At 60.0% G+C, this 57,436-nt stretch carries 54 protein-coding genes and 1 riboswitch (1 of these 55 running past the window's edge); of the genes, 33 read left to right on the top strand and 21 right to left on the bottom strand.

Features of this window, described 5'->3' with window-relative positions; all coding sequences use genetic code 11:
- Both cml and PH562_RS05760 read right to left on the bottom strand, forming a co-directional pair.
- Window positions 1–1,130: the 5' portion of a CmlA/FloR family chloramphenicol efflux MFS transporter gene (gene cml / locus PH562_RS05765; protein ID WP_285171979.1), read on the bottom strand. The gene continues 67 nt to the left of window position 1, outside the view; the window shows 1,130 of its 1,197 coding nt (coding positions 1–1,130); the start codon lies at window positions 1,128–1,130; the stop codon falls past the left edge of the window.
- Between the two features lie 99 nt (window positions 1,131–1,229).
- Window positions 1,230–1,418 carry a hypothetical protein gene (locus PH562_RS05760; protein ID WP_285171978.1) on the bottom strand — a complete coding sequence of 63 codons (189 nt, stop codon included), beginning with the start codon at window positions 1,416–1,418 and terminating at the stop codon, window positions 1,230–1,232.
- 43 nt (window positions 1,419–1,461) lie between these two features.
- On the opposite strand from PH562_RS05760, the gene PH562_RS05755 reads away from it, so the two are divergent.
- The gene (locus PH562_RS05755) at window positions 1,462–2,964 is read left to right on the top strand and encodes a globin-coupled sensor protein (RefSeq protein WP_285171977.1); all 1,503 of its coding nucleotides are present in this window, start codon (window positions 1,462–1,464) and stop codon (window positions 2,962–2,964) included.
- A gap of 86 nt (window positions 2,965–3,050) precedes the next feature.
- Here the strand turns inward: PH562_RS05755 and PH562_RS05750 are convergent, their stop codons facing one another.
- Complete coding sequence (locus PH562_RS05750; protein WP_113231107.1) at window positions 3,051–3,938, bottom strand: LysR family transcriptional regulator; 888 nt, start codon at window positions 3,936–3,938, stop codon at window positions 3,051–3,053.
- A 170-nt stretch (window positions 3,939–4,108) separates the two neighbouring features.
- Between PH562_RS05750 and bla the strand changes: the two genes are divergently transcribed.
- Window positions 4,109–5,002: a class A beta-lactamase gene (gene bla / locus PH562_RS05745; RefSeq protein WP_285171976.1), complete on the top strand. Its 894-nt coding sequence runs from the start codon at window positions 4,109–4,111 to the stop codon at window positions 5,000–5,002.
- A gap of 100 nt (window positions 5,003–5,102) precedes the next feature.
- The gene (gene ampC, locus PH562_RS05740; RefSeq protein ID WP_483315322.1) at window positions 5,103–6,290 is read left to right on the top strand and encodes a class C beta-lactamase; all 1,188 of its coding nucleotides are present in this window, start codon (window positions 5,103–5,105) and stop codon (window positions 6,288–6,290) included.
- A 234-nt stretch (window positions 6,291–6,524) separates the two neighbouring features.
- Here the strand turns inward: ampC and PH562_RS05735 are convergent, their stop codons facing one another.
- Window positions 6,525–7,445, bottom strand: a complete 921-nt coding sequence (locus PH562_RS05735) for a dihydrodipicolinate synthase family protein (protein ID WP_285171974.1) — start codon at window positions 7,443–7,445, stop codon at window positions 6,525–6,527.
- Window positions 7,446–7,533: 88 nt separating this feature from the next.
- Complete coding sequence (locus PH562_RS05730) at window positions 7,534–8,247, bottom strand: FadR/GntR family transcriptional regulator (protein ID WP_095437639.1); 714 nt, start codon at window positions 8,245–8,247, stop codon at window positions 7,534–7,536.
- 212 nt (window positions 8,248–8,459) lie between these two features.
- On the opposite strand from PH562_RS05730, the gene PH562_RS05725 reads away from it, so the two are divergent.
- From PH562_RS05725 to PH562_RS05705, 5 genes are all read left to right on the top strand, one after another.
- Window positions 8,460–10,406 carry an ABC transporter substrate-binding protein gene (locus PH562_RS05725; protein WP_285171973.1) on the top strand — a complete coding sequence of 649 codons (1,947 nt, stop codon included), beginning with the start codon at window positions 8,460–8,462 and terminating at the stop codon, window positions 10,404–10,406.
- Window positions 10,407–10,493: 87 nt separating this feature from the next.
- Window positions 10,494–11,480 carry an ABC transporter permease gene (locus PH562_RS05720; RefSeq protein WP_113231102.1) on the top strand — a complete coding sequence of 329 codons (987 nt, stop codon included), beginning with the start codon at window positions 10,494–10,496 and terminating at the stop codon, window positions 11,478–11,480.
- Between the two features lie 9 nt (window positions 11,481–11,489).
- Window positions 11,490–12,611, top strand: a complete 1,122-nt coding sequence (locus PH562_RS05715) for an ABC transporter permease (RefSeq protein ID WP_285171969.1) — start codon at window positions 11,490–11,492, stop codon at window positions 12,609–12,611.
- 7 nt (window positions 12,612–12,618) lie between these two features.
- Window positions 12,619–14,340, top strand: coding sequence for an ABC transporter ATP-binding protein (locus PH562_RS05710; protein ID WP_285171968.1), 1,722 nt, complete (start codon window positions 12,619–12,621; stop codon window positions 14,338–14,340).
- 109 nt (window positions 14,341–14,449) lie between these two features.
- Complete coding sequence (locus PH562_RS05705; protein WP_285171967.1) at window positions 14,450–15,637, top strand: galactarate dehydratase; 1,188 nt, start codon at window positions 14,450–14,452, stop codon at window positions 15,635–15,637.
- A gap of 87 nt (window positions 15,638–15,724) precedes the next feature.
- Here PH562_RS05705 and PH562_RS05700 read toward each other — a convergent pair whose 3' ends face one another.
- The 3 genes from PH562_RS05700 to PH562_RS05690 form a co-directional block, all read right to left on the bottom strand.
- Complete coding sequence (locus tag PH562_RS05700; RefSeq protein WP_285171966.1) at window positions 15,725–17,035, bottom strand: MFS transporter; 1,311 nt, start codon at window positions 17,033–17,035, stop codon at window positions 15,725–15,727.
- A 163-nt stretch (window positions 17,036–17,198) separates the two neighbouring features.
- On the bottom strand, window positions 17,199–17,405 hold the full coding sequence (locus PH562_RS05695; protein WP_113231097.1) for a KTSC domain-containing protein: 207 nt from the start codon (window positions 17,403–17,405) through the stop codon (window positions 17,199–17,201).
- Between the two features lie 115 nt (window positions 17,406–17,520).
- Entirely contained in the window at window positions 17,521–17,952 is a 432-nt protein-coding gene (locus PH562_RS05690) for a VOC family protein (RefSeq protein WP_285171965.1), read from the bottom strand.
- Between the two features lie 69 nt (window positions 17,953–18,021).
- Between PH562_RS05690 and PH562_RS05685 the strand changes: the two genes are divergently transcribed.
- From PH562_RS05685 to PH562_RS05620, 14 genes are all read left to right on the top strand, one after another.
- Complete coding sequence (locus tag PH562_RS05685; protein ID WP_285171964.1) at window positions 18,022–18,603, top strand: TetR/AcrR family transcriptional regulator; 582 nt, start codon at window positions 18,022–18,024, stop codon at window positions 18,601–18,603.
- Window positions 18,604–18,798: 195 nt separating this feature from the next.
- The gene (locus PH562_RS05680) at window positions 18,799–19,785 is read left to right on the top strand and encodes a BMP family protein (RefSeq protein ID WP_113231094.1); all 987 of its coding nucleotides are present in this window, start codon (window positions 18,799–18,801) and stop codon (window positions 19,783–19,785) included.
- A 15-nt stretch (window positions 19,786–19,800) separates the two neighbouring features.
- Window positions 19,801–21,225 carry an amidase gene (locus PH562_RS05675; RefSeq protein ID WP_285171963.1) on the top strand — a complete coding sequence of 475 codons (1,425 nt, stop codon included), beginning with the start codon at window positions 19,801–19,803 and terminating at the stop codon, window positions 21,223–21,225.
- Complete coding sequence (locus PH562_RS05670; RefSeq protein ID WP_285171962.1) at window positions 21,222–22,748, top strand: ABC transporter ATP-binding protein; 1,527 nt, start codon at window positions 21,222–21,224, stop codon at window positions 22,746–22,748. The genes PH562_RS05675 and PH562_RS05670 overlap by 4 nt, the downstream gene beginning before the upstream one ends.
- Window positions 22,738–23,787: an ABC transporter permease gene (locus PH562_RS05665; protein ID WP_285171960.1), complete on the top strand. Its 1,050-nt coding sequence runs from the start codon at window positions 22,738–22,740 to the stop codon at window positions 23,785–23,787. Before PH562_RS05670 ends, PH562_RS05665 begins: the two co-directional genes overlap by 11 nt.
- Window positions 23,784–24,725 carry an ABC transporter permease gene (locus PH562_RS05660; protein WP_285171959.1) on the top strand — a complete coding sequence of 314 codons (942 nt, stop codon included), beginning with the start codon at window positions 23,784–23,786 and terminating at the stop codon, window positions 24,723–24,725. Before PH562_RS05665 ends, PH562_RS05660 begins: the two co-directional genes overlap by 4 nt.
- A 15-nt stretch (window positions 24,726–24,740) precedes the next feature.
- Window positions 24,741–26,033, top strand: coding sequence for an amidohydrolase family protein (locus PH562_RS05655; RefSeq protein ID WP_285171958.1), 1,293 nt, complete (start codon window positions 24,741–24,743; stop codon window positions 26,031–26,033).
- Between the two features lie 254 nt (window positions 26,034–26,287).
- On the top strand, window positions 26,288–27,172 hold the full coding sequence (locus PH562_RS05650) for a dihydrodipicolinate synthase family protein (RefSeq protein ID WP_285171957.1): 885 nt from the start codon (window positions 26,288–26,290) through the stop codon (window positions 27,170–27,172).
- 20 nt (window positions 27,173–27,192) lie between these two features.
- The gene (locus PH562_RS05645; RefSeq protein ID WP_285171956.1) at window positions 27,193–27,852 is read left to right on the top strand and encodes a GntR family transcriptional regulator; all 660 of its coding nucleotides are present in this window, start codon (window positions 27,193–27,195) and stop codon (window positions 27,850–27,852) included.
- 59 nt (window positions 27,853–27,911) lie between these two features.
- Entirely contained in the window at window positions 27,912–29,243 is a 1,332-nt protein-coding gene (locus PH562_RS05640; protein WP_285171955.1) for an ABC transporter substrate-binding protein, read from the top strand.
- Entirely contained in the window at window positions 29,243–30,178 is a 936-nt protein-coding gene (locus tag PH562_RS05635; RefSeq protein WP_285171954.1) for a carbohydrate ABC transporter permease, read from the top strand. Before PH562_RS05640 ends, PH562_RS05635 begins: the two co-directional genes overlap by 1 nt.
- Before the next feature lies 1 nt (window position 30,179).
- Entirely contained in the window at window positions 30,180–30,995 is an 816-nt protein-coding gene (locus PH562_RS05630) for a carbohydrate ABC transporter permease (protein ID WP_015342735.1), read from the top strand.
- Between the two features lie 33 nt (window positions 30,996–31,028).
- The gene (locus PH562_RS05625; RefSeq protein ID WP_285171953.1) at window positions 31,029–32,087 is read left to right on the top strand and encodes an ABC transporter ATP-binding protein; all 1,059 of its coding nucleotides are present in this window, start codon (window positions 31,029–31,031) and stop codon (window positions 32,085–32,087) included.
- Window positions 32,084–33,028 (top strand): sugar kinase, encoded by a 945-nt coding sequence (locus tag PH562_RS05620; protein WP_285171952.1) that lies wholly within the window; start codon window positions 32,084–32,086, stop codon window positions 33,026–33,028. Before PH562_RS05625 ends, PH562_RS05620 begins: the two co-directional genes overlap by 4 nt.
- Window positions 33,029–33,121: 93 nt before the next feature.
- Here PH562_RS05620 and PH562_RS05615 read toward each other — a convergent pair whose 3' ends face one another.
- The gene (locus PH562_RS05615; protein WP_285171951.1) at window positions 33,122–34,534 is read right to left on the bottom strand and encodes a helix-turn-helix domain-containing protein; all 1,413 of its coding nucleotides are present in this window, start codon (window positions 34,532–34,534) and stop codon (window positions 33,122–33,124) included.
- A 207-nt stretch (window positions 34,535–34,741) separates the two neighbouring features.
- Here PH562_RS05615 and aceA point away from each other — a divergent pair, with 207 nt between their 5' ends.
- A complete protein-coding gene (gene aceA / locus PH562_RS05610) occupies window positions 34,742–36,031 on the top strand; it encodes an isocitrate lyase (RefSeq protein WP_285171950.1) in 1,290 nt (429 codons plus the stop codon).
- A 27-nt stretch (window positions 36,032–36,058) separates the two neighbouring features.
- Window positions 36,059–36,304 (top strand): SMc00767 family acetate metabolism repressor, encoded by a 246-nt coding sequence (locus tag PH562_RS05605; RefSeq protein ID WP_285171949.1) that lies wholly within the window; start codon window positions 36,059–36,061, stop codon window positions 36,302–36,304.
- Between the two features lie 58 nt (window positions 36,305–36,362).
- Here PH562_RS05605 and PH562_RS05600 read toward each other — a convergent pair whose 3' ends face one another.
- From PH562_RS05600 to PH562_RS05585, 4 genes are all read right to left on the bottom strand, one after another.
- Window positions 36,363–36,767, bottom strand: a complete 405-nt coding sequence (locus tag PH562_RS05600) for a type II toxin-antitoxin system VapC family toxin (RefSeq protein ID WP_285171948.1) — start codon at window positions 36,765–36,767, stop codon at window positions 36,363–36,365.
- The gene (locus PH562_RS05595; protein ID WP_285171947.1) at window positions 36,764–37,033 is read right to left on the bottom strand and encodes an antitoxin; all 270 of its coding nucleotides are present in this window, start codon (window positions 37,031–37,033) and stop codon (window positions 36,764–36,766) included. Before PH562_RS05595 ends, PH562_RS05600 begins: the two co-directional genes overlap by 4 nt.
- A gap of 106 nt (window positions 37,034–37,139) precedes the next feature.
- Window positions 37,140–38,099, bottom strand: coding sequence for an asparaginase domain-containing protein (locus PH562_RS05590; RefSeq protein ID WP_285171946.1), 960 nt, complete (start codon window positions 38,097–38,099; stop codon window positions 37,140–37,142).
- Window positions 38,096–39,547, bottom strand: a complete 1,452-nt coding sequence (locus tag PH562_RS05585) for an amino acid permease (RefSeq protein WP_285171945.1) — start codon at window positions 39,545–39,547, stop codon at window positions 38,096–38,098. Before PH562_RS05585 ends, PH562_RS05590 begins: the two co-directional genes overlap by 4 nt.
- A gap of 272 nt (window positions 39,548–39,819) precedes the next feature.
- On the opposite strand from PH562_RS05585, the gene aspA reads away from it, so the two are divergent.
- Window positions 39,820–41,247, top strand: a complete 1,428-nt coding sequence (gene aspA, locus PH562_RS05580) for an aspartate ammonia-lyase (protein WP_285171944.1) — start codon at window positions 39,820–39,822, stop codon at window positions 41,245–41,247.
- Here aspA and PH562_RS05575 read toward each other — a convergent pair.
- A complete protein-coding gene (locus PH562_RS05575; RefSeq protein WP_285171943.1) occupies window positions 41,231–41,932 on the bottom strand; it encodes a FadR/GntR family transcriptional regulator in 702 nt (233 codons plus the stop codon). The two genes, aspA and PH562_RS05575, sit on opposite strands and share 17 nt — an antisense overlap.
- 189 nt (window positions 41,933–42,121) lie before the next feature.
- Here PH562_RS05575 and PH562_RS05570 point away from each other — a divergent pair, with 189 nt between their 5' ends.
- Window positions 42,122–43,303, top strand: coding sequence for an MFS transporter (locus PH562_RS05570; RefSeq protein ID WP_285171942.1), 1,182 nt, complete (start codon window positions 42,122–42,124; stop codon window positions 43,301–43,303).
- Window positions 43,304–43,353: 50 nt separating this feature from the next.
- Here the strand turns inward: PH562_RS05570 and PH562_RS05565 are convergent, their stop codons facing one another.
- The 6 genes from PH562_RS05565 to PH562_RS05540 all read right to left on the bottom strand — a co-directional run bounded on the left by PH562_RS05565 (window position 43,354) and on the right by PH562_RS05540 (window position 48,863).
- Entirely contained in the window at window positions 43,354–44,574 is a 1,221-nt protein-coding gene (locus PH562_RS05565) for a DUF1501 domain-containing protein (protein WP_285171941.1), read from the bottom strand.
- Window positions 44,575–44,576: 2 nt separating this feature from the next.
- Window positions 44,577–46,136, bottom strand: a complete 1,560-nt coding sequence (locus PH562_RS05560; RefSeq protein WP_285172164.1) for a DUF1800 domain-containing protein — start codon at window positions 46,134–46,136, stop codon at window positions 44,577–44,579.
- A gap of 75 nt (window positions 46,137–46,211) precedes the next feature.
- Window positions 46,212–46,661 carry a periplasmic heavy metal sensor gene (locus PH562_RS05555; RefSeq protein WP_113231070.1) on the bottom strand — a complete coding sequence of 150 codons (450 nt, stop codon included), beginning with the start codon at window positions 46,659–46,661 and terminating at the stop codon, window positions 46,212–46,214.
- Window positions 46,658–47,110 (bottom strand): hypothetical protein, encoded by a 453-nt coding sequence (locus PH562_RS05550; RefSeq protein WP_285171940.1) that lies wholly within the window; start codon window positions 47,108–47,110, stop codon window positions 46,658–46,660. The genes PH562_RS05555 and PH562_RS05550 overlap by 4 nt, the downstream gene beginning before the upstream one ends.
- A complete protein-coding gene (locus tag PH562_RS05545; RefSeq protein ID WP_285171938.1) occupies window positions 47,103–47,675 on the bottom strand; it encodes an RNA polymerase sigma factor in 573 nt (190 codons plus the stop codon). Before PH562_RS05545 ends, PH562_RS05550 begins: the two co-directional genes overlap by 8 nt.
- Window positions 47,676–48,029: 354 nt before the next feature.
- Window positions 48,030–48,863, bottom strand: a complete 834-nt coding sequence (locus PH562_RS05540) for an EF-hand domain-containing protein (protein ID WP_285171937.1) — start codon at window positions 48,861–48,863, stop codon at window positions 48,030–48,032.
- Between the two features lie 498 nt (window positions 48,864–49,361).
- On the opposite strand from PH562_RS05540, the gene PH562_RS05535 reads away from it, so the two are divergent.
- The gene (locus PH562_RS05535; RefSeq protein ID WP_285171936.1) at window positions 49,362–50,003 is read left to right on the top strand and encodes a TetR family transcriptional regulator; all 642 of its coding nucleotides are present in this window, start codon (window positions 49,362–49,364) and stop codon (window positions 50,001–50,003) included.
- 278 nt (window positions 50,004–50,281) lie between these two features.
- Here PH562_RS05535 and PH562_RS05530 read toward each other — a convergent pair whose 3' ends face one another.
- A complete protein-coding gene (locus PH562_RS05530) occupies window positions 50,282–51,223 on the bottom strand; it encodes a porin (RefSeq protein WP_285171935.1) in 942 nt (313 codons plus the stop codon).
- Window positions 51,224–51,827: 604 nt separating this feature from the next.
- Here PH562_RS05530 and PH562_RS05525 point away from each other — a divergent pair.
- From PH562_RS05525 to PH562_RS05500, 6 genes are all read left to right on the top strand, one after another.
- Window positions 51,828–52,571 carry a hypothetical protein gene (locus tag PH562_RS05525; protein ID WP_285171934.1) on the top strand — a complete coding sequence of 248 codons (744 nt, stop codon included), beginning with the start codon at window positions 51,828–51,830 and terminating at the stop codon, window positions 52,569–52,571.
- Between the two features lie 130 nt (window positions 52,572–52,701).
- Window positions 52,702–52,833: riboswitch (TPP riboswitch) on the top strand.
- A gap of 92 nt (window positions 52,834–52,925) precedes the next feature.
- Entirely contained in the window at window positions 52,926–54,752 is a 1,827-nt protein-coding gene (thiC, locus tag PH562_RS05520; protein ID WP_285171933.1) for a phosphomethylpyrimidine synthase ThiC, read from the top strand.
- Window position 54,753: 1 nt separating this feature from the next.
- Window positions 54,754–55,731 carry a glycine oxidase ThiO gene (gene thiO / locus PH562_RS05515; protein ID WP_285171932.1) on the top strand — a complete coding sequence of 326 codons (978 nt, stop codon included), beginning with the start codon at window positions 54,754–54,756 and terminating at the stop codon, window positions 55,729–55,731.
- Window positions 55,722–55,919: a sulfur carrier protein ThiS gene (gene thiS / locus PH562_RS05510; RefSeq protein WP_113231062.1), complete on the top strand. Its 198-nt coding sequence runs from the start codon at window positions 55,722–55,724 to the stop codon at window positions 55,917–55,919. The genes thiO and thiS overlap by 10 nt, the downstream gene beginning before the upstream one ends.
- Before the next feature lie 3 nt (window positions 55,920–55,922).
- Window positions 55,923–56,696: a thiazole synthase gene (locus PH562_RS05505; protein ID WP_285171931.1), complete on the top strand. Its 774-nt coding sequence runs from the start codon at window positions 55,923–55,925 to the stop codon at window positions 56,694–56,696.
- A complete protein-coding gene (locus PH562_RS05500) occupies window positions 56,693–57,304 on the top strand; it encodes a thiamine phosphate synthase (protein ID WP_285171930.1) in 612 nt (203 codons plus the stop codon). Before PH562_RS05505 ends, PH562_RS05500 begins: the two co-directional genes overlap by 4 nt.
- Window positions 57,305–57,436 lie beyond the last annotated feature (132 nt).

Raw genomic sequence — 57,436 nt, 5'->3', positions numbered from 1 at the left:
GAGAAAGCCACAAGCGGCCATGCGCTATCGCCATCCAGCGCAGTGACCGCCAGTGTCCCGGCAAGACTAACGATCAGACTCTGAATGCAGAAATAAAACGCCACGGCCGAGCCGGCGATATCGCCGAATTCCGCCAGAGCGCCGTTCGCCGTCACAGATCCTGCAAAGACGATACCGACCGCCATGATCCACATCGGCAGCACGAAACTTGCGAAGGACGGCACTGCGTAGAGTTGGCCAAGCGCAAGAGCTGCCGCACCGACAAGAAGCAATCCCATGCCCCGCGCAACGCAGCCCACAACACCCCATCTTTCGACAAACCATCCGGCAAAGCGTGCCGTCGCGATCATCACAACGGCAACCGTTGCAAAGGCGATGCTGAAACCGAGCTCGGAATAGCCGGCCCGGCCGATCAGCACGCGGGGAGCGGTCGAAAAGAATACGAAGAACGTCCCCATTCCCGCACTGAAGGCGAGCGTATAGGTCCAGAACGATCGGCTTCTGAAGATCGGCCAGATGGACCGGCGCGGCCCGATCAAGCCTTGAGGTCTCGTTTCATGCCATTTCGCCATGGCGTGAAAGGTCGCAGCCAATGCCAGAAGCGAAAGCAATATAAAGATGGCACGCCACCCGAACTGGTCGGCAATCATCGCTCCGGCTATGGGACCCAGCGCCGGCACGAAGGAGAGTATCGATCCAAACGTGGCGTAGATAATGGCCTGCTCCGGACGATTGCCGTAGACATCCCGCACGGTCGCGAAGGTCGCGACCAAAGCTGCCGACGCGCCTATAGCCTGCAGCAGGCGGCACAGCACGAAGACAGGTGCATCCCATGAAAGGGCAGCTCCGAGAGAGGCGGCGGCAAACAGAACGGCACCGAAAAGCAAGACCGGGCGGCGGCCGATACGATCCGAAAGCGGGCCGAACACCACCTGCCCGAGACCCAGCATAATCATATAGAGGCTCAGCGTCAGCTGGATCACCGCAGGCGTGGTGTTGAGAATGCCGGGCATCGACGGCACGACAGGAAGGTAGATATCCATGGCCAGCGAGGCGAGGATATCAAAAGGCGCCATCAGCAGCAGTGCCGCCGGCAGCGAGCAAGCCCAGGACGGGCGTATGTCAGACATGAGAAAATTCCGCTCGAAAGAGAGATCGGGCGGCGCCTGGCACTGGCATCAATGGGAATGAGTTCGACAGCACGCCGCAACAACAAAAGCTGTTGCGGCTTATCTATCTGCTGACTTGGAATTCCCCATGCCGATGGCCTCGTGGCGAGATACGTGATGACCACAGCGTTTAGCAGATGACATCGGACCAAGCAATGATGTTGCGACGGGCACCGTCGCAACCATCACCTGCAATGCGGTCAATTGCGCATCGAAAATGACGTGAAAATCTAATGAATTTTTAACCATGACTATGCCCTAACTACTTGTAATTTCTTTCTTGGAGCAGATTATGGTGCGCGCATCGAAAATGAACGAGCTGGATGATAGGCTCGACTTTGTTGGACTGGGACAGGATGCCAGGCAGGCTCTTTCGGAGCTGCAGCCGACTATCGAATCTGCTGTCAAAGGCTCTCTCGACACCTTTTACGAGAAGATCACCAAACATCCGGCGATGTCGAAATTCTTCTCGTCGCAACAGCATGTGCACCACGCCAAATCCAAGCAGCAGGACCATTGGAAGACGATCGCGTCAGGCAAATACGGACCCGATTATGTCGAAGCGGTCTCGGCGGTCGGCAGGACCCATGCCCGTCTCGGCCTCGAGCCGCGCTGGTATATTGGCGGCTACGCCTTGATCCTCGAAGGGATGGTGCGTTCGATCGTTGCGCAGCAGCTCAATGGTTTCATGCTGCGCAAGCATGAACAAGCTCTGTCACGGCGGTTGTCGGCGATCGTCAAGGCCGCCCTCGTTGACATGGATTACGGCATTTCGGTTTACCTGCAGGTGCTCGCCGATGAGCGCGACCGCGCAGAATCCGAGCGGGCCGCTGCACAGCGCGAGCAGGAACGCGCGCTTAATGCCCTCGGCGTAGCGCTGAACGGACTTGCGAACGGCGACCTGACGGCTGATATTACAGAAGCCCTTTCGGCCGAATTCGAGGTCCTGAAGAGCAACTACAACGAGTCGCTCGCATCCCTCGGCACTGCAATGCAGCGCATCGAAGATTCGGTGACACGCGTTCGCGACGAAGCCGGTTCGATCTCGTCTGCCGCTGACAACATGGCAAGGCGCACGGAACAGCAAGCCTCTGCGCTCGAGGAAAGTGCCGCTGCGATCGACCAGATCACCACCATTTCCGAACAGACCGCCGAACGGACGCGCGAAGTGCAGGCGATCGTCAAGGAATCCGCCTCGGAGGCGGAACGCTCGCGCGAGGTCGTACAGCAAGCCGTGTCCGCCATGGGCGATATCGAAACCTCGTCGCGCAGGATGACCGATATCATCTCCGTCATCGACGACATTGCCTTCCAGACGAACCTTCTGGCTTTGAACGCCGGCGTCGAGGCGGCGAGAGCGGGCGAACAGGGCAAGGGTTTCGCCGTCGTCGCGCAGGAAGTCCGCGAATTGGCGCAGCGTTCGGCGACCGCCGCAAAGGAAATCAAGGATCTGATCGACAGGTCATCCAACGATGTGCGTCGCGGCGTCGAACTGGTCAACAGAACCGGCGAGGCGCTGGCGCTGATCGGCAATCAGGTCGCTTCCATCGACCGGAATGTCGGCGCCATCGCTCGCTCGACGCAGGAACAGGCCGCCGGCATCAGCGAGATCAATTCCGCCGTCCGCAACATGGATCAGATGACCCAGCAGAATGTCGCGCTAATGGAAGAGACGAATGCCTCGACGCGGCACCTCGCCGATATCAGCAACGAGCTCGCTGGTCTTGTCGGACGGTTCAAGACCGTGCGTTCGGGAATGCGGACCGGGGCCGTCAGGCTGAAACTCGCAGGCTGAGACGGTCGCCGCACACCGCAATCATCCGCATTCCAACCATCATTTATCCCAAACGGCTCCGGATATGAATCCGGGGCTGTCTCCAACTATGCAGCCTCTCCCGGCATCTCTTCGATTTCCGCCAACAGCCATTGGCGAAACACCTTCATCGACGCCGTCTCCGCTCGCGATTTCAAGCGCGTCAGCCAATAGCTGCCGGTCATCGCGGTGATCTGGAACGGCTGCATGATCCTGCCGGCCTCGATGTCATGGGAAAACATCGCGACCGGCACCAGCGCGACGCCAACGCCGCGTGCTGCAGCCTCTACCAGCGTCAGCGACGAATCGAACATCCAGCCACGAAGATGCGGTGGCGCCAAGCCCGCCGCCCTGAACCAGAGCGACCATTCATCGACGCGATAGGATCGCAGCAGCTCGACATCGACGAGATCGGCAGGCGTGCGCAATCGCGCGCCGATATCCGGCGTGCAAACCGGGGAGAGCGGCGCATCCATAAGATGGATCGCTTCCGTTCCATGCCAAGCGCCGTCGCCGAAACGCAGGAAGAAATCCAATCCGTCGAGCACCATGTCGGCTCGGTTGTTGTTGGTCTTCAGGCGCAGATCGACATGCGGATGCTGCGCTTTGAAACTGCCGAGACGCGGCAGGAGCCAGCCGATCGCGAAAGTCCCGACGACGCCGATCGTCAGGATCTCGGCGAAATTTCCCTCCTCCAGCTGGCTGAGCGTGGCGCTCATACGGCGAAAGGCATCGGTCAGCACCGGCAGCAGCGCGTGCCCTTCATCGGTCAGCGCCAGACCGCGCGGCAGGCGTTTGAAAAGGGTTACACCGAGCACGTCTTCCAGCACCTTGACCTGATGGCTGATCGCCGTCTGCGTGACCCGGAGCTCGAGGCCAGCCCGCGTAAAACTGCAATGCCGCGCCGAGGCCTCAAAAACGCGCAGCGCGTTCAGCGGCAGCTGGGAAATATCCATTTGTGTCCTAAGACCAAGTTTTTCTCATGTCTAAGCCCAGAATTGATCGTTTGTCTAGGGCACGCAGCAGAGCCATAGTCTGCCTCGCAAGGTGATTTGCCAGATCCCAATGACGTCCACGGGCTCGATAGGCTCACCATTGCCCAACGCAAAATCGAAGTGGAAACGTGATGACGATCTTATTGTCGCGCCGGCAAAGCCTTGCCGGCAGCTTGCTTGCGCTGCCTGTTCTGGCGGGACTTAGCGCGGTTGGACGTACTGCAGACGACAATACGGGCGAGACGCAGCTCGCTGCGCTCGAAAGCAAGCATCCAGGGCGCATCTGCGTCAGCATTCTCGACATGGCGAGCGGCAAGCGCATCGAGCACCGCGCCGGCGAGCGCATCCTGATGTGCAGCACCTTCAAGGCATTGGCCGCAGCTCTGGTGCTTGCCCGCGTCGAAAAGGGCGATGAAAAGCTCGATCGGCGCATTCACTACGGGAAAAGCGATCTCATCGACTATTCTCCGGCGACCGAACCCAATGCCGGAGACAATGGCATGACGGTTGGCGAACTTTGTGCGGCCGCCGTGACGCTCAGCGACAATACCGCGGCCAATCTCTTGCTCGCGAGTTTCGGCGGCCCAGAAGCAATTACGACCTTCTGCCGCAGCATAGGCGACGAGATCACCCGCCTCGACCGCACCGAGCCGATGCTGAACTACCATGACACTCCGAACGATGAGCGCGACACGACGACAGCTTCGGCGATGCTGGAAAGCCTGCGGCGGCTTCTGTTCACCGATGTGCTGACGCCAGCCTCGCGATCGCAGCTCGCCGCCTGGCTGATCACCAACAAGACGGGTGACACCCGCCTGCGCGCCGGCCTTCCAAAGAACTGGCTGGTTGGCGACAAGACCGGGACAAACGGCGACAAAGCCGGCAATGCCAATGATATCGCGGTGCTGTGGCCAGCAAACCGTGCGCCCGTCATCGTAACAGCCTATTGCGAGATACCGGAAATCGCAGCCGACGAGCGCAATGCCATCATTGCCGAGATCGGCCGGATCGCTGCGGCGATCTGAGATCATACGCACCGGATAACAGCCGCCACCGGTCATCACCTCCTTTTCGACCATGCGATCCTGCACGGTCGATCATCACAATGAGGATATCATCTTGAATATACGTGCCAATTCCTTGCAGAAGTTCGGTATCGTCGCAGGCTGCCTTTTCTATGGGATCGGTGCCCACGCCGCCGAAGTCGATGACCGGGAGCAGCTGGAGCGAGCTGTCAACGAGATCATTCGTCCGCTCATGAAGGATAACGATGTGCCGGGCATGGCGATCGCGATTACCGTCAAGGGCAAGCGCTACATCTTCAACTATGGCGTCGCCTCGAAGGAGAGCGGCCAGAAGGTGACGAACGACACGATCTTCGAGCTCGGCTCCATCAGCAAGACCTTTACAGCAGCCCTTGGCTCCTACGCCCAGATCAGCGGAAAGCTCTCCTTCTCCGATAAGGCGACGAAATATATGCCGGAACTTGCGGGCAGCAGTTTCGACAAGATCAGCCTCCTCGATCTCGCCACATATTCGGCCGGCGGCCTGCCTCTGCAGTTCCCCAATGGAGTAACGGATCAGGACAAGATGGTTGCCTATTATCGCAACTGGCATCCTTCCTTCGCTCCCGGCACCCACAGGCAATACTCCAATCCCAGCATCGGCCTGTTCGGTTATCTGGCAGCGCAGGCCATGGGCGAGCCGTTTGACACGCTGATGCAGGACAAAATTCTTTCCGGTCTCAACCTCAAGCACACCTATATCCGCGTTCCACCGGCTGAGATGAGCAACTATGCCTATGGCTATTCGAAGCAGGGCAAGCCGATCCGCGTCAATGGCGGCGTTTTCGATACGCAGGCCTATGGCATCAAGACGGCCAGCGCCGACATGCTTGCCTTTCTCGAAGCGAATATGGGCGAAGCAAAGCTCGACGCCACACTTCGGCAGGCAATCGATGCGACGCATGTCGGCTATTATAAGGTCGATAACATGACGCAGGCGCTCGGTTGGGAGATCTACGCCTATCCGACGACGCTTGCCCGGCTGCTTGCCGGCAATTCGACCGATATGGCACGTGAGCCGCATAAGATCACCCGCCTCGATCCACCGCAGCAGCCGCGCAAGGATGTCCTTCTGAACAAGACGGGTTCGACGAACGGCTTCGGCGCTTATGCAGCCTTCATACCCGCGCGGCAGGTCGGCATCGTCCTGCTGGCAAACAGGAATTTTCCGATCCCTGCGCGCGTTTCGTCGGTCTACAAGATTTTGACCGCCGTCGAAAACCTGCCCGGATTGAGCGAGGCAAAATAGAGACCGGGCTCGAAGGTTTGGTCCGCTCCAACGAATGGCCGACTCCAGCAAAAGCTGACGGGTCGGCCAGTATCATTTCACACAGCGCCATTCGCCAAACCGCTGACATATATGACGAGATACCATGTCGTACATGTACGAAGCAGGCTGCTTCGAATGCGTTCGGACTGTCTGGTAGCGACGTATTTAGAACGTCGAGTTCGGTTCATGAAGAGCTCGCCACCGCTGGAGGCATCAGCCGGTGGCAAGTTCGCCCGCTTCCTGCCAATTGCGCAACAAGGCAAACAGCTCCTCGCGGTCCTTTACGTCGAGCTGCGGCACGCCTGGAACGCGAACGGGGCCGACCTTCAGGCCGGAATAGGTGACGGCCTCCTTGACGACGGTAACGTTTGTTCCGTTGCGGAACTTGGTGCGCATGCGTTCGAAGGGCTCGAGCTTGTTGACGATGGCGCGGGCAGCGGCAAAATCACCCTTCTCCAAAGCTGCATGCACAGCAAGCGACAGCTTCGGAGCAACATTGACGAGGCCGGAAGTGAAGCCCCTTGCGCCGGCGGCGGCGAATGTCGGGGCCCAACTCTCAGCGAGACCACAGACGAATAGCGCGCCATTCGGATCGGAAGCCGCGATCGCCCTTGAAAGCAGCATCAGATCCGTCGTCGCGAACTTGATGCCGGCTATATTGCCGTGGCCGGCCAGTCGAACCATGTCATCGACGCTGAACCCTTCGGCACGGACATAGGCAACGAGCGGGAGCGGCGAAGCTTCCGCCAGATCGCGAAAATAGTCGATCTGCGAGCCGGGTGCGGCGAACGGATCCACCGGTTGATGGGACATGACGGCGGAGGCGCCGATCGAGGCAGCATCCTTCGCCATCTGGACCGCCTCGCGCAATGAACGGCCGATCGCCGCCGTCACCGGCGCCTTGCCTTCGACACCCTTGATCGCAGCTTCGTGGACGCGGCGGATTTCTCCCGGCGTCAGCGCATAGAATTCGCCCGTATTGCCCGCTGCAACGATGTTATGAATCCCGGCAGCCGCTACCCGCTGATAGACCTGAGCGGTGACGCGTGGTTCCACTTCGCCACTTCCATCATAGGCCGTGACCGGAACACCGGAGACGCCGGTCAGCACCTGCCGCATGGTTTCAATGCTCATCTTCCTACCCTTACCCTTTATCATCCATCGAGACGCAAACGAGGAGACGTAAAGAAGACATCACCTCGCCTTCGCCTCATCCAATTCCCTAGACGCCCTGGAACATGCGGGCGCGTGCATTCAAGATATGTCGCTTCATGGCGTCGTGAGCCTCGGTTTCCTGCCGCGCGAAAATCGCCTGTACGATGACGGCATGCTCATCCTGAACACTGCGGATCTGCTCTGGCGTCCGCTTGAGGCTGAGGCTGCGGGTCACGGAATGACCGATGGCGAAGTGCGGCCGGAACAATTCGCGGACGGTGATATGGAACTGATTGCCGGTCGCGATCGCAATGGCGTCGTGCAGTTCCTGATCCTCTTCAGCACCAAGGCGGCCTTCGCCGAGACACTGTTCGATCTTTTGAAGCGCCAGTGTGATCCGTTCCCTATCGGCCGTCTGCCAGTTGCGCGCCGCAAGCTCGGCCGCCTCTGCCTCAAGCCCGGCGCGAAATTCGAAAAAGCGTTGGACATCGGCAAGCGATCCCACAGGTACCATTTTCAGGACCGAGGAATCCGGTCTTTGCCTCACATAGGAACCCGACCCCTTGCGCGACACGATCAAACCGTCCATGCGCAGCCGCTCCAGAGCGTCGCGCACAACAGGTCGCGACGCGCCGAACATTTCCGCGAGCTTGGCTTCCGCCGGCAGCCGCTCATTCACCGGAAAGGTTCCATCCGCGATCATGGCGACAATCCTCTCGTAGATGATATCGCCGAAGCGCGTCGCGCCCACACCGGAATCGTTGGCGACAGAGAGTTTCATCATCGTCCTTCATGAATGCCGGCCAGCGACAGCCATAGCGCATTTCCTGCGCGACAGGGCTACTAAATCTGTAAAAATCTGTCAACTCTTGTAATTATCTGAGAACGTAATATGGTCTCGACGCTGCGCCAGAGGGGTGCATGGCGACGGGGCGGGAGCCTGTCGCATCGGTCGAGGCAAAACCCGGCCGAAGTCAAAACGGGAGGGATTCGATGCGCGATGAAATATTGTCCCGCGGCGTGAGCAGACGTGCTGTCCTCGGCGGCATGGCGGGAATGGCAGCCCTATCTCTGGCCGGTCGGGTCAACGCCGCCGATGCAGGCGGCGAGGCGCCCGCCCTGGCTGCGCTTGTCAAGGATGGCAAGCTGCCGCCGCTGGCCGACCGGCTGCCGAAAAAGCCGATGGTAGTCACCCCTTACGAAAAAGTCGGCACTTATGGCGGCACCTTGCGACGTGGTCTGCGAGGCTCGTCTGACCATAACGGCATTCTGCGCATGGTGGGCAATCAAAGTCTGGTGCGCTGGAACCTTGAGTTCACTCAGGTCCTGCCGAACCTCGCCGAGCGTTGGGACGTCAATGCCGACGCCTCGCAATTCACCTTCTACCTTATTCAAGGTGCCCGCTGGTCCGACGGCCAGCCGTTCACGGCAGATGACGTCGTTTTCGCCATCGAGGACTGCGTCAAGAATACCGATCTCTATAGTGCGACGCCGGCTCAGCTGTCCGTTGCCGGCAAGGCAGTCGATGTCACGAAGATCGACGACTATACGGTGAAGTTCACCTTTGCCGCGCCGAACGCGCTTTATCTGGAAAATCTGGCAACTCCGCTTGGCCAGCATCCGACGCTGTTTCCGAAGCACTATTGCAGCCAGTTCCTGCCGAAATACAATCCGAACGTCACCGAAGATGCGAAGAAGGCCGGCGTCAGCAATTGGCCCGAACTCTTCCGCGCCCGCTGCGGCGACATCGAAATTCCCTCGCGCTGGGGCAATCCGGACAAGCCGACGCTCGATCCCTGGGTCGTCAAGGAACCCTATACAGGTGGCGCAACCCGCGTGGTCATGACCCGCAACCCATACTTCTGGCAGGTCGATACATCAGGCAACCAGCTTCCCTATGTCGACGAGATCAATTTCGGCATCTCGCAGGACGTAGAATCACTGATGCTGAACGTCATTTCCGGCAAGATCGATATTCAGGAGCGCCACATTAGCGTGCTCGCCAACAAGCCGACGCTCTCGCAGAACATGAAGAAGGGCGACTACCGCCTTCTCACCCTTGTCCCTTCGACCTCACAGCAATGCCAGATCTACTTCAACATCACTCATAAAGATCCGGCCATGCGCAAGATGTTTGCCGACAAATCGGTCCGACAGGCACTCTCGCTCGGGATCAACCGGCAGGAAATCATCGACATCGTCTATTTCGGCCAAAGCCAGCCCTACCAGGCTGGACCACGCCCGGAGCATCCCTGGTACAACGAGAAATATGCTCGCCAGTTCACCGACTACGATCCGGACAAGGCCGGCGCCATGCTGGACCAGGCCGGCTATGGCAAAAAGGATACGAACGGCTTCCGTTTGAGACCGGATGGTCAGAAAGTCTTCTTCGCCATCGATGTCATACCGACCCTCTATCCCGATCTGGTCGACGCTCTCGAACTGGTGAAAGCACATTGGGCGCAGATCGGCGTCGACATGAAGGTCAACACGATCGAGCGCGCGCTTTACTACACCCGTGGCGACGACAACGCCCATGATGCCCAGGTCTGGCCGGGACCTGGCGGTCTCGACCCAATGCTTGATCCGCGTGACTTTTTCGCCTTCCACCCGCAAGGCTCGCGCTACGCCATTCCGTGGTCGGTCTGGTACACATCGAACGGCAAACAGGGCGAAGAGCCGCCGGAAAGCCAAAAGAAGCGCATGAAGCTCTTCGATGAAGCGCGCTCGACAGCCGATCTCGACAAGCGCGGCGCCGTCATGAAGGAGATTTTTGACATCGCGGCCGAAGAGTTTGAAACCGTTGGACTTTGCCTTGCCGTCGGTGGCTTCGGCATCATCCGCAATAATCTGCACAATGTTCCCGAAAAGCAGCCGGACAGCTGGTCCTGGCCCAATCCGGGACCGGCCATGCCACAGCAATTCTTCTTCACTAGCTGATCACACCGATCAGGCGCCGCCTTTCATGGGCGGCGCTATCCTTCATGCGGAGCTGCCCCGTGGCAGCACTTACTGCGAGAAACAGCCATGCTGGCCTTCATCGGTAAACGCCTTTTGTGGATGATCCCATCCCTTTTCGCCATCAGCTTCCTTGCCTTCGTGCTGATTCAGCTGCCTCCCGGCGACTACGTGACGACCTATATCGCAACGCTCGCCTCCTCGAATGAAGTGGTCGACCAGAATACGGCCGCACAGCTGCGCGAACGCTTCGGCCTCGATCAGCCGATGCTCATCCAGTATCTGAAATGGATGTGGGGCATCCTTTCGCGCGGCGATTTCGGCATCTCCTTCGAATGGCAGCAGCCTGTCTCCGGCCTCATTTGGGAGCGCATGGCGCTGACGCTCATTCTGGCGCTCGCCGCGCTGATCGCCACCTGGGCGATCGCGCTGCCGATCGGCGTCTATTCCGCCGTCAAGAAATACTCGATCGGCGATTATTTCTTTACCGCCTTCACCTTTCTCGGACTTGCCATTCCCTCTTTCCTGCTGGCGCTCGTGCTGATGTATGTCGCCGCCGTCGAGTTCGGCCAGGATGTCGGCGGTCTGTTTTCTTCCGAATTCGAGACGGCACCCTGGAGCATCGCCAAGATGCTGGACCTCCTGTCGCATCTGTGGCTGCCGGTCGTCATTCTTGCCGTTTCGTCGACCGCAAGCCTCATTCGCGTCATGCGCGCGAACATGCTCGACGAGCTGCCGAAGCCCTATGTGACAACGGCTCGGGCAAAAGGCCTCTCTGAGTTTCGGTTACTGGTGAAATACCCGCTGCGCATCGCGCTCAATCCGTTCATCTCGACCATCGCCTGGCTGCTGCCCAATCTCATTTCCGGATCCGTCGTCGTCGCGATCGTCCTCAACCTGCCGACAGCGGCACCCTTGCTGCTGCAAGCCCTGATGGCGCAGGACATGTATCTCGCCGGTGCCTTCGTGCTTTTGATCTGCGCACTGACGCTGATCGGGTCACTCATCAGTGACATTCTGCTTGCCCTCGTCGATCCCCGCATCCGGTTGGAATAGGAGCAGCCCATGGCCGATATCGCCGTCACAAACCTGCGCCCTGACCGCAACGCGGTGGCATCGCAATGGCAGTTGATCTGGTGGGCATTCCGCCGCCACAAGCTCGCCATGATCGCCCTCGTCGTTACCGTGCTGATGTACATCGTTGCGATCGCGCCCGGATTCTTTGCGATCAATGACCCCAATCAGCAGAATGCTCGCGCAACCTTCCATCCACCGCAAAGGGTGCATTTCTTCGATACGGACAACGGCTTTTCCTTCGGGCTGCACTACTATCCGCTGAAGCTTACCCGCGATCCGGAGACGCTTGCGCCGATCTTCAAGGAAGATACGACCAAGCGCGTCTCCATCAGCCTGTTCGGGCGCGGCTATGAGTATTCCGTGCTCGGTCTCTTCACGAGCGACATCCATCTATTGGCATCCTCGGACAAGTCGACACCGCTTTTGCTGTTCGGGGCGGATCGGCTCGGTCGCGACGTGTTCAGCCGTACCGTTCAAGGTGCCCAGATTTCTCTGTCCATTGGCCTTGTCGGCGTGTTCTTCTCGCTCCTGCTCGGTATCGTTCTAGGAGGTATTTCAGGCTATTATGGCGGAAAGCTCGACTTCTTCATCCAACGCCTGATCGACTTCGTGCTGTCGCTGCCGACAATCCCGATCTGGCTCGCCATGGCGGCGGCCCTGCCGCAAGGCTGGCCGGCGGCACTGCAATATATGATGATCACGATCATTCTCTCGCTGACCGGCTGGGCGCAGCTTGCCCGCGTCGTGCGCGGCCGTTTCCTGTCGCTGCGAACGGAAGAGTTCGTCGCCGCGGCCAGGCTCGACGGCGCCAGCGAGGGGCGCATCATCTTTCGTCATATGCTGCCGAGCTTCGCCAGCCACATCATCGCCTCGATCACGCTTGCCGTACCGGCGATGATCCTGGCCGAGACATCCCTCTCCTTCCTGGGCCTCGGCCTGCAGCCGCCAACCATTTCCTGGGGCGTGCTGCTGCGCGAGGCGCAGAACATCCGCTCGATCGCAACCGCACCGTGGCTCTTCCTGCCGGGTGTCGCCGTCGTCATCGCCGTCATGGCTCTCAACCTTCTCGGCGACGGCTTGCGCGATGCGGCCGATCCCTACAACAAATGAGGCGGGCATGACCGATATCGTATCCATGAACACCGCTCGCCCTCTGCTGCAGGTCAAGAACCTCACCGTCGACTTTCCCTTGCGAACCGGCACGTTTCGCGCGGTCGACAATCTCTCCTTCGCCATCGAGCCGGGAAAAACGCTCTGCGTCGTCGGAGAAAGCGGCTCGGGCAAATCGGTGACCGCCCGCTCCATCCTGCAGATCGTCGATGCCCCCGGCCGCATCACCGGCGGTTCGATCATTCTGAATGACGCCAGCGGCAAATCGGTCGATCTCGTCAAGCTCAATCCGCGCGGGCGGCAGATCAGGTCGATCCGCGGGCGCGATATCGCCATGATCTTTCAGGAGCCGATGGCGTCGCTCTCGCCGGTCCATACGGTCGGCGACCAGATCATGGAGGCGCTGCGCCTCCATACGAAGATGAGCAAGGCCGAGGCACGCGCCGAGGCGATCTCGCTTCTGAAGCAGGTGGAAATCCCCTCTCCGGAAAAAGCGATCGACCGTTACGCTTTTCAATATTCGGGCGGCATGCGCCAGCGCGCCATGATCGCCATGGCGCTTGCCTGCAGGCCGCAGCTTCTGATCGCCGACGAGCCGACGACAGCGCTCGACGTGACCACGCAGGCCGAAATCCTCGATCTCATTGCCCGGCTGCAGAAGGCCAACGGCATGGCGGTGCTGTTCATCACCCACGACATGGGCGTGGTCGCTCAGATCGCTGACGACGTGCTCGTCATGCACAATGGCGTGGTCAAGGAATACGGCTCCGTCGAACAAATCTTCCACGCGCCGAAGGATGACTATACGCGCATGCTGATCGGTTCGGTGCTGAAGCTCGAGAGGAAGGCCGAAATCCGGCTGGCGCGACCGCCGCTCGATAGAGCCGCGGCCCCGATCCTCGAATTGCGCAATGTCTCGATGGCCTTCGGTGAGGTGCGCGCCCTCGATGATGTCTCGATCTCACTTTTGCCGCGCGAGACGCTTGGGATCGTCGGGGAAAGCGGATCGGGCAAAACGACGATGGGCCGCTCGATCATGCGCCTTATCGATCCGAGTGCAGGGGAAATTCTCTATCGCCGCGCCGATGGCGACGTCACCGATCTCGCAAGCGCCAAGGGGGCGGCCCTTGCGGCCGCGCGTCGCGAGCTGCGCATGGTGTTCCAGGACCCGTTCGGCTCGCTCAATCCGCGCATGACGGTCTCGCAAATTATCGGCGAGCCATTGCTCGTCAACGGCATCGCCAAAGGCCGGGCGCTCGACGAGCGGGTTTGCCATCTGATGGAGCAGGTCGGGCTCGATCCGAGAGCACGCGAGCGCTATCCCCATGCCTTTTCCGGCGGCCAGCGCCAGCGCATCGGCATTGCCCGTGCCATCACGCTCAATCCGCGCGTGATCGTCGCCGACGAGGCAACCTCCGCTCTCGATGTCTCCGTGCGCTCGCAGGTGCTCGATCTCCTGATGCGCCTGCAGGACGACCTTGGTCTTGCCTATATCTTCATCAGCCACGATATCGGCGTCATCCGCTACATGTGCGACCGCGTCGGCGTCATGTACAAAGGGCGCCTGGTCGAGGTCGGCGATGCCGACAAGGTCTGCAATTCACCCGAACATGCCTACACGCAAGCGCTGATCTCGGCGATCCCGCGCCCCGACCCTCGGGACCGGGACCGCTCACGACGCTTCCGCTATGTCGAGCCCGCAACCGTGAAGAACGGGAGCGCGGCGTGAGATTTCCGACGAGACCGGCCGTTCCGGGTTCGTGCCGATGTGGCAACGATTTCCCCACCTGCGGCAGCTCCCATGCCGCATTCATGTCAATCGATAGAAGGAAGATAAGATGAAGATCGACCGCATGCGGGTTTTCGTGACCCGCGACAAGGATCGCCCGCGCGTTATCGTGGCGCTGGATACGGATGACGGACTGACCGGCTGGGGCGAGTGCTACAACCACGGCCCCGATTTGGCGCTGCCGCCGATCCTCGACTATCTCTACGGTTTCCTCTCCGGCCAGGATCCGAGCCGCATCGACTATCTGGTCAATCTGCTGATCCAGCAGAGCCGCTTCCCGCCGGGCGCGCTTGGCCTTTCGGCCATTTCCGCGCTCGATCATTGCCTTTGGGACCTCTCGGCAAAGGCGCTTAATGTTCCGGTCTATAAGCTGCTCGGCGGCGCGGTGCGCGATCGCATCAAGGTCTATGCCGGCGTCTACACCGCACCGGACGCGCCGGCTGCCCGCGACGAGCTCGACCGGTTGAACGCTGAATGGGGCTTTACCGCCTTCAAGCTCAGCCCATGGCGCATCGACATGCACGCTCATCGCTGGGGCAATGTCGTCAAGGCATCGGCCGACTATTTCCGTTCGCTGCGCGAGACCGTGCGCGACGATTATGAGATCGCCTTCGACGCCCATGCGAAAATCTTCGAGCCGGTCGCCGCTCGCCAGCTCGGTAATGCGCTGGCTCCTTACGATCCGCTTTTCTACGAGGAGCCGCTGCGGCCCGAAAACATCGAGATGTGGGGCGAGCTGAAACAAGGCCTCAATTGCGTGCTCGCGACCGGCGAATCCCTTTATAATCGCAACGAGTTCCTGCGCCTGCTGCAGGTCAAGGGCGCCGACCTCATCCAGCCGGATATCTGCGTGGTCGGCGGCATCAGCGAGATGCGGCGCATCGCGACGCTCGCCGAGGCGCATTTCGTCGGCGTTGCTCCGCACAACCCGATGGGACCGCTCGCGACTGCCGTCAACGTGCATTTCTCGGCCGCCGCGCAGAACTTCAAAATCCTCGAATACAGGCTGCCGAAAGGCCAGGCCTATGTTTATGGCGGCAACGAAGTCGAGCAGCGACAGGGCGAAACCCGCTATGTCGTCGATCCCTATCTGCCGAAGGACGGCTACCTCGAGCTCAGGCCAGACCGACCCGGTTGGGGCGTCGACATGGACGAGAAGGCCATGGAAGAGGAGGGCTACATCCATTGGCAGCGGCGCGTGCCGAAGCGCCCGGATGGCTCCTACGCCTTTGCGTGAGCTCGCCATCAGCAGTCACTTGAAAATTGGGGCGGCCATCAGGCCGCCCCTCTCATTCGAAGAAAGCTTTCGCTGGGATAGGCGTAATCATTTCACGCGTGCTGCGCCTGAATTGCCGAGATCTTCAGGTCTAGGCGTGCGCGGCACCATGCGCCCAACCACGAGAACCAAAAGTGCCGCTGCCAGCAGGCAGGCCGCAAGGAAGAACATCGGCGCGATCGTGCTTCCTGTGGAATCCTTGATCCAGGGAACGACGTTCTGGGCGATAAAGCCGCCGAGATTGCCGACCGAATTGATGGCAGCAAGACCGGCGGCAGCCCCTGCCCCCTGCAGGAAGCGCGATGGCAGGCTCCAAAACACCGGCTGGCCTGCGAAGATACCGGCGGCTGCGATGGAAAGGAAAGCAAACTGCAGCGTATGGTCGGGAATAACGGCGGATAACACCAGGCTTACGGCACCGACCAGCGCGGGAATGACGATATAAGGCGTCTTGGAGTCGGTCTTGTCCGCCGCCGCCGGCACAGCATAGAGAGCGATTGCAACGAGAAGCCATGGAATGATGTTCAGGAAGCCGTTCGTCGTATTGCTGACGCCGAAATTCTTGACAATGGTCGGCAGCCAATAACTGAGACCATAGGCGGCGAGCGGAAAACCGATATAGCAAAGCGCCATCAGCAGCACGCGTGGATTAACCAGTGCCTTGAAGCCATCAGCGGCGTTCTGCTCCATATCCGAATTTTCCACCGCGAGCCGGTCCTTCAGCCATTTCTTTTCCGTATCGTCGAGGAACGGCGCCTTGGACGGCAGGTCTGGCAGATAAAACAGGGTGACGAAGCCGGCAAGGATGGCGGGAACACCGGTCACCAGGAAGACCCATTGCCAGCCCGCAATTCCATAAAGCCCATTCAAGTCCAGCAGCACGCCGCCGAGCGGCGCACCGATCGCATTGGCAAAGGCGCTGAAAATCATGAAAAGCCCGACCATCCTGCCGCGATAGGCAGATGGATACCAAAGGGTCAACAGATAGAGCACGCCTGGAAAGAATCCGGCCTCGCAGGCGCCCAGCAAGAAGCGGAGAACATAGAACATGGTCGCATTCTGCGTATAGGCAAGCGCGACCGTGACCGCTCCCCAAGAAATCAGAATGCGCGCAAACCACCTGCTGGCTCCAAACCTGTCGAGAAGCAGGTTGCTCGGCACCTCGAAGATGAAATAGCCGATAAAGAACAGCGACGCACCAAGACCATAGGCATATTCGCTCATGCCAAGCGCACCGACCATATCGAGCTTGGCGTAACTGACATTCTGACGATCGATATAGGCGATCAGATAGAGGATGCCCAGAAAGGGCATAAGCCTCCAGGTGATCTTGGAAATAAGTTGCTTTTCATCAATCACGCCTCTTCCTCCCTGAAAGATGGTTATGATTGATATAGATAGCGCAACTCAGCGTTTATCAATGCGCCGAGACATAAAGGTCGTTCCGCCGGTGGAATTCGCGACGGAAACAACGAGTCAGCTCTTTCGTAACGAGAATGCCGATCAGCCGGCGGCTCGCGCCTCAGGCGACGCGTTCGAACTGGGTGCGGATATGCTCGATATAGTGCTGGCCGGGCGATGGCGCCTTCACCATGGCGATCGCCGCCTTCTGCGGAACGCCGGTGAATTGACGTTCTTCGCCATTTCTGAAGCGGATATAAAGCCGCCCGTCATCCGGGCGGAAATAGACTGATTTGATGATTTTTGACGAAACCGGGAGCTCTTGCATGGGTCACCTTACCTTTGCCGGTTTTGTCGCATGAAAAGCGAAATATTGGGTGAAGCGACCTAGTTAATCAAAGATAGAGTTGCATCGCTCGATTTTATCGATTGCACCCAACACCTTAACGATCCTGCGACAAGGCATTCTCGGCATAGAGAGATGCAAACTCAGCACTCGGCGATATCGGCTTGATGATGTCGATCAAAACACCGTTCGGATCGGATGTTATGAAATGACGTTGACCGAAATCCTCGTTGCAGATGGCAAGCAGGATCGGCAGGCCAGCCGGCCGCAAGCGCTCGTGAACGGCATCGACATCGTCTACTTCGAAGTTGAGCAATAAGCCTGCGACCTTACCGCGTCCCCGCAGCGGAATCGTCTCGTGCTGCCCGTTTAGAATGGCGAGATTAATAGTGCTGTCTTCAGCCGACTGCAGATGGACGTACCAATCACTGGTGAAATTCTCCTGGAAGCCGAAATGCTTCACGTAGAAGGCCGCCGTCTCCTCGACGCGCTCCGTCATGATCACCGGATAATAGCTCGTTACCTTCATGCTTCACTTCCTCCCCCAAAAGACATACAATCTGCCTGTATTATTTCGGATAACATACAGGCTGCATGCATGCAAGATCCGCGCTCCAATCGTGAAAGAACCGAAAAGACCAAGGCCGCACTCATCGCGGCTGCACGGGTCTTGTTCGTGGAAAAGGGCTATGCCGAGACGTCAACGCCAGAGATCGTTGCGGCAGCCGGCATTACCCGCGGCGCGCTCTATCATCATTTTGAGGACAAGCGCGCGCTCTTTCGCGCTGTCGTCAGAGAGGAAGCCCTCGCCGTGAAAGCCGCTATAGAGAAGGCGACCCCTGATCAACTTGCGCCACGCGCTGCTCTTATTGCCGGTAGCAATGCATATCTCGACGCCATGCAAATTAACGGCCGCACCCGGCTTCTACTGATCGAGGGGCCGACCGTGCTGGGTTTTATGGAAATGAAACAACTGGACGAGGAAACGACGGCCCTCGCCCTAAAGGAGGGATTGGAAGTAGCGCTCAGTCACGGCCGCAAATCTGGTACTCCGGTCGACGCGCTTGCCGATATTCTATCGGCCGCCTTCGATCGGGCCGCTCTTGCGATCGATGCCGGCGGCGACGCTAACCGCTACCGTCAGGCGATCGGCCATATGATCGAACGGATCGCCGACTGACGCGCTCATTCGTCAACCTCTACCAGACCGTTGTGCGTGGAGCGATGAAATAGCAACCTAGCCGGCTGCCTGGAGCCACCGGCAACTGGCAGATACTTGTCGTCCGCATATTATTTGAGCACCCGGGTCGCTTGACACTTTTTTAGCCCCCTCCTATGATTTTTACCAATTGATCAAAAAGCAGGGGAACTGAAAATGACCAATGAAATCATACTGTCACGCCGTGCCGTCATAGCCTCCGGCATTGCCCTTGGCGTCAGCGCGCTGGCGCCGGCCGCACGCGCTGCCGCACCGCTCAAGGTGGCGGGCATCCATGCTTCGCCGGTCGAAAACGCCTGGAATTCCTGTCTTCACAAGGCGCTGCAGGACGCGGCCAAGGAAGGCGTTATCGAATACGTCTTTTCCGAGGGCGTCTCCGGCACGGACTATCCGCGCGCCATGCGCGAATATGCCGAACAGGGCAACAAGCTGATCATCGGCGAGGCCTATGCCGTCGAGAAGGAAGCGCGCCAGGTCGCCGCCGATTATCCGGATACCGCCTTCGTTCTCGGCTCCAGCGGCGAAGCAGCCGGCAGCAATTTCGGTGTCTTCGGCACCTGGAACTATGACGGCGCCTATCTCGCCGGCATGCTGGCGGGCAAGATGACCAAGTCGAACGTCGTCGGCTCCGTTGGCGCCATCCCGATCCCGGAAGTCAACATGCTGATCAATGCCTTTGCCGCCGGCGTCAAGGCGGTTAATCCCGACTGCAAGCATCTCGTCTCCTTCATCGGCACCTTCTTCGATCCGCCGAAGGCGCGCGAAGCCGGCCTCGCGCAGATCGACGCCGGCGCCGACGTTCTCTTCGGCGAACGCATCGGCACTGCGGATGCCGCCAAGGAGCGGCATATCAAATCGGTGGGATCGCTGATCGATTACACGCCGCGCTATCCGGATACCGTTTTTGCCAATGCCATGTGGTATTTCCGCCCCATTCTCAATGCCGCAATCGCCGATGTCGCCGCCGGCAAGCCGGTGGGCCGCAACTACACGGCCTATGGCCTGATGAAGGAAGGCGGAAGTGATATCGTCTATGTGAAGGGCACAGCACCAGCAGAGGCGGAAGCTGCAATGGAAAAGGTCCGTGCCGACATCAAGGCCGGCACCTTCGAAGTGCCGAAGGTAGCGGATCAGCCGAAGTAACTGCCCGGCGCGATCATGGGCAGCCCGTCATTCGCCGATGCCACGGAGCAGGCCGGCGCCATCAAATCCGGCACGCTTACCTGCGTGGATGCCATGCAGGCTGCGCTTGATGCCTGCGCCAAGCAAGGTGAGCTTGGCGCCATTACCTATGTCAATCCTGAAACAGGGCTTGCGGCAGCGCTCGCCTTGGATCAGGAGGCATCCGTACATCCAGACCGCTTTGCGGGGCGAGCCTTTGCCGGAGTGCCGACGGTCGCCAAGGATCTCGGCGGCCCCTTCCCGGGACTGCCGGTGACGGCTGGCTCTCGCCTGTTCGCCCACACCGGTCGGGGCGAGGACAGCGATTTAGCGCGACGTTTTCGCGATGCCGGCCTCTGCGCCTTCGGCTTGAGCACCAGCCCGGAATTCGGCTTCTCACTGGCCTCCGAACCGGCAATCGGCCCGATCTGCCGAAATCCGTTGGATCCTAGCAGAACTGCCGGCGGCTCATCAGGCGGTGCCGCGGCAGCGGTCGCCGCCGGTATCGTGGCGATCGCGCATGCAACGGATGCGGGCGGCTCGATCCGGGTGCCGGCCGCCTGCTGCGGCCTTGTCGGATTGAAGCCGACACGCGGCGCCGTGCCCGCCGGCCCCTCCTTCGGCAATCATCTCGGCGGCATCGCCAGCGAACTTGCGGTCACCCGCTCCGTGCGCGACACCGCAGCGATCTTCGATATTGTCCGGGGAAGGGCAAGAGGGCCGTACGCGGACATCGTTCAACACCCGGCCAAAACGGGCAAACTTCGCGTCGGTCTGCTTACCGATACCGGACAGCGCTACGCTATCGAGTCGGATCGGGCCCAAGCGGTGGAAGCAGCGGCCAGGTTCCTGGAAAGCCAAGGAAACGAGCTGATATTCATCCGTTGGGATGAGATGGACAGCGCCATCCAGGCCAGCGCCCGTGCCTTTGGTGATATCATCTCCGTCAATATCGCCGGCCTGATTGACGGTCTCAAACTGGACGTGCGCCTCGTGGAGACGATGACGCAAGCCTTCGTCATGCGTGGACGCGCCATGCCGGCAGCAGCCCTTTGGAGCTCCCTCAATGGCGCCGTGAAGGCCAGTCGCATTCTATGGGAGATCTTCGATAGGGTGGATGTCATCGTGATGCCCATGCTCGCCTCGGCGCCGCCATCCATCGGGTCCTTTCCGACAGATCATTCGGACACGGAATTGCACCTCGAGCGCATGACATCCTTTGCGCCTCTGGCCTCGCTCGCCAACATATCCGGCTTTCCGGCGATCACGCTTCCCTTCGGTGAAGATACGCAGGGATTGCCGCTGCCGATCCAGATGATGGCGCCCATGGGTGAGGATAAGCTGTTGCTGCAGCTTGCATCTGCGCTCGAGGCCGAGCAACGGTGGCAACACCGCTTCCCGATTGCAGGCTTCGCGACATGACCACAGCCGTTCTTACCATCGAAGGTGTCAGCAAGCGCTTCGGCAGCACCCTCGCCAATGACAATATCTCGCTGTCCTTGGCAAAAGGCGAGATCGTTGCCCTGCTCGGAGAAAACGGCGCCGGCAAGACGACGCTGATGAGTATCCTCTTCGGCCACTATGTGCCCGATACCGGCCGCATCCTGATCGACAATGTGGAACTGCCACAGGGCAAGCCTCGCGCCGCAATTCGGGCTGGTGTCGGTATGGTGCATCAGCATTTCTCGCTGGCGCCGAACCTGACGGTGCTCGACAACATCATGACTGGCACCGAGAGGTTGTGGTCGCTCACATCCCAAATTGCGGCGGCCCGCAACAAGCTTCTGGCGATCTCAGAACGTTTCGGCCTGAAGGTCGACCCCGATGCCCGCCTCGGCGATCTCTCGGTCGGCGAGCAGCAGCGGGTGGAAATCCTGAAAGCGCTCTACAATGATGCGCGCATCCTGATCCTCGACGAGCCGACCGCCGTTCTCACCCAGATCGAGGCGGAAAAGCTCTTCTCGACGCTGAAACAGATGGCCGCACAAGGCCTGTCTTTGATCTTCATCTCCCACAAGCTCGATGAAGTCATGGCCACGGCCGACCGTATCGTCGTCCTGCGTGGCGGCAAGGTTGCGGCCGAAAGGCAGGCATCTCAGACCAGCAAGGCCGAGCTTGCCGAACTTATGGTCGGACATCGCGTCACGCGCCCAACTCGCGAGAAAAGCATCCCCGGCGCTATTGCGCTCGAAGCCCGCGACATCACGCTCAAAAGCGGCGGCGTCGAGCGCCTGAAGAAGATCAGCTTTCATGTCCGCGCCGGCGAAGTTCTGGGCATTATCGGCGTGTCGGGTAACGGCCAGGCGCCCCTGGGGCAAATCCTGTCCGGCACCGCAAACCGTTCCTCCGGTGAACTCCTTCTGTTCGGCAAGCCCGTCGGCGATCTTGATGTGGCTGCGGTCATCGATGCAGGCATCGGTCGCATTCCGGAAGACCGAAATCGTGATGGTGCGATCGGCGAAATGGCGATCTGGGAGAATACCGTGCTCGAGCGCCTGTCTTCCTATTCGAAACATGGTCTGGTCGACCGCGGTGCCGGCATGGCCTTCGCGCAGGATATCATCGAGGCATTCGATGTGCGCGGCGGCAGTGCGGCAAGCCGCACCCGGCTGCTGTCTGGCGGCAATATGCAGAAGCTGATCCTCGGCCGCAATCTCCATGAGCGACCACGAATCCTCATCGCCGCCCAGCCGGCGCGCGGACTGGATGAAGGGGCCGTAGCCGCCGTTCACGGACGCATTCTGGAAGCGCGCCGACAGGGTACCGCCGTTCTATTGATCTCGGAGGATTTGGACGAAGTGATCGCCTTGGCCGATCGCATCCAGGCCATCGTCGGCGGTCGTCTTTCGGCACCAATCGATGCCGGTGAGGCCGATGCACGCCTGCTGGGATTGATGATGGCTGGTGAGTGGAAGGAAAGAAGCGGGGCCGAACATGCGATTTGAACGGCGCGAACACCGCCCACTCTACATGATGGTCCTGGCGCCGCCGCTTGCGGTCATCGCGGCCCTGGCGCTCGCCGGCATCTTGATCGCGATTGCCGGAGCGCCTGTCCTCGAAGCCTATCGGCGGATTTTGCTTGGGGCCTTCGGGTCGCGGCTTTCGGCAACGGAGACATTGACGCGTGCAACGCCATTGATCCTGACGGGTCTTGCTGCCGCCGTCGCCTTTCGTGCTCGCCTGTGGAACATCGGCGCCGAGGGGCAATTCTATTTCGGCGCCATTGCCGTTGCGGCTTTCGGGTCGAAAATACTTGCCGGGTTGCCCGGCTCGGTCCTTATTCCGCTGTTGATGATGATCGGCGCCATTGCCGGCATGATCCTGATCCTCGTGCCGCTATGGCTGCGGCTACGCTTTTCCGTCGATGAGGTCGTGACGAGCCTTATTTTGAATTTCATCGCCGTTCTCTTCGTCTCCATGCTGATCGACGGCGTGCTGAAGGACCCGACGGCATTCGGCTGGCCGCAATCCCAGGCGCTTGGCGATCACGCCATGCTGCCGAAGCTGATCGCCCGATCGCGCCTTCATATCGGCTTTACGATTGCAATCCTCATTGCTGCGATCGTTTATTTCATCCAGTCGCGCACGGTCTTCGGCATGCAGTCGCGAGCAGCCGGCCTCAATCCGTCAGGCGCCGTCTTCGCCGGCGTTCGCCTCGGCTCGACACTCGTCAAGGTCGCCTGTCTCTCGGGCGGGCTTGCCGGCCTTGCCGGCGCGATCGAAGTCATGGGCGTCAAAGGTTACGTCACGACCGATCTGTCGCCAGGCTTCGGCTATGCCGGCATCGTCGTTGCCATGCTTGCAAACCTCAACCCGCTCGGCGTCGTCCTTGCGGCGATCTTCACCGCAACCATGTTCGTCGGCGCCGACGGCATGAGCCGCAGCCTCGGCATCCCCACTTACATTGCCGACGTCACGGTTGCCCTGTCGCTGTTGACCATGCTCATCGCCTTGTTCTTCACGCAGTACAGGATCCGCCGATGAGCACGCTGGCCGATATCATTGCTTCAGCCGGACTTTGGGCTGCCGTGCTGCGGATTGCGACACCCTTGATCTTCGGCACACTTGGCGCGTTGCTTTGCGAGAGAGCCGGCGTTCTCAATCTCGGCATCGAGGGCATCATGACCTTCGGCGCGATGATCGGCTGGCTCTCCGTCTATCACGGCGCCGATTTATGGACCGGCCTACTGATCGCGGCAATCGCCGGCGGCATTTTCGGACTTCTGCATTCGGCCCTGACGGTGACGCTCGGCCTGTCGCAACATGTTTCAGGTCTCGGTGTGACGTTGTTTGCATCCAGTTTCAGTTACTATATCTTCCGGCTGATCGTTCCGGTCGCTGGGACGCCGCCGACCATCACGCCGTTCCAGCCGATCGCCATTCCCGGTCTTTCCACCTTGCCCTTCATCGGCCCGGCGCTTTTCACACAGACGACGCCGACCTATCTCGCAATCCTGGTCGCGCTGGTCATGGCCTATCTGATCTTTCGCACGCCCATCGGGCTTGCGATCCGCATGACGGGTGAGAACCCGCATGCGGCCGAGGCTCAAGGCCTCAACCCGATGAAGATCCGCTACGGCGCCATCATTACCGGCAGCGCGCTGATGGGCATGGGCGGCGCTTTCCTGACGCTTTCCGCCTTTAACAGCTTCTTTCCAACGATGGTGCAGGGCCGCGGCTGGATCTGCATCGCGCTCGTTGTCTTTTCGTCCTGGCGGCCGGGCCGGGCGCTGTTCGGCGCCCTGCTCTTCGCCTTCTTCGACGCTTTCCAGCTGCGCCTGCAGACGGCGGTGCAGGGTGTGCCCTATCAGATCTTCCTGATGACGCCCTATATCCTGTCCATCGTTGCCCTTGCCGTCATGAGCAGGCGTGCCCGCGTGCCACAGGCGCTGATGCAACCCTATCGCCGTGGTGAAAGATAATCCGAGGAACCGTTCATGTTCGATCTGATCATTCGCAATGCCAATCTGCCTGATGGCCGCAAGGGCATCGACATCGCGGTTAAGGACGGCAAGATCGCAGCAATCGAAGCCTCGATTGTCGCCGAGGCAAGGGAAGAAATCGACGCGACCAATCGGTTGGTGAGCCCGCCCTTTGTCGACCCGCATTTCCATATGGATGCGACGCTTTCGCTTGGCCTGCCGCGCATGAATAATTCCGGCACGCTTCTGGAGGGCATCGCGCTTTGGGGAGAGCTGCGCCCGATCGTAACGAAGGAGGAGCTTGTCGACCGCGCATTGCGCTACTGCGATCTCGCCGTCACCCAAGGCTTGCTCTTCATCCGCAGCCATGTCGACACTTCCGATCCGAAGCTAGTGACGGCCGAAGCGCTTCTGGAGGTGAAGGACAGGGTCAAGGCCTATATCGACCTGCAACTCGTCGCCTTCCCACAGGATGGATACTACCGCGCCAAGGACGGCGTTGCCTCCCTCTCGCGCGCACTCGATATGGGCGTCGATATCGTCGGCGGCATTCCGCATTTCGAGCGGACGATGGATGAGGGCAGAGCCTCGGTCGAGGCGCTTTGCAGGATCGCCGCAGATCGCGGCCTTCCCGTCGATATGCATTGCGACGAAACCGACGATCCGATGTCGCGTCACATCGAGACGCTGGCGGCAGAGACGGTCCGTTTCGGGCTACAGGGCCGCGTTGCCGGCTCACACCTGACCTCGATGCATTCGATGGACAATTACTATGTCTCCAAGCTCATCCCATTGATGGCAGAGGCGAAGATCAACGTCATCCCCAACCCACTCATCAACATCATGCTGCAAGGCCGCCATGACACCTATCCCAAGCGCCGCGGCATGACGCGCGTGCGCGAACTGATGGATGCCGGGCTCAATGTCTCCTTCGGCCATGATTGCGTGATGGACCCCTGGTATTCGATGGGCTCCGGCGACATGCTCGAGGTCGGCCACATGGCCATCCACGTCGCACAGATGGCCGGCATCGAAGACAAGAAGAAGATCTTCGACGCACTAACCGTCAACTCCGCCAAGACGCTCGGCCTTGAAGGTTACGGCCTGGAAAAGGGCTGCAATGCCGATTTCGTTGTGCTGCAGGCTGTCGACACGCAGGAGGCGCTGCGCCTGAAACCCAATCGCCTCGCCGTCATCAAGCGCGGCAAGATCATCGCCCGCTCGGCGCCGCGGATCGGCGAGCTTTTCCTCGATGGTCGACCGTCAAAGATTGATGGCGGGCTCGATTACGTCCCTGCATGCGGCTAACAGATCACCTCCTGAGCCACACGACCAACCGATGGGGCTTAGGTCTTGCTCTCACCCATCATGGGATCTCGTAACATTCTCGCTGCTTGATCCCCGATAGGCTCCGTGAAATTCCCTCCATCAACCGCTTTCCATTGCCTACCACCGCTAATTCGACATCCGCGTCATCACATATGCGCAACTGACATAAACTTCGCTTTACAACTAACATGTCAGTATGCTACGCACTGATCCCATAAGATCGGGAGGATCGGATGAGCGAGAATTTTGGCCTGTCGGCCGCCTTGGCAACACCCTTTGACGCGGATGGCGAGATTGCGATCCCAGGCGTGATCGAACAGGCGAAGCACTGCCTTGCCAATGGCTGCAAGAGCGTCACCCTTTTCGGCACCACAGGCGAAGGCGCGTCGATCGGCATGCAGGAGCGCAAACAGGTTCTGGCCGCCATGATCGCCGCCGGCATCAAGCCCAGGCAGATCGTCATGGGCGTACTGGTCGATGCCGCCGAGGATGCTGCTGCACAGGCTGGACAGGCCCTGGCGCAGGGTGTCCGCAACATTCTCCTCGCGCCGCCCTCCTACTTCAAGAATGTCAGCGACGACGGCCTCTTCAAATGGTTTTCGGCCGTTTTCACCATGCTGGGCACGCATGCCCGCGACGTGATCGTCTACAATATTCCGTCGGTGACGATGGTGCCGCTCTCCATTTCCCTCGTTGGTCGCCTGCGCGACGCATTTCCGGAGGTCGTCGTCGGCGTCAAGGACTCCTCAGGCGATTGGCCCTATACCGAGGAATTGCTGAAGACGCATGGCGATCTCATCATTCTGATCGGCGACGAGCGGCATCTGGCCCGCGGCGTTCGGCTCGGCGGACAGGGAGCAATCTCCGGCATGGCAAATCTCCTTCCTCGCGAAGTTCAGGCCATGGCGGAAAAGGGCATCGACGACGCCAATGTGGAGCGCTTCGTCGGGCAACTGCTGAACTATCCGGTCATCCCCTCGATCAAGGCCATTCTCGCCCGTTTGACTGACAACGATAGCTGGCTCGCTGTACGTCCGCCGCTCGTGGCATTGAACAGCCAAGATTCCGACACGCTCTTTGCTGCTTTCGGCGCACTGTTTCGCGCCAAAGCAGCCTAACCGATCAGCCGGAGCTGCCGATGGACGGACCAGGCGAACAGACGACGTTGAGAGAGAAAGCCTATGAGAGCTTCACGCGCCATCTTTTGGCACGCGACGTTCGTCCCGGGCAATTCATCTCGCAGCGGCGGCTTGTCGAACTGACGGGACTAACGCTCGGCGCGATCCGCGAATTGATCCCGCGCCTGGAAGCGGAAGGGCTGATCAAGACGGTTCCGCAGCGCGGATTGCAGATCGCCCATATCGATCTGGATCTGATCCGCGAAGCCTTCCAACTTCGTCTCTTTCTGGAAAAGGAAGCCGTCGCGCTTTTTACCCATTCAGCATCGGACGAGACGATTGCCAAGCTTTTGAAGGACCATCGCGATATCGCGGATGCCATTCGGGCCGGTGACAGCTCGCAGGAGCTAGAACTTCACGCGCAGTCGGTGGATTGGGGCATGCACGATGCCTTCATCGATGCGCTCGGCAACACGATCATCTCGAATGCCTATCGCGTCAATTCGATCAAGATGCGGCTGATCAGCCAGGACAGGTTCCGCATCAACGGCCATGTCGGTCCGGTCATGGAAGAGCATCTGAAAGTGCTCGAAGCCATTGAGAGGCGCTCAGCCGAAGAGGCGGTTACCGCGCTGGTAGCCCATATCGGCGGAGCGCGAGATCGCGCGTTAAAGATGTAAACAGTTTTAGATAACAGGCCGCGAATGAGGAGATTTTCGGCCAAAGGAGGAGGAACGCAATGTCATCGCCATTTTTCAATCCGACACGTCGCGGCTTCATGGCCGGCACCGCCGCACTCGGCGCGGCAAGCCTTTTCGGTGTCCGCACCGCCTCGGCAGCCGTCGACTGGAAGCGCTTTTCCGGCACGACGCTCGAAGTCAATCTGGTCAAGAGCCCGCGCAGTGAGACGATCCTCAAATATCTGAGCGAGTTCGAAGCCCTGACGGGCATCAAGGTTAATGCCGAGGCGACGCCCGAGCAGCAGCAGCGTCAGAAGACAACGATCGAGCTCAGCTCCGGCAAGCCAAGCTTCGACGTCGTCCATCTGAGCTACCATGTCCAGAAGCGCCAATTTGAAAAGGGCGGCTGGCTTGCCGATATCAGCGGCTTCATGAAGGACCCGTCGCTCACCGATCCCTCGCTGACGGAAAGCGATTTCGCCGAGGCCGGCCTGAAATTCGCCAAGGATTCCTCTGGCGTCATGCGCTCTCTGCCCTTCTCGGTAGACTATTGGATCGTCTACTGGAACAAGGCCCTATTCGAGAAGAAGGGCCTCGCCTATCCCGAAACCTTCGAAGATATGGCGAAAGCCGCCGAGGCGCTGACAGATAAATCGACCAATACCTACGGCTTCGTCGCCCGCGGCCTGAAGAATGCCAACGCGCCGGTCTGGACGACCTTCATGCTCGGCTATGGCACCACACCGCTTTCGGCTGACGGCAAGCTGCAGACGGAATCGCAGGGTGCCGTCGACGCCGCCAAGCTCTATCAGCGCCTGATGACGAAATCGGCACCTCCCGGTGTTTCCGGCTTCAACTGGGCGGAAGCGCAATCGGCCTTCCTGCAGGGCAAGATCGGCATGTGGGTGGATGGTGTCGGTTTTGCGCCGCCGATCGAAAACCCCGAAAAATCCCGTGTCGTCGGGCAAGTCGGCTACGGCGTCATGCCGAAGGGGCCGAACGCGCAGGCAGCGGCGACGACCGGCGACGGCCTCGGCGTGACGGCTGCCAGCCAGAAAAAGGAAGCGGCCTATCTCTTCTGCCAATGGGCGATCTCGCACGACATGGGCGCGCGCCTCCTGCAGGCCGGTGCCGGTGTTCCCTTCCGCCAGTCCATCCTGGAGGATCAGAAGGTGCGCGAGGGCGTGAAGATGCCGGGCGCCTGGCTCGATGCCGTCGCCGGCTCCGCGAAGGTCTCTCAGCTGGCGCTACCCGTTATCATCCCGGTCACTGAGTTCCGCGACATCTATGGTGTCGCGCTGACGAACATGATCGGCGGCGCAGATCCGGCAGCCGAACTGAAGACGGCAACCGCCCAGTTCGAGCCGGTTCTGGCGCGAAGCGAGGGATAATGGCCTCCGTGAGCATCGAAGATACTGCCGCAAAAGCAGCCGCAGGAAAGGGCAAGCCGCGAAGGCTTGCTCCCAACTACTGGCCCTTCGTCATCCCCGCATTGATCGTCATTGCCGCCGTCATCGTCTTCCCATGGGTCTTCACCCTCTGGATGAGCGTGAACAAGTGGACGCTCGGTCAATCGCAGAGTTTCGTCGGCTTGGACAATTATGTCCGGCTGGCGACCGACACGCGTTTTTGGGAATCCCTTTGGCACACGGTTCTCTATACCGTGCTCTCCGTCGTCGGCCCCTTGATCTTCGGAACGCTGGCGGCACTGATCTTCGATGCGAACTTTCCGCTGCGCGGGTTCCTGCGCGGCATCTTCGTCATGCCGATGATGGCAACTCCTGTCGCGGTGGCACTCGTCTGGACCATGATGTTCCATCCGCAACTCGGCGTGCTCAACTACTTGCTATCGCTTGTGGGCATCGGACCGCAGGAGTGGATCTACAATCAGGCGAGCGTCATCCCCTCCCTCGTCCTCGTCGAGGTCTGGCAGTGGACGCCGCTGGTCATGCTGATCGTGCTCGGCGGCCTCGCCTCCGTGCCGCGCGAACCCTATGAAAGCGCCGAAATCGACGGCGCCAATGCCTGGCAGAAGTTCCGCTACCTGACGCTGCCGATGATCTCGCCTTTCCTGATGATCGCCGTCATCATCCGTGGCATCGATGCGATCAAGAGCTTCGACATCATCTATGCGATGACGCAAGGCGGCCCGGGAACGGCATCCGAGACTATCAACATCTACCTCTATAACACCGCCTTTTCCTATTACGATATCGGCTATGGCTCGGCCATGGCAGTGGTGTTCCTCATCATCATCGTCGCGCTTTCCTTCATCCTCCTGATGATGCGGCAGCGAACCAAATGGACTGACGCGGAGGAACATTGAGATGAAGCGCTCGACACTCAACCGCATCGGCCTGTTCTTCGTGGCCCTGATCATCGTCTCGCCCGTAATTCTGTTCTTCCTCTGGATGATCTCGCTGTCGCTGAAATACGAGATCGATAACGGCGCCTACCCGCCGATCCTCATTCCGGATCGCATAGCCTGGGCGAACTACCTCAATGTCTTCCAGGAAAACAACTTCTTCCTCTATTTCTGGAACTCCATTCTCGTGACGGGGGCAGCCACCCTGCTCGCGCTCGTCATCGGCGTGCCGGCCGGCTACGGCATCGCGCGGCTGAAAGCAGAGAAGTCTGCCATCGTCATCATGATCGCCCGCATGACGCCGGGCCTATCCTTCCTCATCCCGCTGTTCCTGCTGTTTCAATGGCTCAATCTTTTGGGAACGCTCTGGCCGCAGATCATCATCCATCTCGTCGTCACAGTACCGATCGTCGTCTGGATCATGATCGGTTATTTCGAGACGACGCCGATGGAACTGGAGGAGGCGGCAAGCATCGATGGCGCCACCCCCTGGCAGGTCTTCCGGCTTGTCGCGCTACCGATCGCCCGGCCCGGCATCGTCGTCGCTTTCATTCTCTCGGTGATCTTCTCGTGGAACAATTTCGTCTTCGGTATCGTGCTTGCGAGCCGCGAGACCCGCACGCTGCCCGTCGCCGTCTACAACATGCTCTCCTTCGAGCAGGTGAGCTGGGGACCACTTGCGGCGGCGGCCTTGATCGTGACGCTGCCGGTGCTTGTGCTTACGATGTTCGCACAGCGGCAGATCATCGCCGGTCTGACGGCCGGCGCCGTCAAATGACGCAGCCTTTATCTTTTGGATAGGATCACATTCATGGCACCCGTCAATATACAGAGCATCCAGAAGCGCTACGGCCAGGTGAAGGTCATTCACGATATCAGCGTCGATATCGCCGATGGCGAATTCGTCGTCCTTGTCGGCCCTTCGGGCTGCGGCAAGTCCACCCTGCTGCGCATGATCGCCGGGCTCGAAGAGGTGAGCGACGGCGAAATCCACATCGGCCGGCGCGAGGTCAGCCATCTGCCGGCGCGCGACCGCGACATCGCGATGGTATTCCAGAACTACGCGCTCTATCCGCATATGACGGTCGCTGAAAACATGGGGTTTGCGCTGAAACTGAAAAAGGCAAACGCTTCGGAAATCGCGGCCAAGGTACAGAAGGCGGCAGCCATCCTTGGCCTCGAAAATCTGCTGGATCGCCTGCCTCGTCAGCTTTCCGGCGGTCAGCGCCAGCGCGTCGCCATGGGCCGCGCATTGGTGCGCGATCCTCAGGTCTTCTTGTTCGACGAGCCGCTCTCCAATCTCGATGCAAAGCTGCGCGTGCAAATGCGCGGCGAAATCAAGTCCATGCATCAGCGCATCGGCACGACGACGATCTACGTGACGCATGACCAGGTCGAGGCGATGACCATGGCCGACAAGATCGTCGTGCTGCATGGTGGCTTTATCGAACAGGTCGGCGCGCCGCTCGATCTCTATGACCGACCGGCCAATCTCTTCGTCGCCGGCTTCATCGGCTCGCCCTCGATGAACTTCATCGACGGCAGGATCGAGGAAGGCGCCTTCCGCAGCGACAAGGGCCTCATCTTGCCCCTGCCGGAAGGCTTTCCGATCGCGGAGCACGGTGGACGCCCACTTGTCTACGGTATCCGGCCCGAACATATCCGCGCAGCGGCAAGCGGTCTGCCGGCCCAGGTCGGCATTGTCGAAGGCACGGGATCCGAGATCTATGCCAAGCTCGATTGCGGCGGCGAGGAAATCTCCTGCCTGTTCCGCGAGCGGCTGAACATTCGCTTCGGCGACAAGATCGAAATCGCGATCGACCCGTCCAGCATCCATCTTTTCGACAAGGCGAGCGGAAAGCGGCTTTGAACGCTCCATCCATCTTTGACCCACCCTTCGGCGCGACCCAGCACGTTCTTTGTGTCGGCGCCGCCGTTCTGGATACGCTCTTCCGCGTCCGCACCCTTCCCCAAGGTCAGGGAAAGGTTTTGCCTTATGACATGCTCCAGATTGCGGAGGGCATGGCCTCCAGCGCCGCCTATGCCGTCGTGCGCCTGGGTGGCAAGGCAAGCCTGTGGGGTGCCGTGGGCCACGACGATATCGGCGAGCGCATTATCCGCGATCTGGATGCCACCGGCATCCATGTCGAGGGCATGCTGCGTGTGGAAGGCGCACGCTCTGCCGTCTCGACGATCCTGGTGGACGATGACGGCGAAAGGCTGATCGTCCCCTTCTACGATCCGAAACTGCACCATACCGTCAAGGAATTCACCGCAGAGGATATCGCCGCATTCGATACCGTCCTCGTTGATGTTCGCTGGCCGGCGCTGGCGCTGCAGGTTCTCAAAACTGCCAGGGCGATGGGCAAGCCGGCCGTTCTCGACGGCGACGTGGCGCCTGACGGCATCATCGAACAACTGGCGCCGGAAGCGACCCATATTGTTTTCTCCGAACCGGCTGCGCAGCGCCTGACGGGAACAAACGATGTGTCCGCGATGACGCAGCTTCTGAGACAGCGCTTCGATCATGCTTTCATCTGCGTGACGGCAGGGGCTGTCGGCAGCTACTGGTTCGACGAGCAAGACAACGCCGTCGCGCATTGCCCGACTATTTCCGTCAAGGCTATCGACACGCTCGCCGCCGGCGACATCTTCCACGGCGCCTTTGCCCTCGCAATGGCAGAAGGCATGCCGCCGGCAGACGCAATCCGCTTTTCCTCTATCGCCGCCGCCATTAAGTGCGAGTCCTTTGGAGGACGATCCGGCGCACCGACGCGAGCCGAGGTGATCCGCCGATCCTATTCACTTTGAAAGCCCGGACGCGGCGCTTACACGCGGCTGCATGAAGGGCAAGAAGAACCGGGGCGGATGTCCGCCCTCTTCCGATGACGACGATCGATGCAATCACTGAAAATCGAACACGCTCAAGCCTGTCGCCATTTCGTCGAGACCAAGCGGACGCGTGACCGGTGGTTCGGCTCTCGCCAGGCAGCCCTGCCGTTCGCATAGGCGACAGGCAGGACCGATCATGATCTGATTGTCACCCAGCGCCTTGCCATAGGCCACCTCGTCGCGATGGGCGATATCGCAGCCGAGCAGAAGCGCGGTGCGGCGCACCCTTTCGCCGAAATCGGCCCGCGGCCCCTTGATCGTTCGCGATACGGTCAGAAAACCAGCCCCATCAGGCATCTGGATAGCGTCCACCAATATCTGCCCGGGCTGTGCAAAAGCAGCATGGATATTGAGCTTCGGACAGCCGCCGCCGAAACGCGCCTGCGGAAAGCCTTGGGAGCCCGCCTTGCGCAGGCGATGGCCGGCATTGTCGATCTCCATCAGGAAAAACGGGATGCCGGATGCACCCGGACGCTGCAGGCTGGTCAGCCGCGTGGCTGCCTGCTCATAGGAGACGCCGAAGCGAGCGCCGAGGGCTTCGATATCATAATGCAGTCGCTGCGCTGCCGAGAGATAGGCTCCATATGGCATCAGAAGCGCATGGGACGCGTAGCGCGCCAGCTCGAAACGAGTGATGCGGTTGGCTTCTGGTGTCGAAAGCGTGAGGGAGCTCAGCTCGGCGGCGATCTCCTCGCGCAGGGCCAAAAGAGAGACTTCTGTCGCAATCTCCCGGATCTGATCGAAGGGCGACAGACGCTCCGACAGGAAAAGCCGCATGGAATGCCGGTCGTAGCGCCGACGTAAGCCGGGCATGGCGTGCACCGGCAACAGGCGTACCGCGACGCCATGCTCGGCCTTCAGCCATGCCTTCAATGCACCTGCCAGGTCGTCCCCGGGCGACAGGCGTTCATGGAAGGTCTCCGCAGCATCTTCGATGCGGGCAAAGAAATTCGGACGCGACTGCAGGCGATCGTGAACCTCGTCGAGCGGCAGGCGCGGTCCGGCAACCTCGGCAACCCTGCCCTCGCGGGCTAGAAGCTCGGCGAGATCGGACAGTCTTGCGGCCTGCTCGCGATAGGCGCGATAAAGCCGGATCATGCCGTTTGCCGCATTCGGCGCTGCTTCGGCGAGCTCGATCAGCTCCTGATCGCCGGGGATCTCGCCTGCCAGCAATGGATCGGCAAAGATTTCACGCAATTGCCCTGCGCTGCCGCCCTGCTCGCCCTGCAATTCGTCAAGATCAACCTTGTAGACCGCCGACAGCTTCAATAGCAGCTGCACGGTCAGCGGCCGCTGATTGCGCTCGATGAGGTTGAGATAGGACGGCGAGATATCAAGCGCCTGCGCCATCGTCGTCTGCGTCAGACCGAGGCCCATGCGGATACGCCGAACCCTCGCCCCGGCAAAGATCTTGCGCTCAACCATGTGTCATACCTTTTACAATTCTCGTGTCGTCAATCTTTTACAAGATTTACAATTTTACCGAAGGCCAATGTCAACAATAGCACATCATAACCCTTTTATCTAACGGCATTTTCTAGTTTTTCTCGCTCTTGCAGCGTTGATATTGTAAAAATAGTCATGCAATCGAAATCGATCTGAGGATCGAGAGGAAGTATCGGGGAGACTTGTATGACAGACTTTTACAAACTGGTTCCCAGCGCGCCCAATGGGCGCTTCGATGGCATCGACCGTCCTTATCAGGCCGCAGATGTGGAGCGCTTGCGCGGATCGATCACCATCCGCCATTCACTGGCCGAGATGGGTGCGAACCGCCTCTGGCAGCTCATTCACGAGGAGGATTTCGTCAATGCGCTCGGCGCGCTCTCCGGCAACCAGGCCATGCAGATGGTTCGCGCCGGTCTGAAGGCGATCTATCTCTCGGGATGGCAGGTTGCTGCCGATGCCAATACGGCCTCGGCCATGTACCCCGACCAATCGCTCTATCCTGCCAATGCAGGCCCGGAGCTGGCCAAGCGCATCAATCGCACGCTGCAACGCGCCGACCAGATCGAGACTGCCGAAGGCAAAGGGCTTTCCGTCGACACATGGTTTGCGCCGATTGTCGCCGATGCCGAAGCAGGCTTTGGCGGCCCCCTCAACGCTTTCGAGATCATGAAGGCCTATATCGAGGCGGGTGCCGCAGGCGTCCATTTCGAGGATCAGCTGGCATCGGAGAAGAAATGCGGCCATCTCGGCGGCAAGGTCCTCATTCCGACGGCGGCGCATATCCGCAATCTCAACGCGGCGCGGCTTGCCGCCGACGTCATGGGCGTGCCGACTCTCGTGGTTGCGCGTACCGACGCCGAGGCCGCCAAACTTCTGACCTCGGATATCGATGAGCGCGACCAGCCCTTTGTCGACTATGACGCCGGCCGCACGGTCGAAGGCTTCTATCAGGTCAGGAACGGCATCGAGCCCTGCATTGCCCGTGCCGTCGCCTATGCGCCGCATTGCGACCTCATATGGTGCGAGACGTCAAAGCCGGATCTGGAGCAGGCGCGTAAATTTGCCGAGGGCGTGCATCGGATCCATCCCGGCAAGCTGCTGGCTTACAATTGCTCGCCGTCCTTCAACTGGAAGAAGAACCTCGATGACGCGACGATCGCCAAGTTCCAGCGCGAGCTGGGCGCCATGGGCTACAAGTTCCAGTTCATTACGCTTGCCGGCTTCCACCAGCTGAATTTCGGCATGTTCGAGCTCGCCCGCGGCTACAAGGCTCGTCAGATGGCCGCCTATTCCGAACTGCAGGAAGCCGAATTTGCAGCCGAGGCGAATGGCTACACCGCCACCAAGCACCAGCGCGAAGTGGGCACCGGCTATTTCGATGCGGTCTCGCTGGCGATCACCGGCGGCCAGTCATCGACAACGGCCATGCACGGATCGACCGAGCATGCCCAGTTCAAACCGGCAGCAGAATGATATCAGGATCTATAGGAGGAGAATGACATGGCATCGATAGCACGCGTTCGCGAGAGAGCTGAGGAGCAATCTCTCACCATGAATGCCGATCAGCAGGCGGTCATCCGCATGCTGGCCAACGAGCTGCATCGCCTCAACCAGGCCGTCATGAATGCGGTCGAGGCCGGCGTTTCGGTCGAACTCGTCCGCTCGGCCCGCCACCATGGCGGCAATGGCAACTGGGGCGATCTGCTAATCCCCGTCGTCGTCGCCAAGGCTGCGCATCAGTCTTGACAAAGACAGTGTTGACCGAATGTTCGGGCCGCGCCGTCATCGACGGCCGGCCTGCCACTTAGTCCAGCCAGTTTTCGACACGGAGATCGCGGACGCGCTTGAACTCCCCGATATCGGCCGTTACCAGGACTGCCTCTACCGCATAGGCGTGGGCAGCAATCAGCAGGTCGTTTGGATCGATAGGCTTGCCGGCAACTTCCAGCTCGGCCCTGATGGCGCCGTATTCGGCATCGGCAGGAACATCGAGCGCGAGTACCGATATGCTTCCTAGGATGGCCTCGATATGCGCCAGTAACTTCGGCGATCCCTTTTTAGCGCAGCCATAGCGCAACTCTGCGGCCGTAACGATGCTGATACAAATTGCATCCGGCCCGACATCGGCGATGCGCCTGGCAACGGTACCCTTTGGGTTTCGCGCAAGTTCGGATACGATATTGGTATCCAGCATGTAGAGCTTACTCAAAGCTCAATTTCCTTCGCTGGCAGCAGAGTATCATCGATCTCGGGAAACTGATCCTCTGGCCCGAGAGGCTCCAAACTTGCCAAAACATCCAGCAAGCTCTTGCGGCGCACCGGCTCGATAATAAGCCGGTCTCCTTCCCGGTGGATCATCACCCGATCGCCAGGAAGTTCGAAGTCAGCCGGGATGCGTACGGCCTGACTCTTGTTGTTGCGAAACAGCTTGGCTTCTCGTGGCGGACTAGGTTCGTTATGTCGGAGATGGCGCACGCTAATCTCCCCATTTGCATATCCATCTGTATATGCAAGATAACGGACCTGATTTCAAGCCCGCTGAATCCAACGACACAAGTTACCTTTCCACGAAAGCCGTTGCTCAGGACTTCACGTCTGCGAAATCAGAGAATGCCTGCTTGACGACGTCCGCAGTGGCTCCGGAGGCCACCAGGGCTGCCAGCACAACTCTCGCCTGCCCCGGGCGCAGCGTCGAGGAATGGATTGCACCGGCCGCAGCAAGGTCATGCCCGCCACCACCGCCGCCATAGCTGGAAACGAGCAATCCATCCGGCACGCGGCTGGAAACCACGACGGGTACGCCGACATCGGCACACCGCCTGACGGCTTCGACCAGACGCGGATTGGCATTGCCGGAACCGAGAGCCGCCAGAACGATGCCATGGGCGTCGGCCCTGAGGCTCGCATCCACATACACGGAATCACAGCCAGGGTAGATTGCGACGACATCAATCCGCACGTTATCGAGCGGCGCCGCAAGGCGCGGGCTTGGGGGATTTTCGAGCGGCCGCGATTGACGGAAGGCGTCAGCAATATCCGAAGAATGCTTATAAAGCCCCCAGGCCGGCAGCAGACGGCCGCCGAAACAGACGAGCACGCCGCGTCCCGCATTGGCCGGATCGATGGCGGCGGCAACGGCAGCGGCAAGATTGCCAGGCCCGTCTGCCTTGGGATGATCAGCGGTAAATTGCGCACCGGTAAATACGACGGGCTTATTCAGGCCATGCTGCAGATGGACGAGCAGCGCCGTCTCTTCCATAGCGTCCGTGCCGTGCAGGATGACGATGCCGTTGATGGCGTCGTCGGCAAGCAATTCACCGACTTTGTCGCTGATCTCCTGCATGTCGGCGAGCGTCAGACTCGCCGAATCCTTCGCCATCAGCTCGATGGGTCGGAGGGCGACAGGCATGTCCGGGAGCAGCGCCAGCAGGCTTTCACCCGTCCGTGACGGCATGCTGGCGCCGCTATCGGTGCGTTCGCTTGCAATGGTGCCGCCGGTGGCAATGACTGCCACCAGCGGATTGACCTTTCCGCCCGTCACGCCTGGCCCCGCTCTGCCGCCAGCCGATAGATGCGGTCACGCAGCAGGTACCAGCCGATAACAAGAGCTGGCACGATCAGGATCAGCGAAGCGATCGTCCAGGTTCCGACCGGATAATCGAGCGCCATCAGCACCAGCACCGCGAAGAGGAAGACGAGCGTCAGGATACCGGTATAGGGCGCACCGAACATGCGGAAATCCGGACGGACCATCTCGCCACGCTTTGAGAGCTTCCAGAGCTTCAACTGGCACAATACGATCACGCCCCAAGCCGAAATGATACCGAGCGCCGAGATATTGAGGGCAATCTCGAAAGCGGCCGACGGAACGACGGCGTTCAGCGCCACGCCGATGACGGTCACAACAGCCGTCACGGCGATGCCGACATAGGGCACGCCTGCCTTGTTCATCTTGGCTAGCGCTGCCGGCGCTGAGCCCGAGACCGCCATCGAATGCAGAATACGACCGGTGGAATAGAGGCCGGCATTGAGCGACGACAGCACGGCCGTCAGCACGACAAGGTTCATGATGATATCTGCGCCTTGAATACCGATAGTCCCGAAGAAGGTGACGAACGGGCTCTCGCCTGCCTTGTAGGCCGTATAGGGCAGAAGCAGCGACAGAAGCAGGACCGAGCCGACATAGAAGATCAGCAGGCGGGCGACTACCGTGCGGATCGCGCCGGGCATGACCTTGCGCGGATCTTCGGTTTCGCCGGCGGTCGTGCCGATCAGCTCGATCGATGCATAGGCAAAGACCACACCTTGTATGATGACGAAGGCCGGCAAGATGCCATTGGGGAAGAAGCCACCGCTATCGCTGATGATGCTGAAGCCTGCCGAATGACCGGCAATCGGCGTACCGGAGACGACGAAATAGATGCCAATCACGAGGAAGCTGACTAGGGCCAGAACTTTGACAAGGCTGAACCAGAATTCGAGCTCCCCGAAGACCTTCACCGACAGGAGGTTCATGGCCAGCACGACCAGCAGCGCGATCAGCGCGAAAACCCACTGGTCGATTCCTGCGAGCCAGGGAACATAGTGCTTGAAGAAATTCATGTAGAGGGCGACGGCGGTCACATCGGCAACCGATGTCATGGCCCAGTTCAGCCAGTACATCCAGCCGACGGCAAAGGCCATCTTCTCGCCGTAGAACTCGCGGGCGTAAGAAACGAAGGAGCCGGAACTCGGGCGGTGCATGATGAGCTCGCCAAGCGCGCGCAGCACCAAAAAGGCGAAGAAACCGCAGAGCGCATAGACGAAGATGAGTGCCGGGCCGGCCGCCGCAAGGCGTCCGCCGGCGCCAAGGAAAAGACCGGTGCCGATCGCGCCGCCAATGGCGATCATCTGGATCTGCCGCGGCTTCAAGGCCTTGTGATAGCCAAGGTCCTCATTGACCGGCGGCCGGCGATCCGCCGGAATGTTCTGAATAGGTTCGACTGACATTGCTCCTCCCTCGAGCCGTTTGTCCATGAGCGGATCCGGGGTGCTGATGTTGCACCCGAGCGGATGCCATTGCCTTAATCTGGCCGTCGATCGAGCTTAACGACCGCCGGTCATGCTGTAATGCTGTATGACAGATTTCCTCTTAGACACAGAAATAACGACACGTCAAGCCAAGCGACGCTTATTGACGCGGCATGAGCTAAGGGATAACAGATTTCTAAATCTGTCATACAGCTTGACAGATTAGCTTGATTTCTATGTAGGAGGATAATGTGGTCAAGACGCGAAGCGAGTATGACCTGCTGGGCGAGAAGGATATTCCGGCTGAGGTCTATTGGGGGGTACACACGGCAAGAGCCGCGGAAAATTTCCAGGTGACGGGGACACCGATCGGCCGCTATGCGCATCTCATTCGAGGCTTGGCCTTCGTCAAGGAAGCAGCGGCTCTTGCCAATTACGAGTTGGGATTGCTGAGCGAAGACAAGCTCGATGCAATCGTGCGCGCTTGCCGCGAAATCCGCGCTGGCGAGCTTCACGACCAGTTCGTCGTCGACGTGATTCAAGGCGGCGCCGGCACGTCCACCAATATGAATGCCAATGAGGTCATCGCCAACCGCGCGCTCGAACTGCTCGGCCATGCCAAAGGCGACTATGCTCACCTTCACCCGAACGATCACGTCAATCTCAGCCAATCCACCAACGACGCCTATCCGACGGCCGTCAATGTTGCGCTCATCGAAGCGATCGACAATCTCGCGGCGGCAATGGAAACGCTGCAGGAAGCCTTCGAATGCAAGGCCAAGGAATTCGACAGCATTCTAAAGATCGGCCGCACGCAGCTGCAAGACGCCGTGCCGATGACGCTCGGCCAGGAATTCAGAACCTTTGCCGTGATGCTCGGGGAAGATCGATCCCGCCTGATCGAATCGGCCGCCCTTCTGCATGAGGTCAATCTCGGCGCGACTGCCATCGGCACCGGCCTCAATGCGCCCGTCGGCTATGCCGCCCTTGCCTGCAGCCACCTCGCCCGGCTGACGGGCCGCCCGCTGGTTACCGCCAGTGACCTCATCGAAGCAACGCAGGACCCTGGCGCCTTCGTCCATCTGTCCGGCGTACTGAAGCGCGTCGCGGTCAAGCTGTCGAAGACCTGCAACGACCTGCGCCTGCTCTCTTCCGGTCCTCGCGCCGGCATCGGCGAGATCACGCTGCCGGCGATGCAGGCCGGTTCGAGCATCATGCCCGGCAAGGTCAATCCTGTGATCCCTGAAATGGTCAACCAAGTGGCATTCTCCGTCATCGGCAACGACATCACCGTGACGATGGCGGCGGAAGCGGGCCAGCTGCAGCTCAATGCCTTCGAACCGATCATCGTGCGCTCGCTGTCGGAAAGCATCATGCATCTGACCGCCGCCTGCCATATTCTTGCCGAACGCTGCGTCGATGGCATCACGGCCAATCCGGCTCTCATGGCGCAGCGCCTGCAGGAATCAATCGGCCTTGCGACGGCACTCAATCCGTTGATCGGCTACCAGGCGGCGACTAAGGTTGCCCGCGAGGCGCTGGCAACAGGACGCACAGTGCCGGAAATCGTGCTGGACCATGGATATCTAACCGCGGAGGAGCTCTTCGAGGCACTACGGCCGGAACGGCTCGCCAACTTGCCCGCTGTTCTCAACGATACGGCTAATCCTGCCCGATGATCGTGGTCACCACCCGCTTGACCTGACCGAGATGGGCCTCCATCGCCGCGATGGCCCCCTCCTCCGATGCCGCCGTAATCGCTTCGACGATGCGGCGGTGCTCGACATTCGAGGCCACGCGGCGCTGCGCCATCATATTGACGAGCTCCGATTGGCGCATCAGTGCGTCGCGGGCATCCGCGACGATCTTGGCAAAGACGGCATTTCCCGAGGATTCGGCAATCATTGAATGGAATTCCGAATCCAGAGTCACCCACTTCAAGGGGTCTTCTTCCCGGTCCATCTCATCGCAAAGTTCAAGCAGGCGCGCCAGCTGCTGCGCCGTGCGCCGCAGCGCCGCCCAGCCGGCGGCAGGAACTTCGATGAAGGGACGCGCCTCGATCAGGTCGCGCGCGGAATAGCCGCCATAACGCAGCTCCGGACCTGGCGTCGCGGTGACGACATAGGTGCCGCTGCCGGTGCGGGTCTGGGTCAGCCCGAGTGTTTGAAGTGAACGGAGCGCCTCGCGAATGATCGGGCGGCTGACACCGTAACGCGTCGCAAGCTGCGACTCGGCGGGCAGCCGTATCCCAACCGCCAACCGTCCCGATGTTATCGCCGAACGAATATCTTCAAACACTGCCTCGGCGGCGTTTTTCCGACTGATCGGACTTGTATAAGATAACCAATCAGCCACCTCACTCATGACAACCAAACTTCACAAACATTTTTCGCTTGTCAAGGATCGGGTCACGAATTGGTGCGTGTTCGCCTGGCTCAAAGCCACCCAAAGTAACTGGCGTTATGTGGAGAATGTCATCGACGGCAACTCCTGCTTGATGTCTCCTTCATGGCAATATAAAGAAATCCTTATTCCTTTATATCGGAGCTGCACGTGCCCTTACCCCTCTTCGCCTTGTTTTTGGCTGCGTTTGCTTTCGGCACGACCGAGTTTGTTATCGCGGGCATTCTTCCGGACGTGGCGCAGGGTCTTGGTGTCTCGATCCCCTTTGCCGGCTATCTGGTTTCCGGCTATGCGCTGGGGATCGCACTTGGCGGGCCGCTTCTGACCATGGCGACACGACAGATTTCGCGCCGAACCATTCTGATCGCTCTGACGATCGCCTTTTGCATGGGCCAGATCGCCTGCGCGCTCGCACCTGATTTTGCTGCCATGCTCCTCTTCCGTGTTGCGACCGCCGTCGCCCACGGCGCCTATTTCGGCATCGCCATGGTGGTCGCGGTCGGCCTCGTGCCCCAGGCATTTCGCGGTCGCGCCGTGTCCGTGATCCTTGCAGGACTGACGGTCTCCAATATTGTCGGCGTTCCTCTTGGCGCGGCGATCGGTGGATTGTGGGGATGGCGGACGACGTTTTGGGCAATGACCTTGGTCGGTGTGGTCGCGCTTGCCGCGATATGGGTCCTGATCCCGCAGACGAAGACAGAATCTCAGCAATCCGGCCATTTGAGCGGAGAAGTGCGCGTTCTCGGCCGCCAGCAGGTCTGGACCTCCCTCATCATGATGCTCGCCTTGATGATCGGTCAGATGGTGCCGTTCACCTACATAACGCCGCTTCTGCGTGAGGTGACCGGCCTGGATGCCATGCTTATTCCGTGGGTTCTCCTGCTCAATGGCGTCGGAGCGACATTGGGTGTCTTTATTGGCGGCCGGCTGTCGGACTGGAAGCTGATGCCCTCGCTTATCGCCATGCTCGCCATCCAGTCCGCTATACTCGTCGTTCTATACCTGGTCAGCCCCTACCCCTTGCCGATGAGTGTGGCGATCTTCGTTTGGGGCGCCCTAAATTTCGCCATCGGTACCCCCATCCAGGCCCGCATCCTGATGTGGACTGCTGATGCGCCAGGTCTTGCTTCCTCACTCATTCCGTCCGGGTTCAATATCGGGATTGCGATCGCGGCAAGCGTCGGTGCCGCACTGCTCGAGAGCGGATATGGCTATCGCAGTTTGCCGGTGCTCGGCGCGATCACGCTTGCCCTGGCCTGCGTGGTTGCCATCCTCTCCGCGGCGCGCGAAAGGCGCAGCGGTGCAGTTCCTCCCAATGCGGCTCTTACGTAATTTCTATTGGAAGGCGGCGGCCCTCAACACCGGGGCCGCCGACACACAAGTCAGGCGATCAGCCCTTTCATGGGCAGGACGTGATCTGAGCCCGGGAAGACATCACGCGTCAATAGCGTCGGTGACGCGCCAAGCAGATCGACCGCGATCCCTTTGACGACGGCGCGCAGATCCGTCGTGGCGGCAAGATCACGACCATCGCGCAATTGCGCCTGCTTGAGACCGGGCCAGTCGGCAATCACTCGCCCGCCCTTGATCGCACCGCCAGCAAGGAAGGCGGCCGTTCCGGTGCCGTGGTCGGTGCCCTGGGTGCCGTTGACCTGCGCCGTCCGCCCGAATTCGGTTGCAACAAGAATGGCCGTATCCTTCCAGGCCGGACCAAGCTCCTGCTGGAAGGCGGCAAAGGAATTGTCGAGCCCGACAAGGAGCTTGTTCAGGCGATCCACCTCGCCGGCATGGGTATCCCATCCTTCGAAAGCCAGTGCCGCAACGCGAGGACCGTCGTCTTGAGCCAACAGGCGCGCGGCGCCTCTGGCCATCTGTTCCATGCCAGTGGGGTCGCCGGGGCCTCCCTTCGCCTTGACATCGAGGCCGGCGGCGATCTTACCGGTCGAAATGCCTTCAGCGAGGATTTTCGCAAAGAGCGGGTCGGTATGGTTATAGAGATCCATCAGCCGCGGTGGCAGATCATCGCTCACAGGCTGAAGGGTCGATGGCGACCAGCCGAGGACCGGCGCCTTGCCGCGAATGACGAGCGGTGCATTGGCGCCCACCGAGAGACCTCGGATTTCCGAAGTACCCGGTGAAACCTTATCGCCCTTCGGCAGTCCCTCGATCATCCGGTTCAGCCATCCGGATTCGACTCGACCGGGCATTTCGTAACCGGACTCCAGCACGTCCTGACCGTCGAAATGGGACCGGTCGCGATAGGGCGTCGCGCTGGCATGCACGACGGCCGCCTGCCCTGCGCGATAGAGCCTGTTGAAATTCGGCATCGATGGATGCAGCGCAAAGAAGCTGTCGAGCGGCAACGCCGCCCCGGGGCCGCTCGTCGTCATGGCGATCGACTGTCGCAAGGCTTGATAGTCGGGGTCACCAACGGGCGGGACAGCTGTCAAACCATCGAGCGCCCCGCGCAGGATGATGGCGATGAAGCGCGGGTCGCGTCCGCCGGCTGCGTGAGCGAAGCGCGGGATGAAGGCCCAGGCAAACAGGGCGCCGGAAGCGCCAAGCACGGCACGACGGGTAGGAGTCATGAGTTCGCAGGTCATGGTCAGCGCCTTTGAAATTCGGGGGAAAGATAAGCGATCGTCAGGCCCTGCTTGCGGGTTTCCGCACGCGATACCGCCTGTAGCGTATCGCTCGAAAGAAGCGGTCCCAGGCTGTCGGACACGAAACTGCGGGGATCGACCTGGGGCGGCACCGCATTGGCGATCATGTTGGCGACATCCATGCGCATGCTGAGGCTCTCGCTGGAGGCCCAGACATCGGCGGTATCGGCAAAACCATTGGGGCCGGCGGGCGCCCAGAAGGGCTGCCCCATCGCAGTCAATGCGCCGAGGATGACATTCGGCTTCGGTGTCTCGCCGCTTGCCCGCAAAAGCGCGGTCATGAATTCGAGCGGAGAGCGAACCTTCGAAAGTGTCGGGTTCCATGCATCCTCGGAACCCACGAGCGCCCGATAGACGGCCGAAAGATCGCCATCCGTCTTGCTGAAGGTCGCCGCAACGGTTTGCACAAGCCCTGGCGGCGGCGTATCGGCGACGAAATGCCGCACAAGCTTGGTAGCGATATGCTGCGCCGTTGCCGGATGGCGGGCGAGATCGCGTAGCGCTTCACGGCCCTGCCCTACGCCATTATCGGCATAGGTCAGACCGAGCAGCGTCTGATCGCCAGGCTCGTGGGCACCGGCATTGAAGACGAAGGTGCCGGGCGTCCCGAGCTTGCCGTCGGCGCGCGCGACCGTCCAGCCGGTGATGATCTTGGCAAGCGTCGTCACGTCGGTCTGCGTGTAGCCGCCGTTGACGCCAAGCGTGTGGAGTTCCAGCGTCTCGCGGGCGAGATTCTCATTGAGACCACGCTTCTTGTTGGCATTGGCTTTGGAGTTCGGTCCGATCGATTGCTGGTTGTCGAGATAGGCAAGCATCGCCGGATGGGTCTCGACGGCAAGCAGCATATCGGCGAAACGCCCGAAGACGTGCGGCCGGATCGCTTCGCGCTCGAAGGCGCCGGCAACGATATGCACCTCCTCGCTCTTCGACACGGCGACCGCGAAATGGTTTGCCCAGAACATGGCAAGCCGCTCGCCAAATCCGATCAATGGCTGCCGGATAGTGCCGTTGAAGCGGGCATCCACTTCCGCCAGCAGGACCTGCTGTGGAAGGTAAGGCATTGCGGGCTTTTCCAGCTTCTCGACTGCCTTGCCGATGGCAGCCGCCATGGCTTGGTTATTCGGCTGGGCCTGATTGTTCGGTTGAGTGGCCATTGCCTGATTGTTCTGCTGCCCTGGCATGGCGCCCGGAGGCTGCACCGGTGGCTTCTGCGGCGACGGCGGGCCTTGCATCTGCTTGTCCTGAGGCACGGCGGCGACAGCGGCTGCGGCCTGCTGTCTGGCCTCCTTGCGCTGTTCCTGGAATGCGTAGAGGGAAACGAGAAGATCGGCGGTCGATTGCAGCTGCGGGCCGATCGGAACCGGAACGAAGCGCTCGGTGATTTCTTCCAGCAGCGCGCCGCGCGGATCCGATGCGATCGACGTGGTGCCGTTGTGGTCCGCCCCTAGCCCAAAGCGGGAAAGGGCGAGCGCGGCATAAACATCATTGGACTGCTGGGCCATGACCTTGCCAACTCCTGCATCAAACATGCTCCTTTAACGCAGACCTGGTTTCGATCCGTCGCTCCGCAACTATGATCATTTTGTGGCAGCGGCCTTGGGCATGCTGCGGCGGACCAGGCTTTCCGCCAGCGCCCGACGCTCGTCGTAGGAAAGCCCTGCCGCAAAATCGACGGCACGCTGCTCCAGCTTCGCCCTCAAAGCGATGTCGGCATCGCGCGCCCTCGCCAGCGCGGCTGAGAGCGCCTCTTTATCCAGCGTCGGCTGCCCAAGAATGGAGGCGGCGTCGACCTTGGCCTGCTGCGCCTCGAGAATGATCTGACGTTCATCCTTGCGGGCTTCGTCGAGTGCCGCACGCAGAGCCTTCTTCTGCGCAGAAGGCAATTGCTCGCCGGCTAGCGGCATCATTCCGGCCCGCGCCTGCGTCTTGCGTATCCAGGTCAGCCCGCCCCCGGCCAATGCTCCGACCAGGAACGTATTCAGCACCAAAAGAAAAATGACCACTATTCGAAAGCTGCGTTCCGTCATTGGCTGTCCTGCTGCGCTAAACCCGCGTCCGGCCCTATATCGCCGAACATGGTCGCGGTTCCTTCGGAGACGACTGAGGTATCGGACGTCAAGCTCGGGGCCAAGACGGCAATGGCGATGCTGCCGGCAAGCGCACCGGCTACGCCGACCCCCACGAGGCCGATGCCGGCCGAGCCGAAGCGAAACCAGTTTCTTATCGTCAGGCGGCGAACGAGCTTTGCGAGAATTCGCTCTTCAAGGCCGGCGTGACGAGGCTTCACGACGTAGGTGTCGAGCAATGCATCCAGATCGGCCGCGCGCGCAAGCGTTTCGGCGGCGGCATGGCTCTTGGCAAAATCCCGTGCGGCAGCGCGCTCAGCCTGCGGCCATCGGCCGATATCGCCGCCATAGGCCGCGGTCAGCGCTTCGAACCGTTCGGCATTCATCGGACCCGCGATATTCTCAACCATCGCCCTCATCCTTCAACAAAAGCGCCTGCAAGGAGCGCCTTCCGCGCGCAAGCAGGCTTTCCAGTGCGTCGACGCTGACGTCCATGATCTCAGCTGCCTCGGCATTCGACAGCGCCTGATAGTAAACCAGAATGATCGCCTCGCGCTGCCTGGGCGCGATCATCTGCATGGCCCGCTCCACGCGCCTGGACGGATCGTCCTCGCTCATCAAGCCCGCATCCGGCGCCGGACCTTCATACTCGACATCGGTTGGATGCTCGGCAAGAACGTCCTTGCGACGCCGTAGGCGATCATAACAAAGGTTGGTCGCTACCCGATGCACCCAGGTGCTGAAACGGGCATTGCCCTGGCGCCAGCCGCCAGCATTGCGCCAGACGCGCAGCAATGTTTCCTGCGCCACATCCTCGGCCTCAGTCGCATCGCCAAGCATGCGTGTTGCAACGGCAACGATGCGCGGCAACTGCCGTGCTATCATCATGCGCATCGCCGGAACGTCGCCCGCAGCGATGCGACCGAGCAGGTCTTCATCCGGGTCGCCACTCTTGGGCGTGCGATCCCACTTCATCGACAATCGCTACCGCTCCAGTTTCCTGCGATACCCCCATGGCACGTGGGCCTTGAGCTCCCGGCCGGTAAACCCCGCCTCGCCCTCAACTTCGGCAAGCAACGCGACTTAGATCGCAGTATCTCGGTCAGCGTATCATCCTTCGACATCAAACACAGGCTCACAAGGATTGAACGCCGCATCTGCCGAATTCCGTCGCTTTCAGGTCGAGGGGTTTCGAATTTTCTTTCGAGCCCAAAGGCCCTCTATCAAGCAAACACAAAAGAGCCGGCTCACCCGGAGACAGGAGTTTCAACCTTCCTCACCCGGGCTTGCCGGCACTTCGCATGGCGGAATGCGAAAGCTCAGGCTCGATCAGAGCGTCAACAGGTCGCTCGTCGTCAGATCCTGTTCATTGTTCGCGTAGAAGCTTCCGAAATCCGGCATCTGCGATTGCTGCGCCTTCATGGCCTGCTCGAACTGGCTCTGCGTCAACGATCCGGAGCCGGATGTGTCGAGGCTCTTGAACAGCGACGTTGCCTGGTCTTCGCTTACATCCGAAGGACGGGCGGCCACGAATTCGGATTGGCTGACGTTGCCGTCGCCGTTCGTATCCATGGAGGAAAATGCGGCGGAGAGCTCGTCATCGCTCATCTGCCCGCCGCCCGGCGCGGGACGGCCGTGATGGCCTGCCTGCATGGCTTTTGCAAGCTGCGCCTCCGTGAGAGAGCCGGCATTGTCGGTGTCGAAGCTTTGGAACAATTGCTGCGCCTGGGTTTCGCTGACGTCCGACGGGCGTGCGGCCACGAATTCCGCTTCGCTGATATTGCCGTCGCCATTGGTGTCCATGGCGCTGATCGTATCGCTTTGGCTGCCATCCTGGCTGCCGGTTGCGGAAGTCTGCTGCGTACTTGACGTCGAACTGGTGGAGTTGCTGTTGGAATCCGATGTCGAGCCATCGCTGCCGATGCCGGCCTGCATGTTGAGAATCATGTTCATCAGCTGCGCGACGAGCTGTTCTGCCGAAGCGATCTGAGATTGATCGTCTGAAGACGAAGAGGAACTCGTGCCGGAAGAACTGCCCGACGAATTGCCGGAGGAGCTGTCGGACAGCAAGGACGCGATGGAATCATCAGCCGTCGACGCTGTAGAGCGCGAGGTCTGGTATTGATAATAATTGCTCGATGAGATCGAGTAGATGCTCGTCATTGGGGCCTCCAGATACGAGCGTTGAGAGGAACTCGGATGACTTATGCGTACGCGACTTGAACACGATCGATACCAGACCCGACCGCGTGAAGGCGGGAGCATGGTTTCGACAATCGATATGTGCGGATGGACTTGCGAACGCCGCCGATCAAACGCATCTTGCGCCCCAACTTGACCGATGCATCTTTTCCAGAGCAGGCGTCCCGGGATCACCCCGCCAATATGTATGTCGCCATCATGGCTATATTGGCATCTGCACATTTTCGATTTTCACTTCCCAACGTGGGGAAATTGCACAAGGAAACTTGCGCGTGGCTTATAGACGCTTGACGAACACATCCTGTTGCGATTTCCTTCCTCGATTTTTAGGGAATATATAAATTCCGCCACTCTGTTGAGGCATTGCTGGTATATGGGCTCCAGCACTGAGCGGCATTGATGGAAAAGAATACGAAGAAGAGGGGCACAGCTTGAACATCGGTTTCTGTGGAGAGGTGAATGAGGCGAACTAAGGAGGAGGCGGCGGAAACGAGGAGCGAGATTTTGCAATCCGCAAAAGCTCTGTTTCTCGACAAGGGCTACGAGAATGTGAGCCTGGAAGAGATAGCCGTAGTCGCCGGTGTCACACGGGGGGCAGTGCACTGGCATTTCAAGAACAAGCAAGGTCTGATGTTTGCGATTCGCGACGAGGCCCAGCAGCCGTTCAAGGATCTGGCGGAGCGGATGTCGAAAGAACTGCCGCCCAATCCGCTTGATCTCATCGCCGATACCATAGCTGCGATATTCGACGACATTCACAGCGATCCGCGCAAGCGCAGCATGTTGAAGGTGATGATGCATCTCGACATGGCATTTTGCGACGGGACGACAAGCCGGGCGAGCTCGTTCCGGCACGACATGCATGAAAATTTCGAACGCATTTTCACCCTGATGGATGAAAAGACGAAACTTCCGGCTCCCTGGACGCCGGATACGGCCGCTTCCGCTCTGACAGCAGTCATCGGCGGCCTGATCACCGAATGGACGCTCGACCGGGGCAGTTTCGAACTGGTTCCGTGTGGACAGATGTTCATAAAGATGGTGCTGAAGACCTGGTTCCCGCTGGCACAGACGCAGGAGCTGGCGATTACGGCGATCTGACGATACCGGAAAAAGCGTACAACGGTTTCCCCTTCGGAATTGAAGAGAACCAACGATAGCGGTTTCAAGCTTCTGCTGGGAGCCGAATCGATTGCCAGAAGCTGGAAATAAAAAAGGATCCGGAGGGAAAGCCAGATCCTTTGCTTTGATCGGAGGTCAACCGATCGATGAAAGAAGCCTGACGGATTGGAACGCCAGGCTTCTCATACCCGGCGCTAGGCCGGGTAATTCAATATTAGAAGCTACGCTCGAAGCGCAGGATACCAGCCCACTGATCCTTAGGCGAGCTGGAGGTTCCACTTCAGCTTTTCGTTGATCGGAACGCCAACGCCGCCCCAGACAGCCCAGTCACCCCAGCCGCACTTCGATGCATCGTTAACCGGGCAAGCCGAACGATCGAGGTTGGTGCCTGCGTACTTGTTGAGCTTGTCGCCGTCCGTGTTCCAGCCGCCCATCAAGAAGGCCGAGAAGGTACCGAAGTCAGCATCGACACGAGCCTTGATGGCGCCTTCTTCGACGATCGAGTCGTAACCGCCGACGACCTTGAAGCCCCATGCACCGGACTTGAAGCCGGCACCGGCAACGACGTCAGGAGCGTAGTGATTGCCCTTGTCGTCGGACCACCAGCTGGAGCCATAGGAAGCGCCCGAGCCGCTGGAGTTGCTGTCTTCAACCGAGACGACAGCCGTGAAGCCGTTGCCGGCATCGTAGCTGTAGGTCAACTGGTTGAGTTCGTACGGGCCGTCATAGATCACGTCGTCGTTGATGACGTCGCCGGCATAACCGATGTAGTAGTTATACTGCGAGTCGGCCTTACCGACGAGGAAGCCGCCGAGGCTGATGTTGGCGAACAGCAGCTTGGTGGAGGTCGAGTTGCCGTCGTTCCAGTCCCAACGGATGACCGTATTGGTCTTCAGCGGGCCGTATTCGGTGTCGGTCGCGGTGTCGACGCTCAGCTCGGCGCGGGTGTGCCAGAGCGTGCCATTCTTGCTGTTCGGGTTGTAGGCATCGTACCATTCGCCTTCGGTACGGACGCGGCCGCCGATCTTGAGGCAGGTTTCCGTGCCCGGAATGAAGAAGTAGCCAGCACCGTATGCGTCGCAGATGCGAACGTATTCCAGCGGCTCCGGCTCAGCAGCGACGATCGCGTCTGCTGCATGGGCACCGGATACTGCTGCCAGCGCAGCAGCGGAGCCGAGAAGAAGGCTCTTGATGTTCATTTTAAACTCCTGGTTGTATTATGCATTTCTATTTTACCGCGAGCGCAGAACTGGAGCATCACCCTGGAGATCGGTTTGGTCTAAACACGACCGGGCAGCCCGGCAAATACGCACCTGATGTTGGCTTGAGTCCCCTCGAACCTTCATGATTACCCCCGCGGTAAAAGGCTTTGAAATGCCTCTACCGATCCGGCCGATTGCTCGACCGTAAGACAACTTATGTCCTGACAGTGGATTTACAAACAGCCCGTATGTTTGTCAATTATATGAAGGGCGCTGAGGCGTTAGTCTTGGCTGCTGTTGCTTAAATGCAACTCGCGACCGCGGGCCATGGTGGCATCCGGCAAGGATGGCAAAGATGTCCCTGTTCACAAGAACGCCTGCCAGTCGGGTCGTCATCGCATTTAAGGCCAGCGCGATGTCGGCGGTCGATGACGCCATGGCAGGCCAATCCGGTCATGGCATGGCCATCGGAAATTCCGCGGCAAATGACCGGTCGGCTTGAGCAAAGATCAGCAATGAATTTCAACAATTCGCTACACACAGAAATGTTGAATTTTCCTAGATTCCGGCGACTCGCGCCATCGGAGAGGGAAAATCGCGAATGAATGAGAACCGGCTGATCTTCATAGCGACTCCCTGCTTCGGCGGCCTCGTCACCAAGGACTATATGCAGTCCATTTTCTCATTGATGCAGACGGGCGCGCAGGCAGGCATACAGCTGACGCTGGCCCTGCTCGGCAATGACGCCCTGATTACCCGCAGCCGAAACACGCTTGTCTCGTCTTTCCTGAACGATACGACGGCGACCCATATGCTCTTCATCGACGCCGACATCAGCTTCGAGCCTGATCAGGTCATGAGGCTGCTGGAAGCCGATAAGGACGTGGTCGCTGCCATGTATCCGATCAAGGATTATGATTGGGAGACGGCGGCCCGCATCAATTCAGCCGACGGCGAAACACTTGCGGCTGCCGCACTTCACTATGTCGGGACCCCGCTTGTCGGCGAGGTTGCAGAACGTGAAGGCGATTTCGTCAGCGCAGTCTATGCAGGCACCGGCATGCTTCTGATCAAGCGCAGCGTCATAGAAAGAATGATCGCGGCCTATCCGGAGCTGCGCTACAACGCAATCCACGCCTATCCCAGCACCAAACGCTCGCCCGGCACCCAATACGCCCTGTTCGAATGCATGGTCGAGGAGGGAACGGGAATCTATCTCAGCGAGGACTTCGCCTTCTGTCACCGCTGGCGAGCCCTCGGCGGCAAGATCTGGCTTGATACCGCGAGCAAGCTGTCCCATACCGGCCCTCATCGCTTCGTCGGCAATACCACACCGCGTTACTGAGGCGCGTCAAGTCAGCGCGATGATCCGCACGATAAAGTTGTAATTCGGCGCGCGCGGCAATGGTCAATCTCCCGAAAATGCGGCCATCGCTACGGGGTTGACAGAGGACAAGAGTAAGGCATAGCCTTTTCACATTCACCAGGGGGGTCCCGGCAAGGGGCTGAGATACTGCTGGACAACGAGGCTTTGCCTCCTGTGGCGCAGTGACCCGTTGAACCTGATCCAGTTCATACTGGCGTAGGGACGGTGCAAGCGCTCGATGGCTTCGGATTCCCGCCTGGATTCCATGCCGGCGGCTTTTCATCATTCCGGCTGATTGACTGGGTCTCCAACTGCAACTTGGAGCCTCAAACCATGAATATTGCCGCAAAGAATCTCACTCCGACTGTCACCACCGGCCCGCTGCCGGCATCCCGGAAAATCTATATCCCCGGGGAAATCCACACAGACATCCGCGTGCCGATGCGCGAAATCAGCGTCCATCCGACCTCGGGCGAACCGCCTGTCGTTGTCTATGATTCTTCCGGCCCCTATACGATCGAGGGCGCCGATATTCGCATCGAGCAGGGTCTGTTGCAGCTGCGCCGCGACTGGGTTCTCGCCCGCGGCGATGTCGAGGCTTATGAAGGCCGGCATGTGCGCCCTGAGGACAACGGTTTCGTCACCGGCGAACGGCTGACGCCGGAGTTTCCGGCCAAACGGCAGCCCCTGCGGGCAAAAGACGGCAAAGCGGTCACCCAACTTGCCTACGCGCGCGCCGGCATCATCACCCCGGAAATGGAATTCATCGCCATCCGCGAGAATCTCGGCCGCAAGGCGAAGGCAGAAGCCCTGATCCGCGATGGCGAAAGCTTCGGCGCCCATATTCCGGATCATGTCACCCCGGAATTCGTCCGCCAGGAGGTTGCCGCCGGCCGCGCGATCATCCCGGCCAACATCAATCATCCGGAAAGCGAGCCGATGATCATCGGCAGGAATTTCCTGGTGAAGATCAACGCCAATATCGGCAATTCCGCCGTCACCTCTTCCATGGCGGAGGAAGTCGAGAAAATGGTCTGGGCCGCGCGCTGGGGCGCCGATACCGTCATGGACCTTTCGACCGGCCGCAACATCCATAATATCCGTGAGTGGATCATCCGCAATTCGCCGCTGCCGATCGGCACGGTGCCGCTCTACCAGGCGCTGGAAAAGGTCGGCGGCATTGCCGAGGAGCTCACCTGGGAGGTCTATCGCGATACGCTGATCGAGCAGGCCGAACAGGGCGTCGACTATTTTACCATCCATGCCGGCGTGCGGCTGCATTACATTCCGCTGACCGTCAACCGCGTCACCGGCATCGTTTCGCGCGGCGGGTCGATCATGGCCAAATGGTGTCTTCATCATCATCGCGAGAGCTTCCTTTACGAGCATTTCGAGGAAATCTGTGATATCTGCCGGGCCTATGACGTCTCCTTCTCGCTCGGAGATGGCCTGCGACCGGGCTCGATTGCCGATGCCAACGACGACGCCCAATTTGCCGAACTCGAGACGCTTGGCGAGTTGACGAAGATCGCCTGGGCAAAAGACTGCCAGGTGATGATCGAAGGCCCCGGCCATGTGCCGATGCACAAGATCAAGGAGAACATGGACAAGCAGCTGGCCGTCTGCGGCGAGGCGCCCTTCTACACGCTCGGACCGCTGACGACGGATATCGCGCCTGGCTACGATCACATCACATCGGGCATCGGCGCCGCAATGATCGGCTGGTTCGGCACGGCGATGCTCTGCTACGTCACGCCGAAGGAGCACCTTGGTCTGCCTGATCGCAACGACGTCAAGACCGGCGTCATAACCTACAAGATCGCCGCTCATGCGGCCGACCTCGCCAAGGGGCATCCGGCCGCTCAAGTCCGCGACGACGCATTGTCGCGTGCAAGATTCGAGTTCCGCTGGGAGGACCAGTTTAACCTGTCGCTCGATCCGGATACTGCCCGCAGCTTCCACGACGAAACCCTGCCGAAGGAAGCCCACAAGGTTGCGCATTTCTGCTCGATGTGCGGGCCTAAATTCTGCTCGATGCGGATTTCGCACGACATCCGCGCGGAGGCACAGAAGGAAGGGCTGGAAGCGATGGCGGCGAAATATCGGGAGGGCGGCGATCTCTATATGCCGGTCGAAGCCCCTGCCCAGACGGCCGAGTGAGATGCGCATCCTTGTCAAAGGGGCCGGCGTTGCCGGCCTCACGGTCGCTCACGAGCTGATCCGGCACGGAGCGGAGGTCACGATCTCAGATCCAAGCCGGGATTTTCAGCGCGCCGCATCCTGGCTTGCCGGCGGCATGCTGGCACCTTGGTGCGAGCGGGAAAGCGCCGATGAGGCTGTGCTGACGCTCGGCCGTGACTCAGCCGATCGATGGGAAGCGATTCTGCCGGGCAAGATCACCCGCAATGGAACGCTCGTCGTCGCGCCGAACCGCGATCAAAACGAGCTGAAGCGATTCGCCAGCCGCACGACGGGCTATCGCTGGGTAGACGACGACGAAATCGCCTCCCTTGAGCCTTCGCTCGCCGGTCGGTTCCGCCAAGGCCTGCTCTTTCAACGGGAAGCGCATCTCGATCCGCGCGAGATCCTGCAATCATTGAAGGACGATCTATCTGCAAAAGGCGTCGCCTTTATCGACAAGCTCGTGGATGACCATAGCTTCTCTGAGATCGTCGACTGCACGGGGGCTGCCCGCATCGGCCGCATCCACGATTTGCGCGGGGTTCGCGGCGAAATGCTCTATCTGCAAAGCGACGAGGTCTCGCTTACGCGGCCCGTCCGCCTGCTGCATCCACGTTTTCCCGTCTATATCGTACCGCGCGACGGAGGCCTGTTCATGGTCGGCGCGACGATGATCGAGACCGACTTCAAAGGGCCGATCACCGCCCGTTCGCTGATGGAACTCTTGAACGCAGCCTATGCGCTGCACCCGGCCTTTGCCGAAGCCGCCGTGATCGAAACCGGCGCCGGCATCCGACCTGCCTTTCCCGACAATCTTCCCCGCGTAGCGCGCGAAGGAGGGACCGTTTTCGTCAACGGTCTTTATCGTCACGGCTTTCTGCTCGCGCCGGCGATGGCCGAAGAAGCAGCCGATCTCATCTTTTCCGGACACAACAACAGGAGCCGCCAATGCGCCTGATCATCAATGGCGAGACCCAGATTGTCGAAGCAACCACGCTCTCGCAGCTTCTCGCCGCGCTCGAATATGAGGGCGAATGGCTGGCAACCGCCGTCAACGGCGAGCTCATCCATAGCGACGAGCGTGATGACCACACCCTAACCGACGACGACAGGATCGAAATCCTCACTCCAATGCAAGGAGGTTGACCCGTGCTTGAACTCTATGGGACCCAAATCACATCGCACCTCCTTCTCGGCACGGCACGCTACCCCTCCCCGGCGGTGCTGGCGGAGGCCGTCAAACGTTCGCAAACCGGGATCGTGACCGTATCGCTACGCCGGGAAACCGCAGGAGGGCGCAACGGGGGCGCATTCTTCGAGATGATTCGCGAACTCGGCGTTCATGTCCTTCCCAATACCGCCGGCTGCCACGGCGTATCCGAGGCGGTACTGACGGCGAAAATGGCACGCGAAGTGTTTCGGACCAATTGGATCAAGCTCGAGGTAATCGGCAACCACGATACACTGCAACCCGACGTCTTCGCGCTGGTGGAAGCGACGAAAATCCTTGCCGACGAGGGATTTGAGGTCTTTCCCTACACGACGGACGATCTCGTCGTCGCCGAGCGGCTGCTGGAAGCCGGATGCAAGGTGCTGATGCCCTGGTGCGCCCCGATCGGAACGGCGGCGGGACCGCTCAATCTCTCCGCTCTGCGTTCGATGCGGGCGCATTTTGCCGAGGTGCCGCTAATCGTGGATGCCGGCATCGGCAGGCCTTCGCATGCGGCGACCGTCATGGAGCTCGGCTTCGATGCGGTGCTACTTAATACAGCGGTTGCCGGGGCTGGCGATCCGGCCGTGATGGCTGAGGCCTTCGCCAAGGCGATCGACGCCGGCAGACAGGCATTTGGCGCCGGCATGCTGGAGCCGCGCGATATGGCCGTGCCATCGACACCAGTGATCGGAAAGGCGGTGTTCGCGTGACGCTCGATCCCTTCTATCTCATTGTCGATAGTGCGGCTTGGATTTGGCGGTTGGTGCCGCTCGGCGTCAAACTGGTGCAGTTGCGCATCAAGGATCGCACCGAGACAGAGCTTCGCGCGGAAATTCGCGAAGCGAAGGCAGTTTGTGCCGTGCATGGATGCCAATTGATCGTCAACGACCATTGGCAACTGGCGATCGAGGAGAGCTGCGACTTCATCCATCTCGGCCAGGAAGATCTCGCTTCCGCCGATCTTTCCGCCATACGGAATGCCGGATTGAAACTAGGGCTTTCGACACATGACGAGGCGGAGCTGAAGACGGCGCTTGCTGCTGAACCCGATTATATAGCGCTAGGGCCGATCTATCCGACCGTGCTCAAGGTCATGCCCTGGGCACCCCAGGGTCTCGAGCGGATTGGCGAGTGGAAAGCTCACATCGGGAATCGGCCACTCGTCGCAATCGGCGGCCTGACGGTCGAACGCCTTGCCGGTGTATTCGAACACGGCGCTGATGTTGCAGCGGTCGTAACCGACATCACCCGCAATCCTGACCCCGAATCGCGAACGCTCGAATGGGTGGCGGCGACCCGGCAGATGCCTCCAAATTGACAAGATCGCGCCTCAGGAGCCCATGCAAGGGGTTATTTCAGCTGCTATTGCCCGATGAACGGGCCATTCATAGAATATTCAGCTGAACATAATCATGCTGAAGACGTTAATTAGATGACTCGCGCATTCGCT

Source organism: Rhizobium centroccidentale (assembly GCF_030182565.1).
In the GTDB taxonomy this organism is placed as follows: domain Bacteria; phylum Pseudomonadota; class Alphaproteobacteria; order Rhizobiales; family Rhizobiaceae; genus Rhizobium.
This window is presented reverse-complemented; position numbering and strand designations above follow the sequence as displayed.

What these genes read in the sequence shown, in the direction of transcription:
- PH562_RS05760 (WP_285171978.1), bottom strand. Translation starts at nt 1,418, where the DNA reads ATGGTTAAAAATTCATTAGATTTTCACGTCATTTTCGATGCGCAATTG.
- PH562_RS05755 (WP_285171977.1), top strand. Translation starts at nt 1,462, where the DNA reads ATGGTGCGCGCATCGAAAATGAACGAGCTGGATGATAGGCTCGACTTT.
- PH562_RS05750 (WP_113231107.1), bottom strand. Translation starts at nt 3,938, where the DNA reads ATGGATATTTCCCAGCTGCCGCTGAACGCGCTGCGCGTTTTTGAGGCC.
- bla (WP_285171976.1), top strand. Translation starts at nt 4,109, where the DNA reads ATGACGATCTTATTGTCGCGCCGGCAAAGCCTTGCCGGCAGCTTGCTT.
- PH562_RS05735 (WP_285171974.1), bottom strand. Translation starts at nt 7,445, where the DNA reads ATGAGCATTGAAACCATGCGGCAGGTGCTGACCGGCGTCTCCGGTGTT.
- PH562_RS05730 (WP_095437639.1), bottom strand. Translation starts at nt 8,247, where the DNA reads ATGAAACTCTCTGTCGCCAACGATTCCGGTGTGGGCGCGACGCGCTTC.
- PH562_RS05725 (WP_285171973.1), top strand. Translation starts at nt 8,460, where the DNA reads ATGCGCGATGAAATATTGTCCCGCGGCGTGAGCAGACGTGCTGTCCTC.
- PH562_RS05720 (WP_113231102.1), top strand. Translation starts at nt 10,494, where the DNA reads ATGCTGGCCTTCATCGGTAAACGCCTTTTGTGGATGATCCCATCCCTT.
- PH562_RS05715 (WP_285171969.1), top strand. Translation starts at nt 11,490, where the DNA reads ATGGCCGATATCGCCGTCACAAACCTGCGCCCTGACCGCAACGCGGTG.
- PH562_RS05710 (WP_285171968.1), top strand. Translation starts at nt 12,619, where the DNA reads ATGACCGATATCGTATCCATGAACACCGCTCGCCCTCTGCTGCAGGTC.
- PH562_RS05705 (WP_285171967.1), top strand. Translation starts at nt 14,450, where the DNA reads ATGAAGATCGACCGCATGCGGGTTTTCGTGACCCGCGACAAGGATCGC.
- PH562_RS05695 (WP_113231097.1), bottom strand. Translation starts at nt 17,405, where the DNA reads ATGCAAGAGCTCCCGGTTTCGTCAAAAATCATCAAATCAGTCTATTTC.
- PH562_RS05690 (WP_285171965.1), bottom strand. Translation starts at nt 17,952, where the DNA reads ATGAAGGTAACGAGCTATTATCCGGTGATCATGACGGAGCGCGTCGAG.
- PH562_RS05685 (WP_285171964.1), top strand. Translation starts at nt 18,022, where the DNA reads ATGCAAGATCCGCGCTCCAATCGTGAAAGAACCGAAAAGACCAAGGCC.
- PH562_RS05680 (WP_113231094.1), top strand. Translation starts at nt 18,799, where the DNA reads ATGACCAATGAAATCATACTGTCACGCCGTGCCGTCATAGCCTCCGGC.
- PH562_RS05675 (WP_285171963.1), top strand. Translation starts at nt 19,801, where the DNA reads ATGGGCAGCCCGTCATTCGCCGATGCCACGGAGCAGGCCGGCGCCATC.
- PH562_RS05670 (WP_285171962.1), top strand. Translation starts at nt 21,222, where the DNA reads ATGACCACAGCCGTTCTTACCATCGAAGGTGTCAGCAAGCGCTTCGGC.
- PH562_RS05665 (WP_285171960.1), top strand. Translation starts at nt 22,738, where the DNA reads ATGCGATTTGAACGGCGCGAACACCGCCCACTCTACATGATGGTCCTG.
- PH562_RS05660 (WP_285171959.1), top strand. Translation starts at nt 23,784, where the DNA reads ATGAGCACGCTGGCCGATATCATTGCTTCAGCCGGACTTTGGGCTGCC.
- PH562_RS05655 (WP_285171958.1), top strand. Translation starts at nt 24,741, where the DNA reads ATGTTCGATCTGATCATTCGCAATGCCAATCTGCCTGATGGCCGCAAG.
- PH562_RS05650 (WP_285171957.1), top strand. Translation starts at nt 26,288, where the DNA reads ATGAGCGAGAATTTTGGCCTGTCGGCCGCCTTGGCAACACCCTTTGAC.
- PH562_RS05645 (WP_285171956.1), top strand. Translation starts at nt 27,193, where the DNA reads ATGGACGGACCAGGCGAACAGACGACGTTGAGAGAGAAAGCCTATGAG.
- PH562_RS05640 (WP_285171955.1), top strand. Translation starts at nt 27,912, where the DNA reads ATGTCATCGCCATTTTTCAATCCGACACGTCGCGGCTTCATGGCCGGC.
- PH562_RS05635 (WP_285171954.1), top strand. Translation starts at nt 29,243, where the DNA reads ATGGCCTCCGTGAGCATCGAAGATACTGCCGCAAAAGCAGCCGCAGGA.
- PH562_RS05630 (WP_015342735.1), top strand. Translation starts at nt 30,180, where the DNA reads ATGAAGCGCTCGACACTCAACCGCATCGGCCTGTTCTTCGTGGCCCTG.
- PH562_RS05625 (WP_285171953.1), top strand. Translation starts at nt 31,029, where the DNA reads ATGGCACCCGTCAATATACAGAGCATCCAGAAGCGCTACGGCCAGGTG.
- PH562_RS05615 (WP_285171951.1), bottom strand. Translation starts at nt 34,534, where the DNA reads ATGGTTGAGCGCAAGATCTTTGCCGGGGCGAGGGTTCGGCGTATCCGC.
- aceA (WP_285171950.1), top strand. Translation starts at nt 34,742, where the DNA reads ATGACAGACTTTTACAAACTGGTTCCCAGCGCGCCCAATGGGCGCTTC.
- PH562_RS05605 (WP_285171949.1), top strand. Translation starts at nt 36,059, where the DNA reads ATGGCATCGATAGCACGCGTTCGCGAGAGAGCTGAGGAGCAATCTCTC.
- PH562_RS05585 (WP_285171945.1), bottom strand. Translation starts at nt 39,547, where the DNA reads ATGTCAGTCGAACCTATTCAGAACATTCCGGCGGATCGCCGGCCGCCG.
- PH562_RS05575 (WP_285171943.1), bottom strand. Translation starts at nt 41,932, where the DNA reads ATGAGTGAGGTGGCTGATTGGTTATCTTATACAAGTCCGATCAGTCGG.
- PH562_RS05565 (WP_285171941.1), bottom strand. Translation starts at nt 44,574, where the DNA reads ATGACCTGCGAACTCATGACTCCTACCCGTCGTGCCGTGCTTGGCGCT.
- PH562_RS05560 (WP_285172164.1), bottom strand. Translation starts at nt 46,136, where the DNA reads ATGGCCCAGCAGTCCAATGATGTTTATGCCGCGCTCGCCCTTTCCCGC.
- PH562_RS05555 (WP_113231070.1), bottom strand. Translation starts at nt 46,661, where the DNA reads ATGACGGAACGCAGCTTTCGAATAGTGGTCATTTTTCTTTTGGTGCTG.
- PH562_RS05550 (WP_285171940.1), bottom strand. Translation starts at nt 47,110, where the DNA reads ATGGTTGAGAATATCGCGGGTCCGATGAATGCCGAACGGTTCGAAGCG.
- PH562_RS05545 (WP_285171938.1), bottom strand. Translation starts at nt 47,675, where the DNA reads ATGAAGTGGGATCGCACGCCCAAGAGTGGCGACCCGGATGAAGACCTG.
- PH562_RS05540 (WP_285171937.1), bottom strand. Translation starts at nt 48,863, where the DNA reads ATGACGAGCATCTACTCGATCTCATCGAGCAATTATTATCAATACCAG.
- PH562_RS05535 (WP_285171936.1), top strand. Translation starts at nt 49,362, where the DNA reads ATGAGGCGAACTAAGGAGGAGGCGGCGGAAACGAGGAGCGAGATTTTG.
- PH562_RS05530 (WP_285171935.1), bottom strand. Translation starts at nt 51,223, where the DNA reads ATGAACATCAAGAGCCTTCTTCTCGGCTCCGCTGCTGCGCTGGCAGCA.
- PH562_RS05525 (WP_285171934.1), top strand. Translation starts at nt 51,828, where the DNA reads ATGAATGAGAACCGGCTGATCTTCATAGCGACTCCCTGCTTCGGCGGC.
- thiC (WP_285171933.1), top strand. Translation starts at nt 52,926, where the DNA reads ATGAATATTGCCGCAAAGAATCTCACTCCGACTGTCACCACCGGCCCG.
- thiO (WP_285171932.1), top strand. Translation starts at nt 54,754, where the DNA reads ATGCGCATCCTTGTCAAAGGGGCCGGCGTTGCCGGCCTCACGGTCGCT.
- thiS (WP_113231062.1), top strand. Translation starts at nt 55,722, where the DNA reads ATGCGCCTGATCATCAATGGCGAGACCCAGATTGTCGAAGCAACCACG.